Raw genomic sequence first — 57,671 nt, forward strand, 5'->3', positions numbered from 1 at the left:
GGAGATGTCCACAAGAGACAACAAAAAAATTAACACACAATTAAATATCACCTCATTAATTAATCGTAATATTGCAATCAACAAATAAGTCAATCATGGGATTAGTAAAAACTGAGATGTTTACAGATGAGCAAAATGAGATTTCTCTTTTTGCAAAAGCTTTTGGTCATCCAGCTAGAGTATCTATACTACAGCATTTATTTAAAATAGATTCTTGTGTATGCGGAGACCTAGTTGCCGAAATAGGGCTTGCACAACCTACCATCTCACAACATTTAAAGGAACTCAAACTTTTGGGCCTTATTAAAGGAAATGTAGAAGGTACGAGTGTGTGCTACTGTATAGATAAAGAAAATTGGACAGCCATGAAAAATGTAATGGCAGCTTTTCTTGACCAAGATCTAAAGAGTAGCGGAGAGTGCTGCTAAAAAAAATTACTTTTATTAATCGTATTATCGCAATAAACAAATAGCATTATGAAACTATCACAAATTAAAACGGCATTACAAGAGTTAAAAACAATTTCTTTCCAGTTGCCAGACGGCTCTTTAGTTCCTAATCACTTTCACGTTACAGAAGTGGGAAAAGTCACTAAAAACTTTATCGACTGCGGAGGTACCGTACGTTATGAAGAGGTTGCAAATTTCCAACTTTGGAATGCAGATGATTATGATCACAGACTTCACCCAGGAAAGTTATTAGATATCATCCAACTTTCTGAAAAGATGTTACACATAGGAGATCTTGAGATTGAGGTAGAGTACCAAGCAGAAACGATAGGGAAATTTGGGCTTGACTTTGATGGCACTTCATTTTTACTCACAAGTAAGCAAACAGATTGCCTTGCAAAAGATAATTGCGGTATTCCTGAGGAAAAGACCAAGCTACAATTTGCTGATATACTAGCAGGAAGTTCTTGTGAACCAGGTAGCGGATGTTGCTAGTAAATCTCTTATAAACATTGTCATCATGGCTATAAATAGAACGGCACTATTTCCAGAAATAGTAACAACAATAGAAAGATTATCAACTGCTTCGATATCTGAGGAGCGCAAAGCAGTCTTGCAACCACTAGCAGATTATATACAGTCTAAGGCTTCCAACAAAGAAGCCATTAGACTTAATTTTATTTGTACCCACAACTCACGTAGGAGTCACCTGTCGCAAGTATGGGCGCAGGCAATGGCAAGTTACTTTCATATAACAAACGTGTCTTGCTATTCTGGTGGTACGGAAGCAACAGCGCTCTTCCCGATGGCAGCACAAACACTTGTGGGTGCCGGTTTTCAAATAGCTGTTATATCACCATCTGAAAACCCAGTGTACAGCATCAAATATGGAAGCAATGAGCAGCCAGTAATCGGATTTTCAAAAACAATGGATCATGCTTTCAACCCTAGTAGTAAGTTTGGAGCAATCATGACTTGCTCCCAAGCAGATGAAGGCTGTCCTTTTGTGCCAGGTGCAGAAAAACGTTTTCCTATTACTTATGATGACCCAAAAGCGTTTGATAATACTCCGCAACAAGCACAAAAATATCAAGAACGAAGTCTACAAATCGCAACCGAATTACTATTTGTATTCGCTCAAATAAAAGCATAACATGGCACCAAAGAAATTAAATTTTTTAGATAGAAATCTTACGCTTTGGATTTTTGTAGCGATGGCTATAGGCGTTGGTTTAGGATATTTTATTCCTTCATTTCCAGATGTCATAAACTCATTTAACAGCGGAACCACAAATATACCTATCGCGATAGGATTAATATTAATGATGTATCCGCCGCTTGCCAAAGTGAATTATGCACTCTTACCTAAGGTGTTTAAAAACACAAAGATTCTTTCTATTTCCCTATTACTTAACTGGATTGTAGGTCCAGTGTTGATGTTTATACTAGCGATTACATTCCTGAGAGATTATCCTGAATATATGGTCGGGCTTATTTTAATAGGTCTGGCGAGATGTATCGCCATGGTACTAGTCTGGAATGATCTTGCAGAAGGGAGTAGCGAGTATGGCGCAGGGCTTGTCGCACTTAACAGCGTGTTTCAAGTGTTTGCATATAGCTTTTATGCCTGGTTGTTTATAACGGTGCTTCCACCCTATTTTGGTTTTGAGGGAGCAATCATAGATATCTCTATTGCAACCATAGCAGAGAGTGTAGCTATTTATTTAGGATTACCCTTTTTATTAGGTATCGCAAGCCGACTTATCTTAGTTAAACTAAAAGGAGAGCATTGGTATACAAATACTTTTATCCCGACAATATCACCATTGACGTTAATTGCTTTGCTTTTTACCATTATTGTGATGTTTTCACTTAAAGGGGAGCTCATTGTTCAAATACCTATGGACGTCGTTATCATTGCTATCCCAATGCTCATATACTTCACATTGATGTTCATCATAGGTTTCTTTGTGACCAAAGCTACTGGAGCTGATTATGACAAAACAACAGCTGTAGCGTTTACAGCAGCAGGAAACAACTTTGAGCTAGCTATTGCAGTAGCTATTGCAGTGTTTGGGCTTAATTCTGGACAAGCATTTACAGGCGTTATTGGTCCGCTGGTAGAAGTGCCGGCGTTGATATTACTGGTGCGGGTTTCCTTCTGGTTGCGTAAAAAATATTACAAGAAAGCAGCATTATAGTACAAACTTATTACAGTAAGAAAAGAGAGGTCTACTTGTGATTAAGTGAACCTCTCTTTTTATTTAATATTAATTAGGGGTCGGTAATCTTTTCTTTCAAACTCCCTAGCGCTAAGTCATTTTACTTCATAAAAGCCGCTTTGCGTAGGATTCAGTTCTTATTTTTGCAAGTTCATTGAATTACATTTTGTGCGACATTTAAAAACTCACTTTCACCCTGATATCACCACGCTAGATAATAAAAAAATTTTACAGCGGTTGAGCACGAGAAGTATTACCACACAAGGTAACCGCATCTTACTCATGTATACTGAGCGATATGAGGATTACAGTCTCCCCGGTGGAGGTCTTGATGATGGAGAAGATATGATTGTTGGAATGATGAGAGAACTCAACGAAGAGACTGGTGCTACGGGAATACAAAACATAAAACCCTTCGGCATTTATGAAGAATATAGACCTTGGTACAAAACAGATTATGATGTGCAGCACATGATTTCATATTGCTACACTTGTGAGGTTAATGAAATGCTAGGAGATTCAAGCCTCGAAGATTACGAGAAAGGCAATGGTATGAAGGCTGTCTGGACAGACATTGAAGAGGCGATTGCACACAATAAACATACGATAGCAACTAGTGACAAACAAGGAATGTCTATCGTGAGAGAAACCTATTTACTCACTCTTATCGCAGCACAGCTCAACAACAATAACCACTTATAAAAAACAACATGGAGATAATAGATTGGATACAAGTTTGGTTCAAAGGAAATTGTGATGGCGACTGGGAACAAGGAGAAGTTATCCAGATCACAACATTAGATAACCCTGGATGGGAGCTAGAGATTGACGTCTCAAACACCTCTTTAGCTATGATCACCATACCGTGGATTCTCAATGAAAACAGTAAAGATGATTGGTACGGTGTGAAAATTGAAAACCAAAGATTCAGCGCTTCAGGTGATGCTGGAAAATTGAAATTCTTACTAGGTCTCTTTAGAGAAACTGTAGAGAAAATTGAAGGAATGGATGCATAAGATCTTTTTAAAAATTGATTTTACTCTTCAATAACAACTACATATTTTCCTTCTCTATATTAACTTTTAATAGGCACGCTTTCGCGAAAGCGTAACCTAGTACCTCGCCGTGAGAATTTATCTTCTATCAATACATTGAGAACATTGCAATCGCTCAGAGTAAAGATTACAAATAGTTTAATAATGAGCTTTTTAGACCCTTATTCTAAGCTTATTTATTGTCAAAATATAAAAAAAGTAATACATTAGAATTTCTAGCGTAGGCACACTATTTATCAATGAGCAATTTCATTAATCGTTTTTTAAAAAAGTCAGAAGCGTCTCTTCCTCGAGAGGAAAAGTCTAGTCGTTATGATGATTTTTTAGCGCATTTTTACAATCAGGGATTCAACTCTGATAAACTAGATGAAATAAAGAAAAAAGTAAAAGAAACACGGATAAGCGCAGATGAAAATACTGCACAATTTCAGCTAGTTCATTTATACTTAGCCATAGAAAACTATCTTTTAATTTATGATGCTGGCTTTTTAGGAAGTAAAAGCAGCTTAAGGAAAGAGTTATCATCCACATTTTTTGAAATTGCTAGCACGCCTCCATTTAAAATTCTTGAGGAGCAAGACCGTGTTCAAGAAATCAAACTTGCTTACACATTTGCATTATACTGTTTTGATAAATCCACTGCTCTTGTAGACTACTTTAGCAAATTATCACCTGAGTTTACCATCAAAAAGGAAATAGACTATAGCCTACTTAAAGAGGATATGGTTCACTATTTATCTTGCAGAAGGAAGATAAGAGAATACATAGAACAGCTGCATGTAGAAATTACCTCAAAAACAATAAAGAATAGCACTACGTATCCTTATGAAGAATGGTGCAACGACTTCCAGAATTACTTTGAACACCTTGATACGGTAGATAAAATAGCATATTACATACCTGAAAAAGCAGTAGAAAAAAAAGCTTCTGCTATGAGTGTACAGACTACAGCGGTAACTCAAAAAGAGACCTCTGCAACTATAACATCTAAAGCTAAGGAGTCTAGCACCGTATTATTTTCTGCGTTAGAAAATATGCTTGATAAAGCAATTATTTTTGACAGCTCAGGAAAGATTTTATACGGTAACTACAAGGCAAGAAAAGTATTTAACTTAGAAGATTTAAAGACTAACCCTAAGGATATTTATGACCTCCTTCCACCTACTGTAGGCCTAAAACTTCAAAGAGATATTGAAGATAGTACATACACCTATGATAAAGAAGTGGTAGGTGTACGTCGTGACATTGTCATCACCATGGCAGATGGAGTGCGTGAATACTTTGAGATTTCTACATCAAATAACTTTTCTGAGGATACCGATACGTATAGTATTTTCTTTAAAAACATAACTAAGAAAAAAGACACACTAGAGACCATTAATAAGGAAATGGAGCATGCTCAGCGTGCTGCAAAAGCAAAAGCTACGTTCCTGTCTAACATGAGTCACGAGATAAGAACACCTCTCAATGTAATTCTAGGACTTGCAGATATCATTACTAAAAGTGATAATGAAGATAGCGAGCTGTTTAAAAAGAACATTGAGGGAATTGATTTTTCGGCAAAGAGTCTTTTATCTATTGTCAATGATATTCTTGATTTTTCTAAAATAGAGGCTGGGAAACTCTCTATTCAATCTTATGATTTTAATATAAGAAAAGTGATCATTTCGCTCGCTAATGGATTTGCTTCCAAAGCAAACGAAAAAGGCGTCGAAGTGCATACAGTGATAGATTCACAAGTTCCAGATATTGTCATAGGTGATCAATATAGAATCAACCAGATTCTCACCAATCTCATAGGTAACGCGATAAAGTTTACAAATGAAGGCAAGGTTGAAATCATTGTAAATGCAATCGCTACAGATGAAGATAATATAAATGTAAGCTTTGAAGTAAAGGATACAGGAATTGGGATATCTGAAGATAAAATTACCAGTATTTTTGACAGTTTCTATCAAGTAGAAGATACTGCAAACTCAAAAGTAGGCGGCACTGGATTAGGTCTTGCTATCACCAAAGAACTTATAAACCTACAGCAAGGTGAATTAACAGCTACCAGCACACTGGGTGTTGGCTCTAGTTTCTCTTTTACAATACCTCTCATCAAAAGTAAATTACAAAGCACCGAGGAAACCGTAAAAACTCATACCTCAAATGATAAGCAACTTGAAGGTTTAAAAGTGCTCGTTGCAGAGGACAATACCATGAACCAATTTTACATTTCTCAACTTCTTAATAGGTTAGGGATTGATGTAGCTATGGCTTCAAATGGGCAAGAAGCTGTAGAGATATACAACAATGCCCCAAAAGGATATTACAATCTCATCCTTATGGATATGCACATGCCTATTCTAGGAGGTATCGAAGCTATATCTGCTATTAGAGAATCAAGAAAATACACTCTCAAAAAGACACCCATAGTCATCTGCTCTGCCGATGTTTTTCCAGAATCAAGAAAAGAAGCAATTAAGGCTGGTATTGACTTTTACCTCACAAAACCACTTGAGGAAGATGCTCTCAAAGAAGTACTTTACTGGCTTATATCTAACGAAGATTTGTACGATTTACAGTCATCTACAACGAGCGATAAGTCTTTAAGTAGTGCTGTAAATATGAGCAAGCTAAGAGAGACATTTGATAATGATGAAGAGTTTATCATATCATTACTTGAGGTATTTATAGCAGATACTCCAGACGATTACAAGAGTCTAATAACTTGTATGGAAAGAGGTTTCTATCAAAGAGCTAGCGGACTTGCTCATAAGATTAAATCTAGTTTTATGAACCTCGGGATGACTCAACAAGGATACATCTTGCAGCAAATAGAGAAACACACTACTCCTTCTGGAACTGTTGAAACTGCTCAAAAATATGTAGAACAACTACAACAGATGTATACTAAATCGCTTCTTGATGTAAACATCATACTTATTGAACTGAAACGTGATTAACTAATTTGCAGCGTAGTATACAGTGATTCTATTAGTTATATAACGATAGATTATTTGATTCTAGAAATACTATGTACAGTATTAATAGATACTCCTTATAAAAAGGCTTTTTACGTTCCCTTTACATTTCTAAGCTACTTTGAAACTTCTGACGTTCAAACATGTGATCAAGCGCATACTTACATTACCGAGCAATTACAACAGAGTAAATTTTTAAATACTGCAGGAGAGCGTGAGCAGCATATGTTCTTTAAAAAAATCCATAACAAAATTGATGCGTTAGAGCAATTAATTTCGGCAAGTGACACGCTTGATTTTGAGTAATCCAAGTTTCATTATTTCCAATCAATAAAATAATAGCAAAAAAAAACTGCTTCTCGATGGAGAAGCAGTTTTTCACTTTTTCGCGAAAGCGAAACTAGTATTATCCTTTATTTTGATTTTTGAACTTATCAAACTCACCTAGCTTTTTAGCTTTTGGCCAGCTGTTGTTGTCAGTATCAATATCTGCTGTTTCAAGATCTGGATCTACAGTAATCTTAACGATCTCCTTATCTGATGCGATTGCTTTACTTACTTCTGCATCATTCTTTCTCCATACTTGAGCTGGATACGTTACTTTTTTCTTAGAACCATCTGCATACTCATACTCTACAATAATAGGCATTGGGATTCCTCCTGGCTTTTCAAAAACAACTTTGTATAAGAACTTAGGTGTATTGATTTTTGCACGCTCTTCTGGAGTAAAGTTATCCATAAGATACTCTTTAAGTGTAGATGAAGATTCTAAAATATCTCTACCTCTCATATCTTCTGTAAACTCTGGGCTATCCTCATCTACTACGTAGATTGCGTCAATAGCGCTAGGATCTGTAACACCGTAACGAGCAAGTAACTCTTTACCAGCTGCAGTTACATTATCTGTAATATAGTATTGCTTTACTTCTTTAAGACCTATATCTACAGCTTCTGTGCTATAAAACCATCCTCTCCAGAACCAGTCAAGATCTACTGCAGATGCATCTTCCATTGTACGGAAGAAATCTTCTGGACTTGGGTGTTTAAACATCCATCTCTGAGCATACGTTTTAAATGCATGATCAAAAAGCTCATGACCCATTACTGTCTCACGAAGTATGTTTAATGCCGTTGCTGGCTTACCATATGCATTTGCACCAAGGTTAAAAGCATTTTCTGGGTTAGACATGATAGGTGCTATATATTCTTGATTTCCTTTCATGTATCCTACAATCTTAGATGGCGCTCCTCGTCTAGAAGGGTATGCATCATTTCCTTTGATTGCATTAGGGAAATTCTGTCCAAATTCTTGCTCTGTAAGAAATTGCATAAAGGTATCTAGACCTTCATCCATCCATCCCCACTGACGCTCATCACTGTTTACAATCATAGGGAAGTAGTTATGACCTACCTCGTGTATAATTACAGAGATCATCCCGAATTTTGTTCTATCACTATAAGTTCCATCCTCATTAGGACGTCCATAGTTCCAGCAAATCATAGGGTACTCCATTCCTTGTCCTTTTGCGTGTACTGAGATCGCTTTAGGGTAAGGGTAGTTAAATGTATATTTTGAATATGTATCAAGTGTTTGTACAATCGCCTTAGTTGAGTACTCTTCCCATAATGGGTTTCCTTCTGGAGGGTAGATAGAAATTGCCATTACATCACGCTCTGGAAATTTTACTGCTTGAGCATCCATGATATAGCGACGAGATGACGTAAATGCAAAATCACGTACATTCTCTGCTTTGAGCTTCCAAGTTTGTGTTGCTTTTACATTTCCTGCAGCAAGCTTCTCTGCCTCTGCTTGTGTACGGATAATTACAGGCTTGTCGTAAGACTTCTTTGCCTGCTCCCAGCGCTTCATTTCTTCTTTACTGTAAACGTCTTTTAAGTTTGTAATCTCTCCAGTACCGTCAAGTAAGTGATCTTTAGGAACTGTAATATCTACTTCGTAATTACCAAATGGTAATGCAAATTCTCCATTACCCCAGAACTGGTAGTTCTGCCATCCTTCTACATCATTATAAACCGCCATTCTTGGAAAGAACTGAGCGATAATGTAACCTTTGTTACCATCTGCATAAGTTTCATAACCAGAACGAGCACGATCTACCGTGTGCTCAGGAACTAAGTAATTCCATTTGATTGAAAACGTATAAGTATCTCCAGCCTTAAGTGGTTGTGGCATATCAATACGCATCATTGTCCAGTTAATAGTGTGCTTTAAATCACGACCATTTGCTTTTACTTCTTGGATTTTAAAACCTCCGTCAAAAGGCTCACTTTTCATGAAAGAACCAACAAAAGAACCTGGCTGAGATACAGCTCCAACTCCTTCACCGTTTTTCTCCTTTGCCGGAGAGTCTTTTTCTCTCACATTTTGATCAAGTTGTACCCATAAGTACTCAAGATCGTCTGGTGAGTTGTTTGTGTAAGTAATAGTTTCAGAACCTTGGATAATCTGTGTATCATCGTTAAGGTTAATAGACATTTTATAGTCTGCAGTGTTCTGGTAGTACGCGTGACCAGGCGCACCAGAAGCAGTTCTATACTCATTAGGAGTAGACATCTCATTGTAAAGTTGTCTAAACCTGTTTGTGTTTTCGTGTCCCATAGGACGCTCTTGTGTTTGTTCTTCTTGAGCAAAAGCGCTTGTCCCTAGAAGTAAAAATGCCGCGAGCAGCATATACGTGTAACGAATCATAAGTTTGTTGAATTTGTTTTATCGCTTAAAAATAGCCAAACAATGAAGGGGTTAAGGCTTTATTTGGTAAAATTTAACAAGCCTTTAGCATTTGCCGCAGTAAGAAGAAAGCTTTTCTTTTTTCCAGCTATAGTTGTATGAACCATATTTTTCTGATCTGGAAATACATCCATAAGTAATGTGCTTTCAATTTCAAACGTATTTATTGCCGTAACATCAAGTACTTCTAAATAACAAACTACGTAGTCGTCCTCATATTTTTTACCCACAAAATTCATCTCGCGTTGCTCTCCGTTTACCGTAATAAGCATCTTTTTTTTAAAGTATTTTACGAGATACTTATCAAGCTCTTCTTGATCTGATGCCGCATCAACAACAACATCGGTGTCATAACGTTCTTGAATTACAGCTTCTAGATCATCATAAAACAATCGAGTGATTATCTGTATGGATTTTGCCTCCTCATTATAATTGAGGTCTGTAACACTTAGATAGTACTTATGTATTGATGCTGCCATAATTAAAGGTGCAACAACTAGAAGTAGAATAATTTTTTTCATAGTGGAATTAATGGATGTGTTACGCTTTCGCGAAAGCGTACTTATTCGTTGTCAACAAATATGCCACAGCTTAATCTTTTTTCATCAAGGCTTTATATGCAGCAGATTTTTTTATCATGAAATCGAGTAAACCTAATGCATTATTTGCGTCTACAAGTTCCTTAGCTTTTGGATCTTCAAAAGTGTAATACACGAAGTCCTCTATATATTCTTTCTCAATATTAAGCTCATTCATATATATACTATCTGAAAATGTGTACCTGCTTTCTTGAACTAACTTTTCAAAACGAGAAACTTCAATATGCTTTTTGAGCATTTTCAACCTTCCGGTAATGGAGTTTATGAGTCCATCTAGAGGTATCCCTCCCCCACTAGAGATCGCAGTATGGTAACGACGTTCTTCTACCGTGCGCGGTGGCGCGGTGTTTTCTGGAATACCTAGGTCTGTAGGTGTGATTGTGCGCTCATAAGTTGTACTCCCTATATCTTTAGTAATATCTCCTGTGAGGTCTGTATTGCTTATGTTTACCTGATCTAACTCTGTAATTTTTGGGATAAGATATAAGGTAATCTTACCTCGATTATACATTGTCTCATTTACAACAAATTGTCTTGGCTCATATTGCACAGCGCTTATATTAATAGTATCATTAAGACGAGTTTCTATAGAAAACTGTCCATTACTGGAGGTAATAGTACCGCGTCGCATGTTGAGGTTTACAATGGTAAGATTTGCCTTATCTATAGTGTCATTAAGAACCTGTCCTTCTAGCATAATCGTATCCTGACTCACCGCGGTAAGCGCACTCATAAATAATAGTGCTAGTAGTAGATATTTATTCATTGTTCTCATCATTTTTAGGTAAGACGCTTTCGGCGGCTTTTAGTTTCAAATATACGGGAGATTTTGTGAGCATAAAGTCTAGCAAGCCCAAAGTATTACCTTCTTTTGCTATTGCCTCTGCTCGCTCATCTTCAAAAACATAATAAACAAAATCTAAAATAAGCTCATCAGGAATATTGAGTGACTTGATGTACATACTGTCATTAAAGTTATCTCTATTGCCCTCCACCAACGCTCTGAATTTTGAAATTTTGAGCTGTTTTTTGAGCATTTTTGTGCGACCAGTTATCGCATTGATAAGCGACCCTATTGGGCCTGCACCTCCTGTTGCTCCATAAAACCTGCGTTCTTCGGCAGTCATTGTAGGTCTAGCATTTGCTGGAATACCTAAGTCTCTTGGATCTATAAAAACTTGCAAAGGAACAGCATTTAAATCTTTAGACAAATCACCAGTTAAGGTTATATTGCTTACAACAACCTCGTCAAGTTCATTCACCTTGGGTGCTAAGTAAAAGGAAATCTTGCCTCTACCATATATTACTGGAGTCACAACAATCTGTCTACTCTCATATTGCACAGCACTAATATTGATTGTGTCATGCACTCTTACAGGAATTTCAAAAACTCCATTTGCATTTGTGGTAGCACCTCTTTTAAGCGTAAGATTGACAATATTGAGTTGACTTACTCCTATCGTATCGTTAAGAACGGTACCGGTAAGGGTTGTTACTTCTTGACCGAATCCCGAAAAGGCAACAGTAGATATTATAAGTAGTAATAGTCTTTTCATTAATTCCCTTTAAGTTGCGCACCTTGTGCTAGGAGCAAGATCTTATATTCTTTTTGCTTAGATAGTAAATATTCAAGCGTACTGAGCTTATTCCCTAAATCAACATCTGTTAACTGCTCGTCATCTTTAAGCACCCAAAATGTAAAATCATCAATGTATTCTTCTGGTATTTGTAGCGAACTAGTAAAAACAGCATCTGCATAATAGTTTCTCAGTTGATCAACCCTTTTTTGATATTCCATAATCTCAACCGCCCTTTTAAGACGTTTAGTCTTTCCAGAAAGATTATTGAGAATTCTATCTAATGAAACATCTAACCTAAGATTTTGCCTTCCTACTTGATCTGGCGGTCTCGATGTTGCTGTATGCAATCTGCGATATTCGACGGCAATGGGCTTTCTCTTAGCACCAAGCGCCTTAGGTCTAACTACAAGTTTCACTTCCTTTGCATCTTTCTTAATATTACCTGATAGCCCATTATTTGATAATTGAACCGTTTGTAGTTCGCTCACATCAGGAGTCATAAACACTTCAATTAACCCACTATCATATATCTTATTAGTTACCGTAAGTTGTTCTGTTTTAAACTGCAGTGCTTTAATTATTAGGGTATCTCCTTTGCGTACCTCAATATTGAATGTCCCCTTAGCACTAGTGATGGTTCCTTTTTTTGTTGTGATATTGGCTACTGTCACTTGCCCTACATCATCATTCATATTAAGTAACTTCCCCGTAATTTCACGAGATTCTTGACCATTTAAAATGGTGCCATACATAAACATTACCAGCAAAAAGAATCTCATTTACAATCAGTTAGTCCTTTCAAAGAAAACTGTAACTACCCCAAAAAACAATCAATACAGCTCTAAAATTTTGTTAATTGGCAATCACATGATCACTAGTTTGTATTTTTACCCAAAGCTTTACAATGTCTAAGAACCTTATCATAGCAAGCACCTCCACTATTCATGGCAGTGCTTATCTAGAATATTTACTCCCTACCCTTAAAAAACTATATACCGGTGTCGATGAGATATTATTTATCCCATACGCACGACCAGGAGGCATAACTCATGACGATTATACAGCCATTGCTCAGAAAGCATTCTCAAAAATCAATAAAAAGGTAATAGGGATTCATACTTATAAAGACGCTGCAGAAGCTATAAAGGTTGCCCAAGGAATTTTTACAGGTGGTGGGAATACATTTGTTTTAGTAAACCAGCTCTATAAAAATGCGGTGATGCAACCACTCAGAGAAGTATTACTTAATGGCACACCATACTTAGGAACTAGTGCTGGCAGTAACATTTGCGGCCTTACAATGCAAACTACAAATGACATGCCTATAAGTTACCCACCTAGCTTTAAGACACTAGGGATGGTTCCTTTTAATATCAATCCGCATTATTTAGATCCAGACACAAACTCTACCCACATGGGAGAGACTAGAGAAACTAGAATAAAGGAATACCACGCTTATAATACGGTTCCCGTAATAGGTATAAGAGAAGGAAGCTGGATTCGAGTAGAAGGAAAAAAAATCACTTTAGAAGGAGCTCTTTCGGCTAGAGTATTTGAACAAAACAAAACTCCTTACGAGATAGATACAAATACACTTCTCACTTTCTAAGAATTACGCTTTCGCGAAAACATCTTCTTTTAACCCACAGATCCTAAAACGTTTAAAACTCGTATATACATAGTGTAGTGATTTAAATCCATAAAAAAAAGGCTCTACATTAATGTAGAGCCTTTTCTATTGGAGCGGGAGACCAGGTTCGAACTGGCGACATTCAGCTTGGAAGGCTGACGCTCTACCAACTGAGCTACTCCCGCATTTATTGAAGTTTAACTTCAAATGGTATTAACATCAAGTTATGTTTGATATTAAAGCGTGGCAAAAATAGTTTTTTTTTAGATACTTGCAAGAAAAATGCAAAAAAAATTTAACGACTAACATTTTTAAAATATGTGTATTTCATCGACACAATAATGCGCTTCACCTAAAACAATCTGATTCCCAGTATGCATAATCTACCTTAGCAATCAAGCATAAAAAAAAGTTTATTTTAGAACTAGTTAGACAGCGCTTACATAAGTATTTTTAACAAAAATAACAGATCAACGCACCCCAACTGAAAATATAATTACCCTATTTAATTACACCTCAAATGAAAAAATTACTAATCCTTTCAAGCTTTTTACTATTATCTATATCTGCACTTGGTCAGGTAAAGATAGGTGACAATCCAAATACAATTGATGGCTCTTCTCTATTAGAACTTGAGAGCACCAGCAAGGTACTTGTTGCCACTAGAGTAAGCACAAGTCAAATGAACGCAATTATTCCACTTCCTGGAGGTTTAGTATTCAATACTGATGAAAATTGCTTTTTCCAATACACAGGATCAAACTGGCAGAGCTTATGCCAGATAGCTTCAATGATTGTTGATAATAACGACGGCACATACACTTATACAGATGCCAATGGAAACTCTCAAATTATCAATACTCAAGCTTCTTCTAACCCATATGACAACTCAAATTCAGGACTTGTAGGGACAAACGTACAAGATGCTATAGATGAAGTTAATACAGCAATAGGTAATGTTGCAATTGTAGACAACGGTGATGGAACTTATAATTTTACAGACCCAAGCGGAACCACAACTACCATTGCAGATACTTCGATTTCTACTTTGGTTGATAATGGAGACGGAACATACACGTATACAGATGAAACTGGGGCAACGCAAATAATTGACACTACTGCATCTGGGAATATTTTTGAAAATAATGGCACCGGACTTTCCTCAGATACCGTACAAGAAGCAATAGAAGAAATCAATGCCGCAGTAGGAACCGTTGCACTCGTTGATAACGGGGATGGAACTTACGACTTTACAGATGCTAGCGGGACTACTACAACAATTACAGACACTTCTATTTCGACATTAGTTAACAACGGAAATGGAACTTACACTTACACTGATGAAACTGGAGCGACTCAAATAATCGACACAAACGCCTCTGCAAATCCTTATGACAACACAACTTCTGGACTAGCAGCAACAAATGTGCAGGACGCTATTGATGAAATTACAGGAGCTTTAAGTGCTGTAAACGTAACTTTAGTAGACAATGGGGATGGAACATATACTTTTACTGACGTATTTGGTAATGAAACTACGATTGCTGATACATCTGTATCAACACTAGTTGACAATGCAGACGGAACATATACGTACACTGATGAAACTGGAGCTACGCAAGTAATCGACACAAATGCTTCTGCAAATCCATATGACAATACAACGTCAGGACTAGCAGCAACAAACGTTCAAGACGCCATTGACGAAATCAACGCTGCAGCAGGAACAGTAGCGCTCGTAGATAACGGTGACGGAACATACAGCTTCACTGACGCAAGCGGAACCACAACTACCATCGCAGATACTTCTATCTCTACACTAGTTGACAACGCAGATGGAACATATACGTACACTGATGAAACAGGAGCAACACAAGTAATTGACACAAACGCTTCTGCAAATCCTTATGATAATACAACTTCAGGGCTAGCAGCTACAAACGTACAAGACGCTATTGATGAAATCAACGCTGCAGCAGGAACAGTAGCACTTGTAGATAACGGTGACGGAACATATGATTTCACTGATGCAAGCGGAACTACAACGACTATCGCAGATACATCTATCTCGACACTCGTTGACAACGCAGATGGAACATATACATACACTGATGAAACTGGAGCAACGCAAGTAATTGATACAAACGCTTCTGCAAATCCATATGACAATACAACCTCAGGACTAACAGCAACAAATGTTCAAGATGCAATCGACGAAATCAACGCAGCTGCGGGAACAGTAGCGCTCGTAGATAACGGTGACGGAACATACGACTTCACTGATGCAAGCGGAACCACAACAACTATCGCAGATACTTCGATCTCTACGCTAGTTGACAACACAGACGGAACATATACCTACACAGATGAAACAGGAGCAACACAAGTAATTGACACAAACGCTTCTGCAAATCCATATGACAACACGACTTCAGGGCTAGCAGCAACAAACGTTCAAGACGCTATTGATGAAATCAACGCTGCAGCAGGAACAGTAGCTCTTGTAGATAACGGAGACGGAACATACGACTTCACAGATGCTAGCGGAACTACAACGACTATCGCAGATACTTCGATCTCAACACTCGTTGACAACGCAGATGGAACATATACCTACACAGATGAAACGGGAGCTACACAAGTAATTGACACAAACGCTTCTGCAAATCCGTATGACAATACAACCTCAGGATTAGCAGCAACAAACGTTCAAGATGCCATTGACGAAATCAACGCAGCAGCAGGGACAGTAGCTCTTGTAGATAACGGTGACGGAACATACGACTTCACTGATGCAAGCGGAACCATAACTACCATCGCAGATACTTCTATCTCAACACTTGTAGAAAACGCAGATGGAACATATACGTACACAGATGAAACTGGCGCAACGCAAGTAATCGACACAAATGCTTCTGCAAATCCTTATGATAATACAACGTCTGGACTAGCAGCAACAAATGTTCAAGATGCCATTGACGAAATCAACGCAGCAGCAGGAACAGTAGCGCTCGTAGATAACGGTGACGGAACTTACGACTTCACAGATGCAAGCGGAACTACAACAACTATCGCAGATACTTCTATCTCTACACTCGTTGACAACGCAGATGGAACGTATACATACACAGATGAAACAGGAGCAACACAAGTAATTGACACAAACGCTTCTGCAAATCCATATGACAATACAACGTCAGGATTAACAGCAACAAATGTTCAAGATGCCATTGATGAAATCAACGCAGCAGCAGGGACAGTAGCTCTTGTAGATAACGGTGACGGAACTTACGACTTCACAGACGCAAGTGGAACCACAACGACTATCGCAGATACTTCTATCTCAACACTTGTAGACAACGCAGATGGAACGTATACATACACAGATGAAACAGGAGCAACACAAGTAATTGACACAAACGCTTCTGCAAATCCATATGACAATACAACGTCAGGACTAACAGCAACAAATGTGCAAGATGCTATCGATGAGATCAACGCAGCAGCAGGAACAGTTGCCTTAGTAGATAACGGAGACGGAACATACGACTTCACAGACGCAAGCGGAATTACAACGACTATCGCAGATACTTCGATCTCAACACTCGTAGACAACGCAGATGGAACATATACCTACACAGATGAAACAGGAGCAACGCAAGTAATCGACACAAATGCTTCTGCAAATCCGTATGACAATACAACCTCAGGATTAGCAGCAACAAATGTTCAAGATGCCATTGACGAAATCAACGCAGCAGCAGGAACAGTAGCGCTCGTAGATAACGGTGACGGAACATACGACTTCACTGATGCAAGCGGAATCATAACGACCATCGCAGATACTTCTATCTCAACACTAGTTGACAACGCAGACGGAACATACACCTATACAGATGAAACGGGAGCTACACAAGTAATTGACACAAACGCTTCTGCAAATCCATATGACAATACAACGTCAGGACTAGCAGCAACAAACGTGCAAGATGCCATCGACGAAATTAACGCTGCAGCAGGAACAGTAGCTCTTGTAGATAATGGTGACGGAACATACGACTTCACAGACGCAAGCGGAACTACAACTACCATCGCAGATACTTCTGTATCAACGCTAGTTGACAATGGCAATGGAACTTATGGTTATACCGATGAAACTGGAATAACCACAGTAATTGATACCAACGGCTTTAATATCACAAATACCGTAGCAGGTAATACAATTGCAACGGTTACTGACGCGGCAGGAAATGCAACAGATATTAATGAAACTGTAACAACATTTGCCGATGCAATGGATGGCTTAATTACTTATACTGATGAAAATGGAGACCCACAAACAGTAGCTAAGTCCGATATTACAGATAATACTGACGGAACATACACGTTCACAAACAATGATGGATCAGACGTTACCATTAACACAAACGGTATTGTAATTGCTGATGTCAATGACGGACAAGTAATAGCTACCATAACAGAAGCCGATGGCACTGTTTCTAACATTGAAGAAACTATAACTTCAATTTCTGATAACAACACTGCCACTTCCGTGAAAACTATTGCAACCTACACAGATGAGGAAGGAAACGATCAAATTATTGAGGAGACAGTAACAGACGTTACAGACTTAAACACAGCAGCAGTTACAAACACCATTGCTACCTATAACGCAGAAGACGCGACAGCATTTACAATTGCAGAAACAGTTACTACAATCTCAGATCAAACTGATGGAAACGTAACCTTCACCAATGAAGCAGGTGCAACAATCACCGTAGCTAAAGCAGACATCACAGATAACGCAGACGGAACCTACACATTCACAAACAATGATGGATCTGATGTGATTATTGATACTAATGGTGTAGCTATCACAGATGTTATTGCAGGTAACCTAATTGCTACAGTAACAAACGCAGACGGAACAGCAGTTGAAATTGATGAAACAATCACAGACGTTACAGACCTTAATACAGCAACAACTACAAACACCATTGCTACTTACAACGCAGAAGACGCAACAGCATTTACAATTGCGGAAACAGTTACTACAATCTCAGATACAGCAGACGGAAACGTAACCTTCACCAACGAGGCTGGAGCAGCAATCACCGTAGCAAAAGCAGACATCACTGATAATGCAGACGGAACCTACACATTCACAAACAATGATGGATCTGATGTGATTATTGATACTAACGGTGTAGCTATCACTGATGTTATTGCAGGTAACCTTATCGCAACAGTAACTAACGCAGATGGAACAGCAGTTGAAATTGATGAAACAATCACAGACGTTACAGACCTTAATACAGCAACAACTACAAACACCATTGCTACTTACAACGCAGAAGACGCAACAGCATTTACAATTGCGGAAACAGTTACTACAATCTCAGATACAGCAGACGGAAACGTAACCTTCACCAACGAGGCTGGAGCAGCAATCACCGTAGCAAAAGCAGACATCACTGATAATGCAGACGGAACCTACACATTCACAAACAATGATGGATCTGATGTGATTATTGATACTAACGGTGTAGCTATCACTGATGTTATTGCAGGTAACCTTATCGCAACAGTAACTAACGCAGATGGAACAGCAGTTGAAATTGATGAAACAATCACAGACGTTACAGACCTTAATACAGCAACAACTACAAACACCATTGCTACTTACAACGCAGAAGACGCAACAGCATTTACAATTGCGGAAACAGTTACTACAATCTCAGATACAGCAGACGGAAACGTAACCTTCACCAACGAGGCTGGAGCAGCAATCACCGTAGCAAAAGCAGACATCACTGATAATGCAGACGGAACCTACACATTCACAAACAATGATGGTTCTGATGTGATTATAGATACTAACGGTGTAGCAATCACAGATGTAATTGCAGGTAACTTAATTGCTACAGTAACAAATGCAGACGGAACAGAAGTTGAAATTGATGAAACGGTAACAGAACTAGCAATAGCAGCAGGTGCACTTACCTACGCAAACGAAGATGCAACTAATGCAAACGTAAACCTGATTTCTACAGATACAGACAACGCAGTAATTGCAGGAGCAGATGGAGCACTATTTGTAGCACAACCAGCAGCAGATGTCGTAACAGATGTGACGGACCTTAACGCTGCTGGAAACCTAATCGGAACTTATAACAATGAAGAAGGAGATCCTTTTGCTATTAACGAAACTGTAACAACAGTAACGGCAACAGCAGCAACAGGAAATACCATTGCTACCTACACTAACGAAGATCCAGCAGCTACGCCAGTCGATATTAACGAGACAGTAACAGAACTAGCAATAGCAGCAGGTGCACTTACCTACGCAAATGAAGATGCAACTAATGCAAACGTAAACCTGATTTCTACAGATACAGACAACGCAGTAATTGCAGGAGCAGATGGAGCACTATTTGTAGCACAACCAGCAGCAGATGTCGTAACAGATGTGACGGACCTTAACGCTGCTGGAAACCTAATCGGAACTTATAACAATGAAGAAGGAGATCCTTTTGCTATTAACGAAACTGTAACAACAGTAACGGCAACAGCAGCAACAGGAAATACCATTGCTACCTACACTAACGAAGATCCAGCAGCTACGCCAGTCGATATTAATGAGACAGTAACAGAACTAGCAATAGCAGCAGGTGCACTTACCTACGCAAATGAAGATGCAACTAATGCAAACGTAAACCTGATTTCTACAGATACAGACAACGCAGTAATTGCAGGAGCAGATGGAGCACTATTTGTAGCACAACCAGCAGCAGATGTCGTAACAGATGTGACGGACCTTAACGCTGCAGGAAACCTAATCGGAACTTATAATAATGAAGAAGGAGATCCTTTTGCTATTAACGAAACTGTAACAACAGTAACGGCAACAGCTGTGACAGGAAATACAATTGCCACCTACACTAATGAAGATCCGGCAGCAACTCCAGTCAACATCAATGAAACAGTAACAGAACTAGCAATAGCAGCTGGTGAACTTACATACGCAAATGAAGATGCTACTAATGCAAACGTAAACCTGATTTCTAAAGATCCAGACAATGCAGTAATTGCAGGAACAGATGGAGCACTATTTGTAGCACAACCAGCAGCAGATGTTGTAACAGATATAACTGACCTGAATGCTGCAGGAAACCTAATCGGAACTTATAATAATGAGGAAGGAAATCCTTTTGCCATTAACGAAACAATAACAACAGTAACAGCAACAGCTGCGACAGGAAATACAATTGCCACCTACACTAATGAAGATCCGGCTGCAACTCCAGTCGATATCAACGAGACTGTGACTACCATAAGTAATCTTAATGCAGCCACCAACAAAAATCTTATTGGAACATATAACAATGAAGGTGCAACTCCTTTTGCTATTGAAGAGACAGTTACTTCACTAACCTTTGACGATACTACAAACGAGTTAGAGTTTATAGATGAAACTGGAACTCCAAATGCAGTAGATTTAAGTTCACTAGAACATACCGGAACTGAAGGATCTATTTTCTTTGCAGGAGCAGACGAAACTCCAACTGAAGATAATGATCAGTTATTTTGGGATGCTACAAACAATAGATTAGGTGTCGGTACAAATACTCCAGATAATAAACTTCAAGTTTCAGGAGCTATTCGTTCAGCTGGATTTCTTAACTCAGACGGTAATGTAGGAGAACCTTCTTATAGGTTTACTGATGATACAAATACTGGAATGTACAGTCCTGCAGCAGATGAAATAGGGTTTACAGTTGGAGGATTTGAAGCTCTAAGAATTGATGAAGAAACAACAGGAAATACCGTAGTAATAATTAATCAGACATTAGATTTAGACGGTCCCGTTCTTGACGAAAATGATTCTGCGGGAACAGCAGGACAAGTACTAACAGCTACTGCAACCGGTACAGAATGGGCAGATGCCGCTGCAGAAACGGTGACAACTTTTGAACAAGACGACACCCCTACTACTACAGATGCTACGGCAACAGGAGAAATCACTTACACAGATGAAGCAGGAGATGAATTTAAAGCACAAGTAGTAAGTGCAGATGCAGATAACAAATTAAGCGTGGGTACTGATGGTGGTGCGTTCTTTGCCGGACCTACTATTTGTGCAGCTGGAAAGATTGCTGCTGCAGGATCGGCAGTGGCTGGATTTAATGCAACTGCTAGTTTGATAGATACTGGAGATTATCAAATTACTTTTGATAATGACCTTGGGACATCAAGCTATGTTATTCAGCTTACTATTACAGATTTATTAGGCGTAGGAAACGATGATCCCAACATTAGTTATTATGATCAACAAAGCGATGGTTTTAAAGTAAATGTAGGAGATAATGACAATGGAGGTTCTGACCGTGCAGATTTTAACTCAGAGTTTATGTTTAGTGTTATCTGTCTTCCAGGTTTTGGAAATGGCGGCTCTACAGGAACAGGTGGGTCAGGAACAGGCGGAGGAACCCCAACAAACCCAACTACTCCAACAGGAACGCCAGCAACAGATTTCAATTTTAATAATTTAGGTGATGCTGGCAATTTTCAATTGAGCTTTAATACAGGAAATAATGTAGGATCAACTTGGGAAGTATTAATCTCAGATAGACCTTATTCTACCATAACTGGATTACCAGCTAACGTAACATTAACTAGTCAAGATAATGGTAATGGTACTTTCAACCATTTAATAACTGGTTTAGATCCAATAACAAATAACAATCAAGGTATAAACCTTAATGGAGGTAATACTGGAGGCGGTCCTGGAACAGCATTTTCAGGAACTGCCTGTGGATGTGTTTCATTCTTTATCAACTAGTCATACCACTAATACAGTATAATGAAAAATATCACTTACTTCATCGCGTTTTTTTTGATATCAGCTTTCGCGAAAGCGCAAACCACAAATCCTCAACTATTAGTCAATATCCAAAAAGCGTCGCAATCAGAAATAGACGCCTATGACCCGGCAGATCTAGAAATAGGTATGCTAGTATACAATACAGATGTAAATAGAATATTTGAATATACTACATCAGGCTTTTTAGTAATACTAACAGATGTCGATGTATCTGAAACAGTAACCACTTTTGTAGATAATGGTAATGGTACTGCTACGTACACAAATGAAAACAACACCGCTGTCACTGTAGGAATTGTAGGTCCACAGGGACCAGCAGGCGCAGACGGAGCAACGGGAGCAACTGGACCGCAAGGACCAGCAGGCGCAGACGGAGCAACCGGAGCTACTGGACCACAAGGACCGGCAGGCACAGACGGAGCAACTGGACCGCAAGGACCAGCAGGCGCAGACGGAGCAACAGGAGCAACTGGACCGCAAGGACCAGCAGGCGCAGATGGTGCAACCGGAGCAACTGGACCGCAAGGACCGGCAGGTGCAGATGGTGCAACAGGTGCGATTGGACCACAAGGACCAGCAGGCGCAGACGGAGCAACGGGTGCAACTGGACCGCAAGGACCTATAGGTCCAAAAGGAGCTGACGGTGCGACTGGCGCTACAGGTCCGCAAGGACCAGCCGGTGCAGACGGAGCGATAGGTGCCACTGGCCCGCAAGGAGATGCTGGACCGCAGGGACCTACTGGTGCAGCAGGAGCAGATGGCGCAACGGGACCTACTGGACCTACTGGAGCACAAGGCCCTGTAGGACCTCAAGGACCAGCTGGACCCACAGGCGCTCAAGGAGTAGAAGGACCACAGGGACCCGTAGGACCATCAGGAGCATACACCGGATTTTTTATTATAGACAACAGCACATTAACCACCACTGGAACATATAGCCAGAGTATCACAGGTATCCCTTTTGAGCCTTCGCAAGTTACTTTTAAGGCGCATCCTAATATAGGGACGTTTAATATTAATGACGATAATGCGCTAGGAGCAAATAATACTGGATTGCTAGAAAATACGTTTGGCGCAATGAATGGGTTTGCTCGAGCAGGTAGTCCTATTGCACAGGCGGTTATTTTTTCTGGCGGAAGTGGTAGCTCTATTAATAACATTTCTAGATATGCTAATAATACACAGTGCATAGGCTTAAGGTATACTAATAATAACGGTAACAATCTAGGTGTTATCTCAGCATCTCTTGCTAGCTTTACGGCTGCAGGTTTTAATCTTAATGTAACTTATACATTAGGAACAATAGGAGGTACTGCTTTTAGTGATGACATACTTGATGAGTCTGTAATTGTGTTATTTACAGCTTACGAATAAAAAACTATGAAAAACAACCCTTTATATTTAACTATACTTCTTGTTTTTGTTTACGCTTTCGCGAAAGCGCAAACCACAGATCCTTCATATTTAGTTAATATACAGAAGGCATCACAATTGGAAATTGACGCATACAATCCGGCAGATTTAGAGATTGGTATGCTAGTTTATAATACAGATGAAAATAGGATTTTTGAATATACAAATAATGGGTTTTTAGAACTTCTTACAGAGAAAAATATATACACTGGATGGTTTATCATCTCTGGCGAAGGGGTGGTAACAGTAAGCGACATTCCATTTACACCATCACAGGTAACCTTCTCGGCAGCAGCAAATGTGGAGAGTCGGGATATTGATTCTGATAATGGCGTAGGAGACAATGATAGAGGTATTGACAACTCTTTTGGGTCAATGAAAGGGTTTGCAAGAGATGATGACGGCACAATAACGCAACAAGTGATGTATTCTGGAGGACACGGAAATTCTATAAATGACAACTCTAGATATGCCAGCAGTAGCAACTGTGTAGGTATACGATACGGTGATCAAAATGGTAGTAGTCTAGGTAAAATAGAAGGAGCATTTACCTCATTTACTGCAGATGGGTTTACTATAACGATAAATTATACAGATGGTACAGTGACCGCAAACAGCGCTAACCCATTAGTAGACGTACAACCTGGAGATGTCAACAATGAAGCATTACTAGTCATTTTTACGGCATATAAATAAAGTATGAAAGAAAGATCCCTATATATTACCGCATGCCTTTTTTTATTTTTTGCTTTCGCGAAAGCGCAAACATTAAATCCCCAATTGCTATTAAAATTAAATGATGGCACAACAGCAGAAATAAACAATACGACTGGCGCTGAAGCCGGTGTTATGGCTTATGACAGTGACCAAAAGGTTGCAAAAATTTATGATGGCACTACATGGCAAGTAATGAGTACACCATCTAGGGGAAGTATAATCCTCAATAGAAATGGAGGGTCTGGAATACTTACCACTGCTAATAACACTTACTTTGACATGCCTATTAATGCATCTCACATACAAGCAAACGAAGGAGGTTTATTTACTGTAATAGGTACTGGAGAGGTTGAAGTTGCTCAAGATGGTCTTTACGCAATATCCGCCTCTTTATCTACCAGCAATATGCCAGTAGGTAACACTAAATATATTTTGGCGGCACGACGTAACAATTCCCTTATAGGGTATTTATCTAGAGGCTCTGTAACATTAACTGGCACAGACTATTGGGGAACATCTGGCACAATAACCTACGCTTTAAATGCGGGAGATCGTATAAATTTTCAATATGTGATTAATGCTGGAGGATCTAGCCTCAATGCAGTATTCACAAACGCGTCAATAACGAAATTGTAATACAATGAAAAATATATTAATTATAATCATGGCTTGTTGTGGTTTCGCTTTCGCGAAAGCGCAAGAGACCGCACATAATTTTGGCAATGTTCAGATTCATCAAAGTGGATCAATAGGCTTTCATGGTGATCTTGTGAATGACGGAGACTTTGATAATAATTTAGGTCTAGCAGGTTTTTACAATCAAGACGAAGAACTATTTATTTTAGGTAACAACAAGCCTATTTTCTTCAATATGGAGGTAGATGTTCCAGAAGACCTCAACTTTGAGGTGTCTGTAGGTGTTACAAACTTTTTAGATTTTATAAACGGGAGAATCACAACCCCACGAGAAGACTTAGGAATTAATCTTGATTTTACTAATGATGCAATTTACTTAGGAGAAAGTGATGACAACCATGTGGACGGTTATGTAACAAATCAAGGTAATCTAGAGTTTGACTTCCCTATAGGTGATGATTTTAAAATACGCCAACTCACAGTAGTTCCTCTAGATCCTGCTGGTGACTTGTATCAGGCAGCATATTTCTTTGAAGATCCTAATACTCCAAGTACACTTTCTGGATCTTTTGATAGAGATTCTTTTCAAAACACATTATCTATTATTGACCCTAATGAATATTGGGATTTAAATGGCACACTGCCAGTACAAGCTAGACTTACTTGGGATGAAGAAACACAAGTACCGGTACTTGCAGATGGCATAGAGTCTCTGAGAGTCGTGGGTTACTCTGAAGTACTAAATGGGTGGGTTGACTTAGGAAATACACAGATTACAGGAAATGAAACTAATGGTCAGATTACATCTGACATCTTTGAGCCAAATGGTTTTTCTGCGCTTACGCTGGGGTCTGTTTTGAGAGGAGGCAGCTCCATAAATGTTTACACCTTCTTCTCCCCTAACGGTGATGGCATCAATGAAACTTTTGTTATAGAAGGACTAGCTACCAGTCCAGACAATGAACTATTCATTTTTAACAGATGGGGTGTAGAAGTTTTCTCGATGAAAAACTACGACAACTCTTTTGATGGAACCTCACAGGGAAGGGTAACTGTGTCTCAGGACGACAAACTGCCAGTAGGAACTTACTTTTATGTGCTCAAACTTAAAGATCAAAAGGATCTAGCAGGTGCATTTTACATAAATCGCTAAATATTTCCCAAAAACGAACTTTGTTAGGCTGCTTTACTCTTTATTTATATTTTTAAATAAAAAAGTGATGACCATACAGCATAAAGAAAGAGAAGACAGAGGTGTCTTTTATATAAAAGGTGAAAATGGTATTATATCAGAATTAACCTATTCTAAAGATGATAACTCTATCATCACCATAGACCACACAGAGACTAAAATCCCACAGGAAGGTCAAGGTTATGCTTCAAAGCTTATGGCTCACGCTGTAGCATTTGCAAGAGAAAATAATCTTAAGATTAATCCGCTATGTCCGTTTGCAGAGGTTCAATTTGATCGTAACCCAGAATTTAAAGACGTGCTTGCGTAATGATTACCATTCTGGAAACAGAACGTTTGTATTTGAGAGCATTTACCTATAAAGATGCTATGCTTCTTTATAAAATGAATAACGATTCAGATGTTATTAAATTTACCGGAGATAGCGCGTTCAAAAATCTAAAAGAAGCTCAAGATTTCATAAGTGAATATATTAGGTTGCGCACTATTAAAACAACCAAAGATTCATCAAAAGAATCTTTGGCGAGATATGCTGTGATTAGAAAAGAGGATGATGCTTTTTTAGGATGGTGTGGGCTTAAACTTCACAAAGAAAAAGCGGCTGTAGACATAGGTTTTCGATTTTATAAGCAATACTGGAGACAAGGATATGCTATAGAAAGTGCCAGAGGTTGTATAGCTTACGCTTTTTCTAATCTACAATTACCATTTCTAATTGCTCACGCACATGTAGATAATGCACAATCTCGCAAGGTTTTAGAGAAGTGTAGTATGATTGAAATAGAGAAGATTAATTACGACAATAATCCTTCAATCTTATATCGTCTAGATAATGAAGATTACTCGCTTCGAGAAATTGACGCTCAAGATACGTGGCCAGTAAGACATCCTGTTTTACGAGCTGGAAGACCCCTTGAAGATGTATATATGGAGGCAGATGAAAAAGCTTCTTCTTTTCACCTAGGTATGTATCACCATAACAAAATTGTTGGCGTAGCCAGTTTTATGGAAGATACTAACGAGAAATTCACAGGCATGCAGACGCGCTTACGTGGAATGGCCGTATTACCCGAGTATCGCAATAAAGGAATAGCCGCACAAATACTTAATAAGGGTGAAGAAATCTTAAAGGAAAGAAGACGCACCATCTTATGGTTTAACGCTCGTACTGTTGCTCTAGACTTTTATAAAAACCTAGGCTATAAAATGATAGGGGAAGAATTTGATATTCCGCAAGTAGGCCCACATGTTAGAATGAAAAAAGATTTATTATGAACAGACGCACATTTTCAAAATTAACATTGCTAGGAGCCGTTGCTGCTTCCCTCCCACTTCACGCAACGACGTCATTTTTTCAAGGTATTTCTGAAGATGAATTACTTGGCAAAGGTGCTCCGCTTCTTACTAAGACCTCAACATACAGACTTCGACCAGAGGCTGCGGTTGCTTATGAAGAGATGAAAAGTACAGCGCTTAAGGAAGGAATCAAATTCCAAGTAGTATCTAGCTATAGAGACTATAACCACCAAAATAGAATCTGGGAACGCAAATACAAACGCTTTCGCGAAAGCGGACTCAACCCTACTGCGGCAATTGAAAAAATAATTGAATACTCCACCATCCCTGGAACTTCAAGACATCACTGGGGCACAGATATAGATATTGTAGACGCCACTCCAAAAGTTTCTGGAGGACTACTCGTACCATCTAAATTTCATGGTAATGGGCCCTTCTGCAAGTTTAAAGAATGGATGGATAAGAATGCAAATACTTACGGGTTTTACTTAGTCTACACAGATGACCAAAATCGTAAGGGTTTTAACTACGAGCCTTGGCATTACAGCTTTAAAAGCTTATCACTAGATTACCTCGAAAAGTATCAAGAACTTGATATCAAAAGCAAATTAGAATCAGCTAAATTATTAGGAAGTGAGCATTTTACAGAGGCATTTATAGATCGCTATCTTCAAGATAACGTAATGGATATTAATCCATCCTTACGCTCTTAAAGCAACTGGATCTCCTTGCGCTCTAGTAGCGCTTCTTTAAAGTCAGAACGGCTGGCTAAGGCTTTACCTATCCATTGTTCTGCCTTACTTTTATCTCCTTTATGCTTGTAAATCTGCGCTAGACGCAAGTAAGCCCAGTCTTTTGGCACTCCGTCTTTTGCTGTATAATTATCAATATATTTATGTAAACAAGATATTCCTTGATCTAGGCCTATACCGTATTGACCAGCGATTTTCCCAAACTGATAATGCAATCTATTATCTTCTTCATGCTTAGTTTGAGCAGCCTTTACCGTAGCTAGCGCCTCTTCCGGCTTATTGTTTTTTTCGTAATGTTCTTGTAATTTCTGGTAACAAGTTACAGAGCCACCTACTTGAACTGCCTTTCTGTAATTTACCTCTGCGTCATTAGGTCGATCATTATATTCTGCAATATATCCATGAGCTAGATACCCATCTACTGGTGATATGTTTGCAAGCTGATCTGCATATTTCATGGCTTTATCTTCACTTCCACCTATGATACTTGGTAACTGAATATAAAACTCAATAAGCGCCCATCTAGCTTCAATATGTTTTGAGTCAAGTGTTGCTGCTGTTTCAAAAGCTTCCTTGATATCGCCTATCATCGTCGCCGCTCTCAGCTTATTTACTGCTAGCGCTTTCATACCCATCACACCACCATATTTATAATGATAGTTAGCATTCTTAGGATACTGCTCAACCAGTTGCTCATAATATGATATGGCATCATTCCAGTTTTCTGCATAGCCTTCTATATCGCCTAGATATTCGATAGTTTTTGCATGAGTGGGATGCGTAGATAAGTATGTTTTGAAAAATGGTTTTGCTTGTTGATATTGTTCTTTCTTAAAAAGAGTTTCCGCTTTCGCGAAAGCGGTATCATTTTGTGCTACCACAAAAACAGGAAAACACAATAAGAGAATCCATTTTATCATTTTCAAATTTTTATCAAATATATACCAATATGATGCCAAAACTGATTTACTTCTGAGGTGGATATTTACTTAAAATTTTTTCGGCCAGCTTCTTAAAATGAGCTTCCTTTTTTTCAGGAGACGCTTTTACCTTTACATCGCTCTCACTCGTCGCCTCCCATAAGGTAGCTTGCGCATTTTGAGCTTCATAAATGGTAAAGACAAGCTGTAAGTGCCTTTCGGCTCCTCCTATAGGAATCCCACCACTTACGCCAACTCCCACATTACCCCCACCTCCACCAAGACCTACGCCTATGGTGTTTCTAGAGTTAGTCTCAAATTCGTCTGCTTTTATTTTGATGAAAATATCATTTTCCTGCGTTTTTACAAAACCTCGAGATTGCAATATACTATCTGTATATTTTAAGAATCTACGCTCGTCAAACTCTGATAAGCCTGATGGCTCAGAGAAGTCGTAATCGTAATTTTTATAACCAGCAATATCTTTCTTAGTATCGTAATCATAATCTACATACATCGTCCCGCAGCTAGTGAGCATTAATGAGGCGATAAGACATAAAAAAATCCGCATATCCTTTGTTTTGTATAAAGATAACAAAGGATTATGCAGATTGTTGTTATACTAGTTCTTAATTATTCTCTTAGTAAATATCCCTTGATCTGTATTTACTTTTAAAAGATAAAGACCTGTAGATAATGAAGAAATATCAACATCTTTTGATGTAGTTTTTAAAACAACTTGCCCATATAGTGAGAAAAGTTCTATGTTTTTAATCTCTAAGGAATGTTCTGATTCAATTTTAAAATAATTAGAGCTTGGATTTGGAATTACCTGTATTGTTTTATTTGTGAACTTTTGTATCGAAAGTGGTTCCACAACAGTTGTGACAACAGTATTTGTAATGATAGGCTCATTGAAATCAAAATAAATATTTGCTGTGTTTTCTACTGAATCACCAATTATAAGATTATCATTAGTTTTAATCTCAAAAGCTATATATCCATTACTCCCTGGTGCGTCAACCTCCTCAGGAGGCAGGTTGATATCTTCAAATATGAAAGCAATTTCATTACCATTAGTAATCTCAACTCTATAGTCATGACTTGCATCTAAAATCCTAAAAGAACTCCAATCTAAATTTTCACTAAGAGTGTCTGTCACTACAACCTCAAGTGCATCTGCAGTTCCAGTATTTTGAAAACGAACGAGGTAATCGAGATAATCCCCCACTTGTTCCTCTAAAATTTCTGATCCCTGAACTACCGCTTTATCATTAGGATCATAAGAATTTACAACAATCTCTTTAAGTGCTATAATGTTATTTCTAGTATTAACATCTTCATTAAGAGGTGTAATTTGAACTACTGAACTGAGCTCTTCTCCACCTTGTACTGTAGGCGGTATAAATAATTCAAAACTAACAACAAAAGTCCTACTCTCAAATGGAGCAAGGTTGGCGTATTCCCACTCTATGCTGTTTTCGTTAATTGATGTAGTAGACAGTGATGAATTTTGATAAAACATAATTTCATTATCAAATTCATATATAATGTTCCCGCTCACGGGTAGTGTACCTAGGTTTTCATATTGAATTACATAGGAAGCTATTACTCCTGGTCTTGGATCTTGTAATGGTAACAGTGAAATACTCACATCAATTCTCTCATTTTCTGCGATAAGGCAGAAAAGAATTTCTTCATTCTCTCCCAAGTTTTCAAAAATAGTCTCAATTGTATCAGGTGAACCTATAAAATCATCGGGCAGTGAGGACTGAACCACTGATGAAGTATAAACTCCTGTAGGCACATTTAATTCATAATAACCATCTCTATCTGTGATTGAGGTGTATGTATCTATTCCATTAGTTGTGCTGATTATGATATTACTCGCATCATAATCAGAAGTATCACAACCATCATTGTTAAAATCAAAAGCTAAAGTACCCGAAATCGTATTGAAATAAACTTCACAAGCATCTTGTATCTCCTCAATAGAATTACAGCCCTCGCTGTTATTGTTAATTGTCGCAACTCCACCACTATTGAGATAATTACAAATGGCTAGGTTACTGCAAATTTCTAATATGTTGTTATCCGTAATTTGCAGTGTGTTAAGAGAGGTTGTCATCATGCTACCTAAAGCAGCTATATCTGTAAGTAGAGGATTTGCTGTGATTACAATTTGTTCTGTACCTGAAGTCAAATTATTTAATCCTTGAAGACTTTCTAACACCTCATTCTCACTAATAATTACACCCGACTCTACTATCGTAAGACCATCAAATCCGTTTAAATTGATAAGCATCTCATTTGATATTATACTTATAATTGCTGCTGAATTAATATTTGACAAAGCATTAATATCACTAAGCTGGCTCGTACCGTAAATATCAATTTCTAATATGGATGACTGTGCATTTGGAAATCCATTTAAAGAGGTTAACCCTGTAGCCGCAATTATCCCTAAAATATCAATACGTTGAATATTATCAAACCCTAAAAGATTCGTTAAAGATGCGTTTCCATATAAACTTAAATGTTCAACAATAAGTTCAGATGAAAATGTTGCAAGTGAAGTCAATTGTTCATTTTGATTAATTTCAAATAAGTCTACACTTACAAGTTCTTCCAAGCCACTAAGATTTTCTAGCAAAGGATTTCCAGAAATAACCAATCCATTTTCTACACTTGTAATTACATTAAGCGGTGTTAAATCAACGATATCATTACCTTCTATAGTTAATCCGTTAAGTATCCCATTAGGGCAATTTAAATATAGCGTAGGGAAATTATCAACCTCTTCTTGACTACTTAAAACTATTGGAAAGTCACAAGGTCTACAAAGCATATCGACCTCTTCAACCGAATTACATCCCTCATCATTGTTTGCAATAATAGCCTGACTTCCATTTGCGATATAGGAGCAAACAAAATCTGCCGTACAAGTACTTAATATATCGTTGCCTGTAATATTTAAATCATCTATTCCCGAACTCAAATCAACTCCATTCAATCCTTCAAGATTGATTAAGCTATCGTTATTGACAATAGAAATACCCACAAATACATTTTGCAAAGAAGACAAACCACTTATGTTTTCTAATAAAGTATTGTTTGAAATTGTCAAATAATGAATAGTTTCAAAACTAGGCAAGTTAACAGTTGTAAGATTTGGATTGTTATTGAGTGTGAGATCCATTCCTTCATTATAATTGTCTAATCCAGATAAAGAAGTTAAATTCTCATTATCTGATAGTATCAAACTAAAAACAAAACTGACATGCTCTAAACCTATTAAGTTTTCTAACGCATCATTATTTACTATATAGACTTCTCCTATAGACGAAAAATCAACACTTTGCAATCCCTCTAATGAATTTAGAGATGAATTGTTCTCAACCTTCACAAACGTATTTATATCAGACGCTGCATTAACAAGATTACTTAATCCTTCTATTGATGTCAACTCTGGATTATTTGATATGATAAGTTCTTCACCAGAGTATGATACAAGATTTTCAAGTCCCTGAAGATTTTCTAAAACCGTATTGTTTTGTATAATGATATTTCCAAGAACCTCAGAAATATTAGATAATGGAGTTAAGTCTGTAATATCACTTCCTTCTATAACTAGTCCGCTGATTATTGAACAATCAGGATAATTAATGGATATAGCGTTTACATCATCTTGAGAGTTTAATATAAGATCCCCAGAAGGACAGGCAACACAGTTTTCTTCTACTTCTTCTATACTATTACAGCCAGGAGCATTATTATAAATATCCAAAAATGCGTTGGTCGTATTGCCTATTAAGTTACACAGCCAAAAAGAACTACACTCTGACAAGTTTGGGTTATTAAATAATGAAAAATCAGATATCAAATTCTGATCAATTCCATTTAACGCACTTATATTTACAAGTTGATTGTTATTAATAATATCAAAAGATAAAAAGTTATTATAACCACTTTCGATTCCGTCTAGACCATCAAGGGAAGTAAGTACGGGATTATCAAGTATAACAATCATACCCGCTACACTTATTCCCGAAAGAGCACTTATGTTCTGTAAAGCATTATTATTACTTACCTCAAGAATATCAATAAACCCATAAGCACCATCCAATCCTTGTAGACTTGTTAATGAATTGTTATGGGATATTGAGAATTGACCAGCACCTGTAATCTGAGCATTACTGAGCCCACTAATTGAAATTAATGATGCATTATACACGATATTAAATAGCGGAGCATCTATTATTTCTGAGATACCTACAAGTCCATTGAGATTTTCTAAAACGGCATTATGAGCAACTGTAAATTCAGAGGTGATGATTGAAGCATTTGCAAGGCCATCAATCTGACTAAGAGATGCATTAAATGATATATCAAAAGACAATCCATCTACAGTAGTTAAACCAGATAATCCATCTAAATTTTGTAGAGCTGGATTGTTAGAAATACGAAAATGAGTACCTACTACACTTTCTAAATTCTGTAACCCATCAAGGCTTTCTAAGTTGTCATTATTAATTATAGAAAGACTTTCTACAGCTGTTAAGTTTTGTAATCCCGCTAGATTAGTAATATCTAGTCCATTTATTTGTAACTCTTGAAAAATCTCCGTGCAATTAGGATATTCCACAAGAAAAGAGTCTACATCTTCTTGTGAAAGTAGTTGTATAAACCCACTAGATGGACATTGAGCAATTAAGGGTAATATTAAAAAAGAAAGTAAAAAGGTGAGTAATAGTCGTTTCATAAAAAATGGTTTCTTCCGCCGAAAATAGTTAAATAACTATTATTGACGTAAGAAACCACTTATAAATAAATAACTAAATGACTAATTATCACGCTTTCGCGAAAGCAAAAATCTACTCATTCATCATTTTCCACAATGCATCTTTAAGCTCTACAAGACCTTGTTGTGCAATAGAAGAAATAAACAAGTACGGTATTGGAAGTTCTCTATCTAGTTCTTCTGAGACTTCTGCTTTTAGTTCTTCATCGAGCATATCACTTTTTGTGATTGCAATGAGTCTACTTTTATCTAGTAATTCTGGATTGTACTTTTGAAGCTCGTTAAGAAGTATTTCATACTGCTCTGCAATACTATCTGCATCTGCAGGAATCATAAACAGTAGTGTAGAGTTACGTTCTATGTGACGTAAGAAACGATGTCCTAATCCTCTACCCTCAGCAGCTCCTTCTATAATTCCAGGAATATCTGCCATTACAAAAGATCTAAAATCCCTATAAGCTACAATACCTAAGTTAGGCTTAAGTGTAGTAAACTCATAGTTGGCAATTTTAGGCTTTGCCGCTGTAATTGCCGCTAGCAAAGTAGATTTACCTACGTTTGGAAATCCTACGAGACCTACATCTGCAAGTACTTTAAGCTCTAAAGTAAGGTGTACTTCATAACCATCTATACCTGGCTGTGAGTGCCTAGGAGTTTGGTTTGTACTCGTCTTAAAGTGCCAGTTACCACGACCTCCCATACCACCTCGAGCGGCAATAAATTCTTGACCATCTTCTGTGATTTCAAAAATCACCTGATCGGTCTCTGTGTCTTTTATAGTAGTCCCTAGTGGCACTTCTATATATTCATCTACTCCATCATGACCTGTAGATCTTGATTTTGCACCGTTTCCTCCATGACCAGCACGCAAGTGTTTCTTAAATTTTAAATGTATAAGCGTCCATAGGTTTGTATTTCCTCTTATAATAATGTGGCCTCCACGGCCTCCATCTCCTCCATCTGGACCACCCTTCTCAATAAACTTCTCACGGTGTAAATGCGCAGAACCAGAACCTCCATTTCCAGAGGTGGTGTGAATCTTTACATAGTCTACAAAATTTCCTTCAGTCATCTTTCAGCTAGCCTTTTATTTCTTTAATTGTATATAAGTACACAAGTACTATTATAAGGTGTCAATCACCTTACTTAATCTATCTGTAATCTCACTTACCGTACCTACGCCGTCAACACCATGGTACTTATCTTGCTTCTCATAAAATCCTTTTAAGATAGCAGTCTCTGCATAATACACTTTTATGCGGTTGCGTATTACAGCCTCATCTGCATCATCTGCACGACCAGAAGTCTTACCACGTTCTAGTAAACGTTGCACAAGTACTTCATCATCTACCTCTAGCGCTACCATACCAGAAACTCCAGTATTCTTACTTGCTAGTAATACTGCTAGCGCTTCTGCCTGAGCCTCTGTACGAGGAAAACCATCAAAAATAAATCCTTTGGCATCAGCATTTTTCTCTACCTCTGCGTTGAGCATTTTTATAGTTACGCTATCTGGGACAAGCTGTCCTTTATCAATATATGACTTTGCTAGTGTTCCTAGCTCTGTAGCATTTTTGATATTATATCTAAAAACATCACCAGTACTTATATGTACTAGGTTATACTTTTCTTTTAAAACTTCGGCTTGTGTTCCTTTACCGGCACCTGGAGGGCCAAATAAAACCAGATTAGTCATCGTAGATTCTTTAAGTTTATAAATGGATGTAAGATTACGTCCTAGACCATTATAGTCTAGACCATATCCTACTACAAAATCATTAGGTACTTCTAACCCTATATAATCTATTTTATAAGGCTTTTTATAAGCCTCTGGCTTATAAAGTAGGGTAGCTATCTTAAAAGAGGCAACCTCTTCGTCTTTAAGTATTTTTATTATCGTCTCTACAGTATTCCCAGAGTCTACTATATCTTCTACTACAATCACATCGCGTCCTTTAAGTGATGGCTCTGCTCCCATTACGGTATGAATTTCATCACTTTGTTGCGTTCCTTCATAGCTAGCCACCTTTATAAAGCTCAATTCACAGTCGTGATCAAACTTTTTAATGAGCTCTGAGCTAAAGAGAAATGCACCGTTAAGCACCGTAAGAAATACAGGACACTTGCCTCTATAATCTTCATTAAGACGCACAGCCACACCGTTTACGGCATGTTGCACATTTGTTTTTGTAATAAATTTCTCAAAAGAGAGGTCGTGTAGAGTGATGGTATTTTTCATAATAACAAAGGGCAAAGATACCAAGAGGAAATGACAATTGCCTTAAACCCAAAACCCAAATCTCAAAAGGACTTTTTTCAACCACTTCTCAAACTCCATCCTAAGGAAATTTGTACTTTTGAAAACAGTAATTAGATGCTATAAAAAATCGAGCTTTGGTGGTTAGTCTGCTGTGTTTGATCAAAGAAATAACTTTTAATTAGATCTCATAGGTCTGCACATAAAACCCCTAAAAAGGGATTTAATATTATGACAAACTACTTTTCTTCACAGTTTAAACTTGGAATTTTAGGCGGTGGCCAGCTCGGTAAGATGATGCTTTATGACACTAGAAAGTATGATATTCAGACATATGTGCTTGACCCTAGTGATGATGCTCCTAGCAAGATTGCTTGTGATCATTTTGAGCAAGGAAGTCTTATGGATTATGATACGGTAGTCGCTTTTGGCAAAAAAGTAGATGTACTTACTTTTGAGATAGAAAGTGTAAATATAGAAGCCCTTGAAGCACTAGAAAAAGAAGGGGTAAAAGTGTTTCCGCAGCCATCTGTGTTGCGCAACATACAAGACAAAGGGATACAGAAAGACTTTTATGCACAACATGATATTCCAACAGCGGGGTATACAAAGTACGCTTTCGCGAAAGCGGTAAAAGAAAACTTAGACACAGCATCAAGTGATATCGAGTTTCCATTTATCTGGAAATCATGCACGGGAGGATATGATGGAAAAGGAGTCTCTGTTGTAAGAACCGCCGAAGATTTAGACCACCTACCTCAAGTACCATGCATCGCCGAAAAAATGATCCCATTTAAAAATGAGCTTGCAGTAATTGTAGCTCGTAGTGTATCTGGCGAAGTAAAGACATACCCTGTGGTAGAAATGGAATTTCACCCAGAAGCAAACCAAGTGGAGTATGTAATTTGCCCCGCTCGTATAGATGAGAATGTTGCAAATAAAGCTCGCGCAATAGCAGAGCAGGTTTCAAAAGCATTTGGCCATGTAGGTCTGCTTGCTGTTGAGATGTTTCAAACAGAAGATGATGAGATTCTTGTAAATGAAGTGGCTCCTAGACCACACAATAGTGGTCATTATAGTATAGAGGGAAGTTTTACAAATCAGTTTGAGCAACATCTTAGAGCTATTTTAGACTTACCGTTAGGAAACACAGATAGTAAAGTAGCATCTGTAATGGTAAATCTAGTAGGTGATGAGGGACATACAGGCGCAGTAAAATATAAGAACATAGAACAAATTATGGCAATGGATGGTGTAACACCACACATTTATGGCAAGAAGGAAACAAGACCTTTCCGTAAGATGGGACACGTTACCATTGTAAATCACAATCTTGTAAAGGCAAGACAAGTAGCTCAAGAGGTTAAAGAAAACATACGTGTAATTGCACAATAAAAAATTAGATATTATGAAAGTAGGAATCATAATGGGAAGCACTAGCGACCTGCCAGTAATGCAAGAAGCTATAGACTTCTTAAAAGAAATGAATATTGATACAGAAGTAGATATTGTGAGCGCACACCGCACACCAGAGAAGCTTTTTGATTATGGTAAAAATGCCCATACTCGCGGTATTAATGTGATTATAGCTGGGGCTGGAGGTGCTGCACACTTACCTGGAATGGTAGCTTCATTATCACCACTACCAGTAATAGGTGTTCCTGTAAAATCTCGTAACTCTATAGATGGATGGGATTCTGTCCTTTCCATATTACAAATGCCAGGAGGTGTACCTGTTGCAACTGTGGCGCTAGATGGAGCAAAAAATGCAGGTATTCTTGCTGCTCAGATTCTAGGGGCTAGAGATGGCGCAGTACAAGATAAAATAATAGCTTATAAGGAAGGGCTTAAGCAGAAGGTTATAGAAGGTGCAAAAAGCATTAAATAGAAAAGACCACCTAAAAGGTGGTCTCTAACAATGCAGTATACTGGGAAATGATAACGTATTTATTAACCATTCTAAATATTAACCAAACCTTTTCTACACATTGATGGGGGAAATATCGTTTTAAACTAAAGTGAAAGTACTCTAGTTTTTTTCTACGTAAACAAACTTAAAAAATTCATTCTATTTATCGACAACATGACTGCTTTTTTCGACAAAGTACATGTTTTCAAAAAATTACAAAATAAAAAGTCCATGTCGCTTACAAACAATCCGCTATTACAAGCTTTTAATGAAGCTCCTTTTTCTACAATTAAAGACGAGCATTTTAAGCCAGCCTTTGAAGAAGCAATACGTTTAAGTCGTAAAGAAATAGACGATATCGCTACTAGCGACGAGCCTGCTACTTTTACAAATACCATCGCAGCCTTAGACTACGCAGGACAGCAACTAGATCGTATTTCGAGCGTCTTTTTTAACTTAAATAGCGCCGAAACCTCAGAAGCTATTCAGAAAATAGCACAAGAAGTTTCTCCACTGCTCACAGCTTTTAGTAATGACGTTACTCTTAACGGGCAGTTATTTGCTAGAATTCAAGATATATACGCTCAAAAAGACAGTTTAGACCTTACCGTAGAAGAAAAAACACTTCTCGATAAAAAATACAAGAGTTTCTCTCGCAACGGAGCCAACTTACCAAAGGATAAAAAATCCCGCTTACGCGAAATTGATACTGCGCTAGCACAATTAAAACTGAGTTTTGGCGAAAACATTTTAGCCGAAACAAACAGCTACGAGCTACATATCACCGATGAAAAAGATCTAGCAGGAATACCTGATAGTGCAAAAGAAGCATTTGCTGCCGAAGCTACTTCGAGAGAAAAAGATGGATGGGTAGTAACACTTGATTACCCTAGCTACATTCCGTTTATGAAGTATGCAGATAATCGTGAGCTACGTAAGGAGCTATCACTTGCATTTGGGAGTAGAGCATTTAAAAACAACGAGCACGATAATCAAAAGAACACGCTGGAGATTGCAAATCTACGTCATGAGCGCGCACAGTTACTTGGGTATGCTACACACGCACATTTTGTACTAGAAGAGCGCATGGCAAAAACGCCCGAAAAAGTAATAAGCTTTTTAAACGAATTGCTAGAAAAAGCAAAACCTGCGGCCCAGAAAGAATTTAAACAACTAGAAAAATTTGCAAAAGAACTTGATAACATTGATCGCTTAGAAAAGTGGGATGGTTCGTATTATTCTGAGAAGCTTAAGAAAAAACTCTTTAGCCTAGATGACGAGCAACTCAAACCTTATTTCAAGTTAGAAAATGTAATTGACGGAGTTTTTGAAATTGCGAAAAGACTGTTTGGACTGCAGTTTGAACAAGTATATGACGTGGACGTTTATCACAAAGAGGTGAAAACCTATCGTGTGACAGATGCAGATGGAAACTACGTATCTTTATTTTATGCAGATTTCCACCCACGTAAAGGAAAACGTGGTGGTGCATGGATGACTTCTTTTAAAGGTCAGAAAATAGAAAATGGTGTGAATGATCGCCCGCATATATCTAATGTATGCAACTTCACTCCTTCTACACCTAGCAAACCATCATTACTTACGTTTAATGAGGTAACTACGCTCTTTCACGAGTTTGGACACGGGCTACACGGTATGCTTGCAAATACTACCTACCCTAGCCTCTCAGGAACTTCTGTATACTGGGATTTTGTTGAGTTACCAAGTCAAGTACTAGAGAATTGGTGTTATGAGAAAGAAGCTTTAGAGCTTTTTGCTACGCACTACGAGACCGGTGAAGTAATCCCAATGGACTTAGTTCAAAAAATAAAAGATGCTGCTACCTTCCAAGAAGGAATGGGAACCCTGCGCCAACTAAGCTTTGGCTTACTAGACATGTCTTGGCATGGTCAAGATCCGAGTGAGCTTAAGGATGTAAAAGCGTTTGAAACAGCAGCTTTTGGAGATACTTCTTTATATCCTGACACTTCAGAGACGTGTATGAGTACAGCATTTGCACACATCTTTCAAGGAGGGTATTCTTCTGGATATTACAGCTACAAATGGGCAGAAGTACTAGATGCAGATGCGTTTGAATACTTTAAAGAGGAAGGTATTTTCAATAAAGAAGTAGCAGCTAAGTTTAAGGATCACGTACTCTCAAAAGGGGGAACAGAGGACTCTATGACATTGTATAAACGTTTCCGCGGTCAAGAGCCTAAACCAGAAGCATTATTACGACGTGCAGGACTTATTTAAGTTCAAACATTAATCAGATTACAAAAGGAGCTCATTATATGGGCTCCTTTTTATTTTTCTCCTCAATCCACTTAGACATAAATTTGGTACTACGCATCGAGTGATGCAATAACATTTGCCCTGTAAAATTATTGAGTCGGCTGGTTTCTAGATTCGTCTTAATAGAATTGACTCTCGCTATGAAATCTTCTTCAAAATCTTCTTTTTGAAAATTTTTATTAATGATTTCTTTTCCTTGCTCCTGAGCTTTGCTCCAAACCAGCTCATCATTGTATAAGGTAATCGCCTCTCTCGCAAAAGTAACATCATCATCAGTTATCGCTCCACTCCACGGCAAGCCATGTTGCATTCCCTCTGCCCCTATTGTTGTGGTCACAGATGGAGTTCCACACTGCATTGCATCGATAAACTTTCCTTTTAAACCTGCCCCAAAACGTAGCGGAGCAAGTAATACACGTGCATTTAATATCACTTCATGCGCATCTTCTGCTCTTCCTTTTACAATAAATCCATCCTTCTTATTATGCAGTTGCATCACTTTTTCTGACGGATAAGCTCCATAGATATGTAACTCTGCCGCAGGAATTGCTTTCTTGATTAATGGCCAGATATTCTTTTTAAGGGCTAGCGTAGCATCCCAGTTAGGGAGATGTATAAAATTACCTATTGCTATAAAATGTTGCCGCTCATTAAAAGGCTTACAATCGGCTGGGGCTTTTGGTAATAAAAAAGGCAAATAGTATAAGAGTGAGCTAGGTACTTTGAAGAAGTCTTGCAACAATGCAATCTCTACTTGAGAAATCATTAACGTAAGGTCACATCTATATATGGAGGCAATTTCCCTTTTGGCTACATCAGACACGAGATCATTTTCGTTAAAATCTCTACCCTCTTTTACTGCTTGTTGGCGTGCTTTTCTCAGGCAGTGTAAATCTTCGGTGTCTAGTATTTTTATGGCTTCCGGACATTGTTCTGCGATGCGCCATCCAAATTGCTCTTCGGCCATAAATCGATCAAAAAGGACGATGTTGGGTTGGTACGCTTTCGCGAAAGCGTTAAAAGATTCATCATTTACACGTATCTCTTGGGTAGCAATGCCGAGCGTTTCTAGATCAAAAGCATTTTCTGAAACTCCCGCCGTGCTGGCATAAGTAATCTCCCAACCCTTTGCTAGCATTATATCTAATAGCTGCAACATCCTACTGCCCGCTGCCGAAGAGGTAGGCTCAACCCATACTGTAGAGATTACTAATACGTTCATAAAATCAAAAATACAGATAAGAATATTGCTTTGATTAAAAATATTATTTCATTTATTATTGAAACTACAATAACATTCGTATATTTGATTCATGGAATTTAGTCAAGCAAAAAATAAATTTATACAAACCTGGGGAGCTCTAGGATCTCAATGGGGAATTAATAAAACCATGGCGCAGATTCATGCATTATTAATGGTATCACCAGAAGCACTTAGCATGGAAGATATCATGAGTGAGCTTCATATCTCACGTGGTAATGCAAGTATGAATTTACGTTCATTAATAGACTGGGGCATTATTTTTAAAGAATACAAAGCCGGCGAGCGAAGAGAATACTTTGTTGCCGAAGGTAACATAGACGAGCTTGCAAGGAAGATTGCAAAGGAGCGCAGCAAGCGAGAAATCAAACCTACACTACGTGTTTTAGAAGAAGTTACAAACCTAGAAAACACAGACACAAAAGAAGCTGCTCACTTTAAAGCAAAAACTGCCGAGCTTTACGAATTTGTCTCCCGAGCCGACAGCATGCTTGAAAAAATCACCGATTATAAAGAGAACTGGATTACTAAGACCATATTAAAGTTGATGAAGTAATACTTCTCAAACTCAACATAACAAGCACTGAAATATGTGCTTTTTATTGAATTAAATGTTTCATTATTTTCTGAAAGTATAATATTATGAGAACTATCTACAAAATCAACAAAGTCATTGTAATCATTAATTTGATTCTCTTTATCATACCATATTTTGGATTGATATTTATGATGGCTACAGGCGCTGCTCAGATCATTCTTTATTTAATTCACCTATGCTATTGGAAAAAGATACCTACCCTATTTAAAAAAAATCTTATTTTTTATGGGTTACTAGTAACGACTACATTGTCTTTTCTATACTTTGGTGAAGAGTTTGTTTATGCAAAAGACTTCGTTTTTGTAGTCAGTTTAATTTCAGCTGGACTCCTTGCTTTTTACTCTCTTTATATCTCAAGAGCACTGAGTCTTAATGATGAATTAAAATCTACTTGTCATGAACTATAACATCATCGCATACAGTATTTATGGTTTTCTAATGAGTGTAGTTATCATAAGAGTAGGTACAATCTGCTATCGCAATGGCAATGTGTTTGTGGCAAGCTTGATGCCAGACAATCTTGAATTATGTTCATATATCAATAAGGTATTACTAGTAGGTTATTACCTCGTAAATCTTGGATACTCCGTGTATATGATTTCTACTTGGACTGCAATCACCACTCCTCATGATGTTATATCAAATATTGCTTCTCATGCTGGACAAATAATTATGCTTCTTGCAGCACTTCATTATATAAACATCGCAGGCTTACAATTACTTTTTAATAAACAATCACTATCTAAATTTTAAATTATGGAAACTTCAAAAATTATCATCGGCTATTTTATTTACTTACCTGTTATTCTATTGTTGACATTTTTTGTCTCGCGCACGCTTTTTAAGAATGGAAAAACATTTATGCTTGACATTTTTAAAGGAAAAGAAGAGATTGCAAATGCTACAAACAAGCTTTTTGAAGTGGGATTCTACCTCCTTAATCTTGGATTTGGATTACTTATCTTAAAAATCAGTGATTATCGCTTTGATGAAACTTACCAGAGTCTCATTGAAATTTTAAGTAGTAAAATAGGTGGTTTTTCAATCTACTTAGGAGCTATGCTGTTCCTTAACTTATTGCTATTTTTCAGAGGTCGTAGAAAATCGAGAACAACACTACCTCAACAAGTATAACACTACGTCATCATGAAAAAATTAATCATATCAGGCGGGAGCGGCTTTTTAGGGTCGCTCTTAACTGATTATTTTTGGAATAGCTTTGGTGAGATTGTTTTGCTTTCGCGAAAGCAAAAACCACAACACAACAACGTGAGAACGGTTCTTTGGGATGCAAAAACCTTCTCTGGCTGGGAGCGATAATTTGAAGATGCAGATGTAGTTATTAATATGGCTGGGCGCTCTGTAGACTGTCGCTATACGAATAAAAATAAAGACCTCATCATGAACTCACGTGTAGATACTACCACCATTATAGGTAAGGCAATTGCACGATGCAAAAATCCTCCATCTGTATGGCTCAATTCATCTACAGCAACTATATATCGTCACTCGCTAGATAAGGAAATGACCGAAAGCAATGGAGAAATAGGCACTGGATTTTCTGTAAGTGTGGCAAAAGCATGGGAAGATGCTTTATTCTCAAGCACGACGCCTCAAACGCGTAAGATTGCGTTGCGCACATCTATCGTACTTGGCAAAAATGGAGGTGCATTGCAACCCATTAAAAAAATCACCCAACTAGGACTAGGAGGAAAACAAGGTGATGGGAAGCAGAAATTCAGTTGGATTCATGAAGAAGACTTTTTACGAAGTCTTGACTTTCTAATCAATCATTCCCATATAAAGGGACCAATTAATATAGTGGCACCTAAGCCCACCACAAATGCATATCTCATGTCATTAATGCGTGATACTCTTAAAATACCTTTTGGCATCCCTTCTCCTAAACCAGTGCTGGAAGTGGGCGCCTTTATTATAAGAACAGAAACCGAATTGTTACTTAAAAGCCGAAATGTAATCCCAGAAAGATTACTAGAAGAGGGTTTTACATTTAAGCACGACCAACTAGACAAGGCTTTAAAAGATTTATTAATATGACCACTATACGCCTCACAACTAAAATAAATGCTTCTATAAAGAATGTCTTTGATAGATCACGTGATATTGATTTTCACAAAAAATCTGCGTCACAAACGCAAGAAAAGGTAATAGGTGGCATAACATCTGGACTTATAAATAAAGGGGAAACTGTTACTTGGCGAGGTAAACACTTAGGATTATGGTTAACTCATCAGAGTCTCATCACTGAGCTTAAGTCACCCAGTTATTTTGTGGACGAAATGATTACAGGCAATTTCAAGAACTTTAAACATGAACATTACTTTAAAGAACTGGGCAACACAACAGTAATGACAGATGTACTTACATATAAAGTTCCCTTTGGTTTCATAGGAGAAATTTTTGACTACTTATTCATAAAAAGACACCTTACTCGCTTTTTGAAAGTGCGTAATCATTCTATAAAAAATAGTTTTATCTAAATAGATAAGTGGCAATTACCGCTATTCACAAATGAAGTATCTGGTCTTGATTGCTCTAAAAATCAATATGCTAATCAGTTTTATGTTATTTTTGAAAAAACATACGACAGATTACTTATGTCCACTAACCAAATAGACCCCACAAAATGGGTAGACCAGTACTCGGACTACCTATTTAATTACACCATCGCCCGCGTGAATGATCGCGACATGGCAAGAGACTTAATTTCTGAGACTTTTCTCGCAGGGCTTAAGTCAATGAAAAACTTTAAAGGAGAAGCTACAGAACGCACGTGGCTCATTTCCATTTTAAAGCGTAAAATCATTGATCACTACCGCAAGACAAACTCTAAGAAAGGAAAGGCAGAAGTACATATTAACTATAAAGATGACGAGAGCGAGGGCGACTGGCTAGAAGAGCGCGTTGCAGATCCCTTTGATAAAACTGCAGAAGATAGCATAGAAAATGAGGAACTAGGCGAGGCTATTTTTAATTGCTTAGGTAAATTACCAGAAAAGCAAGCTCGCATTTTTAAGATGAAAACAATAGACGACTTTGATACTGAAGCAATTTGTAATGAATTTGATATTACTCCGTCTAACTTTTGGGTAATTATCCACAGAGCCCGTACAGCTATGGCAAGCTGTATGGAGAAAAATTGGCTATAAGTATCTAGAATAATTAAAAGTAAAAAAATGAAATTAAAAACTGAATGTCAAGAGGCTAACCACATCTGCGACAAGAACCAGTATAACGAGGCTTCATTAATAGATAAAATAAAATTAAGTTTTCACCTTATCTATTGTAGAGCTTGTAGAAAATATTCTTCTCGTAATGGAAAGCTTAGTAAAGCAATAAAAAATCCATCGGTAGAAACAGTTTCTATGTCTGATAAAGAACTCATGAAGCAACGCCTTCAAGAGCAACTTAATCAAGTAAATAATTAAATAACAACGCTAGACTTAACCAAAGTAGCGGGATTCCCTCTACCCAAAAGGATGTAAAATAACTCTTAGCTGAAGTGCGCTTTCGCGAAAGCGTGATACAAACTACTACCACTGCTACAATAATTAAGTGTGTAGTTAACATCGGCATAGATAGGTCGTCCTTTAAGAAGTCTAGAATTAAAAATAAGAAAAGCCAAATCACACCAATGATTTTGGCTTTTTTTATGCCTACTACTTGAGGTAGTGTACGTAAAGAGGCGAGGTCATAACTCGTATCTCTTATCTCAAATGGAATCATGAGAGCGATTACAAAAAGAAAATGCTGTGTAAATAACACCCAAACATCCCAGTGCATGGAGAGGCCATGCTCTAAAACTGGTAATAACACCGTCACTCCTGCCCATACAAGACCTATGATGTAAATTTTTACACCAGAGATGCTCCTCAAATTCCCCTTATTATTATCTGTGCTTGTTGCTGGAAGAAAAAATGGAACTGCATACAGTAGCGTGATTAACCCCAAAATACCACAAGCCACCCACACTTCTAGTGGGAGCCAAAATGCCGTTACAATCATCCCAATTCCGCAAAAAACAGAAAAAACTTGTATTGATTTTAATGATTTTGCTAGGCTTCGATGGTGTAAACCAGCTATTTCGGCATATTTAACAAAATTATAGCCAGTCACTGTGCTAAAAAATAAAAATGCGAGCAACTCGTAATTAACGTTTATGTCTAAAGACAAGCAAGTCACCCACCCTAATGCAACCACGGCTAAGCTCACGTGGATACTACTGTTTATATAAAAGTCAAAAACACGTTTAAACAACTGCATTAGACAAAAATACTACAACTGTTAATAAGGTTGCATTTCCGTTGAAAACATTAGCTCGCTATGAGGCAAATAAGTCGTAAAAATCGATTTCGTTGCCTTATTTTTGTTGCACCTAAAAATATTCAATACGATGAATACAGATTCGTTTGCATTACGCCATATAGGCCCGCGTAGAAGTGATCTTCCTGAGATGCTTAAAACCGTAGGCGCTGAAACTATCGAGCAACTCATATTTGAGACTATTCCTGATAACATTAGACTTGAGAACAACCTTACGCTAGACCCTGCGCTAAGCGAGCATGAGTTTGCTGCACATATCACAGCACTGTCTAATAAAAACAAAGTTTTTAGATCTTTTATAGGTCTAGGATACAACCAAGCGATTACACCAGCGGTAATACAGCGTAATATTCTAGAAAACCCGGGATGGTACACGGCTTACACGCCTTACCAAGCAGAGATTGCTCAAGGACGACTAGAAGCGTTGCTTAACTACCAGACCATGATCACAGATCTTACAGGTATGGAGCTTGCAAATGCATCTTTACTTGACGAGTCTACCGCAGCTGCAGAAGCAATGGCATTGCTATTTTCTGTACGTAGCCGTGATCAGAAAAAGGCAGACGTAAACAAATTCTTTGTATCTGAAGAGATTCTACCTCAAACACTTTCTTTATTACAAACCCGTGCAACGCCAATAGGTGTTGAACTAGTAATAGGAAATCATGAGGAATTTGATTTTTCTAAAGAGTTCTTTGGAGCTATCTTACAATATCCAGGTGTATCTGGAAAAGTATTTGACTACGCAGGTTTTGTAGCAAATGCAAATGCAGCAGATATTAAAGTAGCTGTAGCAGCAGATATATTGAGCCTTGTAAAACTCCGTGCTCCAGGAGAATTTGGAGTAGACGTTGTAGTTGGTACTACGCAACGCTTTGGTATTCCATTAGGATACGGAGGTCCTCATGCAGCATACTTTGCTACTAAGGAAGAATATAAAAGAAGTATCCCAGGACGTATTATCGGAGTAACAAAGGATACTGATGGTAAGCGTGCCCTGCGTATGGCGCTTCAAACACGTGAGCAACACATCAAACGTGATAAGGCAACTTCAAACATCTGTACTGCTCAGGTATTACTTGCTGTTATGGCGGGAATGTACGGTGTATATCACGGTCCAGAAGGATTAAAAAATATAGCAAATAAGGTTCACAACACTGCAGCTACCGTTGCAGATGCACTTGAACAACTAGGATTGTATCAAACTAACGAGAGTTATTTTGACACTATACAAATAAAAGCAGATGCTGCCAAAGTTGCTGCCGTAGCACAAGAAATGGAAATTAACTTCCATTACCCAGATGCAGAGACCGTGGCAATCTCTATACATGAAGCTACCACCTTACAAGATGTAAATGATATCATTACCGCTTTCGCGAAAGCGTACTCAAAAGAAACTATCGTTGTATCTGAAATTGCCGAAGGAAACGCGATTCCTGCAAGTGTAGCTCGTGAGACTTCATTCTTACAGCTCCCAGTATTTAATAGCTATCATTCTGAAACAGAATTGATGCGTTACATCAAAAAATTAGAGCGCAAAGATTTATCATTAAATCACTCAATGATATCTCTAGGTTCTTGTACGATGAAGCTCAATGCAGCGTCTGAAATGTTACCACTTTCTGATCCGCAATGGGGGAATATGCACCCCTTTGCACCATTAGATCAGGCAGAAGGATACCAGACTATGCTTAAAAAACTTGAAGATCAACTTACGGAGATTACAGGTTTTGCAGGTACATCATTACAACCTAACTCTGGCGCTCAAGGAGAATATGCCGGACTTATGGTAATACGTGCATACCACGAATCTCGTGGAGATAGCCACAGAAACATCTGCCTTATCCCATCGTCTGCACACGGAACCAATCCTGCAAGTGCAGTAATGGCTGGTATGAAAGTAGTAGTTACAAAAGCACTAGAAAACGGAAACATCGATGTAGATGATTTACGTGAAAAAGCAGAGAAGCATAAAGACAACCTTGCTGCACTTATGATCACATACCCATCTACGCATGGAGTATATGAAAGCGCTGTAAAAGAAATCACATCACTCATACATGAGCACGGTGGTCAAGTATATATGGATGGTGCAAACATGAATGCACAAGTTGCCCTTACAAACCCAGGAGCAATTGGTGCAGATGTATGTCACTTAAACCTACACAAAACTTTTGCTATTCCTCACGGAGGTGGTGGCCCAGGAGTAGGACCTATATGTGTTGCAAAACAACTAGTTCCTTTCTTACCTACTAACCCGGTAATTACTACAGGTGGTGAGCAAGCCATTACTGCAATAAGCGCAGCTCCATGGGGATCTGCACTTGCATGTCTTATATCTTACGCATACATCACTATGCTAGGTGAGCCAGGATTACGTCACTCTACAGAGTATGCTATTCTTAATGCAAACTACATCAAAGAACGTCTTGACGGTGCTTATCAATGTTTATATGTAGGGGAACGCGGTCGTGCTGCACACGAGATGATTATAGACTGTCGTCCATTTAAAGCTCATGGTATCGAAGTAACAGATATCGCAAAGCGTCTTATGGATTATGGTTTCCACGCTCCTACGGTTTCTTTCCCAGTAGCAGGAACTATGATGATAGAACCTACAGAAAGTGAAAGCAAAGAAGAACTAGATCGTTTTTGTGAAGCAATGCTTTCTATTAGAAAGGAAATTGACACAGCAAGTTCTGATGAGCCTAACCACATTATGAAAAATGCACCGCATACACTAGCAATGGTCACTGCAGATACTTGGGAGTTCTCATACTCTAGAGAGAAAGCAGCTTACCCGTTAAGCTATGTTGCAGAAAATAAATTCTGGCCTACTGTGCGTCGTGTAGATGACGCTTATGGTGATCGTAATTTAATATGTACTTGTGCTCCTATTGAGGAATACATGGAAGCATAAATGCACAATAATTGAAACATCTATTATTTTGATAAATACATCGTCAAAATTGAGATGATCTCATAAGTAAAGGTCAAAATCTAGCATTTTGACCTTTGCTATTTTATACATACATCAAGATTAATTTAATAACGGTAAAGTTCTCGCTGATAAGTAGCTAAAAAGAGCTAATTATTATGGATTTCACAAAATAAATAGGAACAGTTATGACATCGGGCAATCCCATTCTGTTTCATTAACTTTACCTCCTTACAAAATACCCTATATGGCAATTAAGATAACAGGTTTAGGCAGCTACATTCCAGAAGTCGTAACAAAAAATGACAACTTTCAAAAACATCAATTTTTGAATATGGATGGCTCTGCCATTAAATCTGAAAATGGTATCATTATAGAAAAGTTCAAAGCCATCACTGGTATTTCAGAACGACGCTATGCACCTGCTGGTATGCAATCCTCAGATATGGGAACGCAAGCAGCCCTAAAAGCTATTAAAGACTCAGGAGTAGACCCTGAAACACTAGACTACATTATCTGTGCTCACAATTATGGTGATGTGCAAAAGGGATCAAACTTTAGTGATATTGTACCTAGTCTTGCATCACGTATTAAACACAACTTACGTATCCAAAACCCTAAGTGCGTTGCTTATGATATTCTCTTTGGATGTCCAGGGTGGATTGAAGGTGTCATTCAAGCGCAAGCATATATCAAGGCAGGAATGGCAAAAAAATGTCTTGTAATTGGTACTGAAATGCTTTCTCGCGTGGTAGATGATCACGATAGAGATAGCATGATTTACAGTGATGGTGCTGGAGCATCTATTATTGAGCAAGATGATAGCAACACTGGAATCTTATCTTTTGAGACAGCTACATTCACCTATGATGAAGCTTATTTCCTATTTAATGGATCTTCTTATAACACCGAAGCAGAACAGCAAACTAAGTACATAAAAATGTACGGTCGTAAGATTTATAATTTTGCGCTCACACAAGTACCTCAAGCCATGAAAACATGCCTTGAAGATAGTGGCTGTACAATTGCTGATGTAAAGAAAATATTTATCCATCAAGCAAATGAGAAGATGGATGAGGCAATCGTAAGTCGCTTTTATAAACTTCACGACTTAGAAATGCCTGAGCATATTATGCCTATGAGCATAAACACACTAGGTAACAGCTCTGTTGCTACGGTTCCTACAGTATTTGACTTAGTGCGTCAAGGAGCTCTAGAAAATCACGAAATCAACAAAGGTGATGTTGTTATTTTTGCGAGTGTAGGTGCTGGTATGAATATCAACGCTATGGTATATCGCTATTAATTAAACGAGCAAATAAGCTCCTTTTTGAGTGTTACTAACTGTAAATCTTTATTAAACGTGTACGAAAACACTTTTCCAAACAAACGGTATAAGCACACCATCAATTTTCTCAAGGAAGTAATTCCTGATACAAATGAGCATATTCTTGATCTTGGTGTACGTAACCCGTTTGTAGACTTTATGGAACGTGAAGGATACACTGTACAAAATACATCGGGAGAAGATCTGGATATAGACACGAGTGCTGTACAAGAATCAGACGCTTCGGTGATAACTGCTTTTGAGATTTTTGAACACCTACTCGCCCCTTTTAATGTACTGCAAGATATAAAGGCAGATAAAATAGTAGCGAGTATCCCTTTAAAACTATGGTTCTCCCCTGCTTACCGCTCTAAGACCGATATGTGGGACAGACATTACCATGAATTTGAAGACTGGCAATTTGACTGGCTTTTTGAAAAAGCTGGTTGGGAAATTAAGAAACGTGAGAAGTTTACAAATCCCGTTAAGAAATTAGGAATTAGGCCACTACTAAGAATGGTTACTCCCCGCTATTACTTGATTTATGCCGAACGCAAATCTTAATGAATTTCTACATCGTCATACCTTGTCACAATGAGGCCGAGTTTATAAAACAAACGCTAGACTCCTTAGTTGCACAAACATTGCTCCCCAAAAAGGTAGTTGTGGTCAATGATCAAAGTACAGATGATAGTGAGCAGATAATTTCCGCTTTCGCGAAAGCGCACTCTTTCATAGAACTTCTCAATACAACCAGCAGCGATATACATCTACCTGGCAGTAAAGTAATACAAGCCGTTCAAAAAGGTATAAACACGCTTGATGAAGACTATGATATCTTTTGCAAATTTGATGCAGATCTTATTTTTCCAGTGAATTACTTGGAGACCATTGCTCATGAATTTGAAAAAAATCCTCGCATCGGCATGGTTGGCGGATTTTGTTTTGTTGAAAAAGATGGAGATTGGGTTCTTGAAAACCTAACTAACAAAGACCACATACGCGGCGCTCTTAAAGCGTATAGAAAAGAATGTTTTAAAGAAATAGGAGGTCTAAAACCAGCAATGGGATGGGACACCATCGATGAGCTTCTTGCAAAATATTATAACTGGCAGGTTATCACAAACGACACCCTGCATGTAAAACATCTAAAACCAACAGGCAATACCTACAACAAGACAGCACAATTTAAACAAGGAGAAGCATTCTATGGAATGAGATACGGCTTTTGGCTTACTTTGATAGCATCAATCAAGTTAGCAAATCGCAAAGGAAACTTGCTTTTAACTAAGGATTATTTGCGTGGATATTTTCGCGCAAAGCGATCTAAAAAAGACCATCTTGTAAGTGCACAAGAAGGCACATTTATAAGAAACTTACGATGGAAAGGAATAAGATCTAAGCTTGGTGTCTAATTCTTAACCTAATCTTTAAAATTGTCACTGAGACATTAATTACTTTTGCTTAAATCTTTACTACAATGAATATACAGTCTATATCAAAATATCTATCGCTATGTGTAATAGGTATGACCATATCTTGTGCATCTGTAAGCAGTACAGCACAAAACAAAAAACCTAAGAATATTATACTTATGATAGCAGATGGCACTGGTTTGAGCCAGATTTCTGCTAGTCAATATTACAATACGCAGCCGTCTAATTATGATCGTTTTAAAACGATAGGACTCATTAAAACTTCTTCGGCAAGTGATTTGATTACAGACTCGGCTAGTGGAGCTACGGCTTTTTCTACAGGTTTAAAAACATATAATGGAGCCATTGGAGTTAATACAGACACCATCGCTGCACCAACTATTCTTGAAGATTTAGAAAAAAGAGGTTTTGCTACAGGTGTTATAGCAACTTCAACCATCACTCATGCAACTCCTGCAAGTTTTTATGCTCATCAAAAGTTTAGAAAGATGGAGTTAGAAATTGCCGAAGATATCATCAACTCTGGCGTTGACTTTTTTGCTGGTGGAGGACGTAAATATTTTGAAAATAGAGAAGATGGAAATAATCTCGTAGCAACACTTGAATCTAAGGGCTATGAAATGTACTTAGACAGACTCGATCCTATGCTTTCATTAAAAAAAGATAAGAACTATGGTTTCTTACTTGCAGACAGTGGGATGCCTAAATTTTTAGATGGTCGTGGTTCTTTCTTGTATGACGCTACTAAACTTGGCATCAAGAAACTTTCTCAAAATAAGAAAGGATTTTTCTTAATGGTAGAAGGTTCTCAAGTAGACTGGGGCGGACATAATAATGATAGTGAGTACTTAATAAGCGAACTTATAGACTTTGATACAGTGATAGGTCAAGTGCTCGATTATGCCGAGAAAGATGGAAACACACTCGTTATTGTAACTGCAGATCATGAGACGGGTGGATTTACACTTGCATCAAAAGCAGGAGATTATAACACGATAGAACCATCATTTTCTACAGGTGGACACAGTGCTACTATGGTACCAGTTTTTGCTTACGGACCTGGCGCTTCTGAGTTCATGGGAATCTACGAGAATACTGCTATTCATGCTAAAATGAAGAAATTACTAAAACAGCAGTAGTCATAAACCTATCTTAAATACTATTTTAACAATCGTATTAATACCTACATTAGCCACTTAAACATCGTCAATGTCGTACCTACACTCTATAGGTGAATATTTCTTAATGATAAAAAATACCTTTGTAAAACCTACAAAGGGCAAGGTTCTTCGTGATCTTATTTTTAAAGAAATTGATGATCTAATCATTGGGTCATTAGGTATTGTTGCATTTATATCCTTCTTTGTAGGCGCTGTTGTTGCCATACAAACGGCACTCAACTTAAACAACCCGCTATTGCCAAAATCTTTAATAGGCTTTGCTGCAAGACAGTCTATTATACTTGAATTTGCTCCTACATTTGTATCTGTTATTATGGCTGGTAAGGTAGGATCATTTATAACTTCAAGCATAGGTACTATGCGTGTTACAGAGCAAATAGATGCACTAGAAGTTATGGGAATCAACTCTCTTAATTACTTAGTATTTCCTAAAATTGTTGCGATGTTAATCTATCCATTCCTTATTGCAATAGGGATGTTTTTAGGAATTATAGGTGCTTATACAGCCGCAGTATATGGAGGCTTTGCTCCAAGTAATGACTTTTTATCTGGACTTCAACAAGACTTTATACCTTTCCAACTGTTCTATGCGTTTTTCAAGACGTTCTTATTTGCCTTTCTACTAGCAACCATCCCTGCATATCATGGGTATTTTATGCGAGGTGGAGCTCTCGAAGTAGGAAAAGCGAGTACAACTTCGTTCGTATGGACAAGTGTGGCGATTATACTAGTGAATTTTATAACCACCCAATTATTACTAAGCTAGATGATTGAAGTAAAAGAAATACGAAAGTCATTTGGTGACAACGAAGTCTTAAAAGGATTCTCAACCAAGTTTGAATCTGGTAAGACTAATCTTATTATAGGAACTTCTGGATCTGGTAAAACGGTATTCTTAAAAACGATGTTAGGCCTTTTTAAGCCCGACAGCGGACAAATAATCTACGATGGCAATCCATACTCAGAACTTGATGATGAGCACCAGCGTGATCTTAGAGAGCAGATAGGGATGGTTTTTCAAGGCAGCGCCTTGTTTGATTCTATGACTGTAGAAGAAAACATCGCTTTCCCGCTCAAGATGTTTACAAAGATGAAAAAGAAGGAACGCATAGAACGAGCAAATGTGGTAATCAACCGCGTTAATCTAGAGAATGCAAACCATAAGTTACCTTCAGAAATTTCTGGAGGAATGCAAAAGCGTGTAGCTATCGCTAGATCTATTGTAAACAATCCAAAATATTTATTTTGTGATGAGCCTAACTCTGGACTAGATCCTAATACTGCTACCGTAATTGACAATCTTATTAGAGAGATTACCATAGAACAGGATATTACAACCATCATTAATACGCATGACATGAACTCTGTGATGGAAATAGGAGATCATATTGTATACCTTCAGAAAGGCCACCTAGCCTGGGAAGGAACGAAAGATGAAATTTTTAAAACAGATAATAAAGACGTTACAAATTTTGTGTATTCCTCAAACCTATTTAAAATGGTAAGAGAAGCACAAAACTCTTAATTGTTACGCTTTCGCGAAAGCGCCATTATAAAGAATTATAGCGCTTTAATATTATACCTAGGTATTTAAGAAACTGTCCTATACACTAAAGAACAGTAATTTTATTTCTTTCTCCAAACATTGCCATTTACAACTACAGTATCGAGACTAAAACGCTCTTTTATCCATTGCCCTAGTTTTTGCTGCTGTTTATTTCTAACGCTTTGGGACAAACTATCCGCCCATTCTACTCGAACTACCGTTAAGGTATCAATACCTCCAGAAAAGTCTGTAGTAATCTCTGTAGCATAACCAAATCGTTTAAGCCCATCATAATTAATCTTTGCCTCATTGCGCATAGACGCAAATGGTAAAGCTGTACCTCTAAGCTGGGTCACCTCATTCTCCAGAAGACGAATTTGCTCATCCTTAGAAGTCATTGCTTCTTGATTTTTTACATATAGATCTTCAAGAATACCAGAGCGCACCTCCGTACTTAATCTTGCTGCGAGTTCGCCACTTTGATCTGCACCTTGATGCACGACTAAGGTACAATTCTCACAATCTTCGGTCTTTTTAAACTCATCCTCCCATTGGGTAATGAGATTTTGCGGCACTAGCTTTCCTATCAGGTAAATATCTATACGTCTCTTCTCTGCATCATCGGTTTCTTTTACAATCTCTGCTCCCTCGTACTTGATTGTATTGGTTACAAAAGCTTTTGCTCTGGTTATAAAGATTTGCTGATTAAGTAATCTTAAAAAAGTCCATACACTAGGCACTAAAACTAATACAGCAATAAGAGTTGCCATACGCGTAGTACGCTTTCGAGTCTTTTGGTTTGCATATTTTACCAGCGGAAACTTGAGAAGTTTTGATACGGTAAATGTAGCAAGTGCTATAAACACAGCATTAATGGAGAAAAGATATAAAGCACCTAATGCCCAATAAAGCCCCTCACTGTTGCCTATAATGGATTGAGAAAGACCGTAACCCACAGTACACAGTGGCGGCATTAAGGCAGTAGCAATTGCAACTCCAAAGATCACACTAGCAATAGTACCTGATTTTGTCTTAGCAACAATAAGCGCAAGACCACCAAAAATTGCAATAAACACATCTAATATAGTAGGCCAAGTACGCGCCATTAATTCTGGCGTTACTTCTTTAACCGGTGATAAACTAAAATATAAGGTAGCCGTAAGCACACTTAGCACTATCATCACTGCAAGATTTACAAATGATCGCTTCATCATGATAGCGTCATTTATAGCTATAGAAAGCCCTATACCAACTATAGGTCCCATAAGCGGACTTATAAGCATGGCCCCTATTACTACAGCGGTACTACTTACATTGAGTCCAATACTCGCAACAAAAATGGAAAAAATAAGAATCCACGCGTTATGACCCTTAAAAGGTATGTCTTTACGAATAGCCTCTACCGTGGTAGATCTATCTGTATCTTCTCTTATATCAAGAAGATCACTTAAAAATTCTTTTATACTTTCCCAGAGACCCTTTGCCTCATCTCTCATATCCTCGTTTGGATCAATATTGAGTTCGCTGGGCTTTGGATCTGGATTTGCCCCTATATTATCTTTGTTTTCCACTATCCTAAGTTATTACCAAATTTAGACTGCACCTCGTTGCGTATTTCTTTGATGTCTTGCTCCTTGCTTTTAGGCACAATAACGAGAACATCTTCTTTTTCGACGATAATATAATCCTTAAGTCCGTCTACTACTACCACCTTATTACTAGCAGTTCTAATAATATTTCCTGAGGTATTTGTTGCGATTATGCGCGCATTTACAACGGCATCATTTCCAGAAGTCCCTTCCATTTTATCATAGAGAGATCCCCAAGTACCTAGGTCATTCCAGTCAAAAGTTGCTGGGACTACTTTTACATTTTGATGCTTCTCCATCACTCCAAAATCAATACTTATATTCTCTGCTTTTGGATACGCTTCATTAATAAAATCTTGCTCTTCTGGTAGATTATACACCACATTACCCTCATTGAGCAAACTGTACATATCCGGCAAAAAAGACTTAAAACTGTTTACGACAGTTTTTACACTCCATATAAACATACCTGCATTCCAGAGGTATTCTCCACTTGCTACAAATTCTTTGGCAGTAGGGTAGTCTGGTTTTTCTGTAAAACGTTTTACCGCTTTCGCGAAAGCGTTATCACTTTTATCATAATTTATGTAACCGTAACCAGTATTTGGAAAGCTAGGCTGTATACCTAAAGTGACTATAGTTTCTTCTTGTTGAGCTGCATCAAAAGCCTTCTGAAGATTTTCTACAAAGGCGTCTTCATCTTCTATCCACGCATCACTAGGAGCTACGACCATCACAGCATCAGGATTTTCTTTTTCCACCTTTAATGCAGAAAGAAGGATACAAGGTGCCGTGTTACGCATTGCAGGCTCAAGAACAATATTTTTTTGTTTGATATTAGGGAGCTGCTCCTTTACGAGATCATTATAATCTGTATTTGTAAGTATGAGAATTTGATCTTCTGGAACAATCTTAGCTAGACGATTGAATGTCTTTTGCAACAAGGTTTCCCCGGTGCCAAGCATATCATGAAACTGTTTTGGAAAAGCCTGAGTACTCACGGGCCAAAATCTAGAGCCTACACCTCCAGCCATTAACAATGCGTAATAATTCTTAGTATTTTCCATAATTTCTAATCTATGATGTCTACCTCTGCGTTAGGCTGAAATAGAAATGTTCTACC

At 37.9% G+C, this 57,671-nt stretch carries 50 protein-coding genes, 1 tRNA gene and 1 pseudogene (1 of these 52 running past the window's edge); 36 read left to right on the plus strand and 16 right to left on the minus strand.

The window, feature by feature from the left end; all coding sequences use genetic code 11:
* Positions 1–95 precede the first annotated feature (95 nt).
* From ACJJVU_RS14200 to ACJJVU_RS14235, 8 genes are all read left to right on the plus strand, one after another.
* Positions 96–428 carry an ArsR/SmtB family transcription factor gene (locus ACJJVU_RS14200; RefSeq protein WP_405226724.1) on the plus strand — a complete coding sequence of 111 codons (333 nt, stop codon included), beginning with the start codon at positions 96–98 and terminating at the stop codon, positions 426–428.
* A 48-nt stretch (positions 429–476) separates the two neighbouring features.
* Complete coding sequence (locus ACJJVU_RS14205; protein WP_405226727.1) at positions 477–944, plus strand: DUF6428 family protein; 468 nt, start codon at positions 477–479, stop codon at positions 942–944.
* 25 nt (positions 945–969) lie between these two features.
* A complete protein-coding gene (locus ACJJVU_RS14210; RefSeq protein ID WP_405226730.1) occupies positions 970–1,602 on the plus strand; it encodes a low molecular weight phosphatase family protein in 633 nt (210 codons plus the stop codon).
* A gap of 1 nt (position 1,603) precedes the next feature.
* Entirely contained in the window at positions 1,604–2,650 is a 1,047-nt protein-coding gene (arsB, locus tag ACJJVU_RS14215) for an ACR3 family arsenite efflux transporter (RefSeq protein WP_405226733.1), read from the plus strand.
* Positions 2,651–2,908: 258 nt separating this feature from the next.
* The gene (locus tag ACJJVU_RS14220) at positions 2,909–3,373 is read left to right on the plus strand and encodes an NUDIX domain-containing protein (RefSeq protein WP_405226736.1); all 465 of its coding nucleotides are present in this window, start codon (positions 2,909–2,911) and stop codon (positions 3,371–3,373) included.
* Positions 3,374–3,381: 8 nt separating this feature from the next.
* Positions 3,382–3,687 (plus strand): immunity 53 family protein, encoded by a 306-nt coding sequence (locus ACJJVU_RS14225; protein WP_405226738.1) that lies wholly within the window; start codon positions 3,382–3,384, stop codon positions 3,685–3,687.
* Positions 3,688–3,965: 278 nt separating this feature from the next.
* Complete coding sequence (locus ACJJVU_RS14230) at positions 3,966–6,677, plus strand: ATP-binding protein (protein ID WP_405226741.1); 2,712 nt, start codon at positions 3,966–3,968, stop codon at positions 6,675–6,677.
* Positions 6,678–6,731: 54 nt separating this feature from the next.
* On the plus strand, positions 6,732–7,001 hold the full coding sequence (locus ACJJVU_RS14235; protein WP_405226744.1) for a hypothetical protein: 270 nt from the start codon (positions 6,732–6,734) through the stop codon (positions 6,999–7,001).
* A gap of 100 nt (positions 7,002–7,101) precedes the next feature.
* Here ACJJVU_RS14235 and ACJJVU_RS14240 read toward each other — a convergent pair whose 3' ends face one another.
* From ACJJVU_RS14240 to ACJJVU_RS14260, 5 genes are all read right to left on the minus strand, one after another.
* Positions 7,102–9,405, minus strand: coding sequence for a M1 family metallopeptidase (locus ACJJVU_RS14240; RefSeq protein WP_405226747.1), 2,304 nt, complete (start codon positions 9,403–9,405; stop codon positions 7,102–7,104).
* A gap of 59 nt (positions 9,406–9,464) precedes the next feature.
* Positions 9,465–9,965: a DUF6702 family protein gene (locus tag ACJJVU_RS14245; protein ID WP_405226750.1), complete on the minus strand. Its 501-nt coding sequence runs from the start codon at positions 9,963–9,965 to the stop codon at positions 9,465–9,467.
* 70 nt (positions 9,966–10,035) lie between these two features.
* Entirely contained in the window at positions 10,036–10,809 is a 774-nt protein-coding gene (locus tag ACJJVU_RS14250) for a hypothetical protein (protein ID WP_405226753.1), read from the minus strand.
* On the minus strand, positions 10,802–11,599 hold the full coding sequence (locus ACJJVU_RS14255; protein WP_405226756.1) for a carboxypeptidase-like regulatory domain-containing protein: 798 nt from the start codon (positions 11,597–11,599) through the stop codon (positions 10,802–10,804). The genes ACJJVU_RS14250 and ACJJVU_RS14255 overlap by 8 nt, the downstream gene beginning before the upstream one ends.
* On the minus strand, positions 11,599–12,402 hold the full coding sequence (locus ACJJVU_RS14260) for a hypothetical protein (protein ID WP_405226759.1): 804 nt from the start codon (positions 12,400–12,402) through the stop codon (positions 11,599–11,601). The genes ACJJVU_RS14255 and ACJJVU_RS14260 overlap by 1 nt, the downstream gene beginning before the upstream one ends.
* Before the next feature lie 125 nt (positions 12,403–12,527).
* On the opposite strand from ACJJVU_RS14260, the gene pepE reads away from it, so the two are divergent.
* Positions 12,528–13,232, plus strand: coding sequence for a dipeptidase PepE (gene pepE, locus ACJJVU_RS14265; RefSeq protein WP_405226762.1), 705 nt, complete (start codon positions 12,528–12,530; stop codon positions 13,230–13,232).
* A 130-nt stretch (positions 13,233–13,362) separates the two neighbouring features.
* On the opposite strand, the gene ACJJVU_RS14270 is transcribed toward pepE, so the two are convergent.
* Positions 13,363–13,438, minus strand: a tRNA-Gly gene (locus ACJJVU_RS14270).
* A gap of 335 nt (positions 13,439–13,773) precedes the next feature.
* Here ACJJVU_RS14270 and ACJJVU_RS14275 point away from each other — a divergent pair.
* From ACJJVU_RS14275 to ACJJVU_RS14310, 8 genes are all read left to right on the plus strand, one after another.
* Complete coding sequence (locus tag ACJJVU_RS14275; protein ID WP_405226765.1) at positions 13,774–22,095, plus strand: beta strand repeat-containing protein; 8,322 nt, start codon at positions 13,774–13,776, stop codon at positions 22,093–22,095.
* 21 nt (positions 22,096–22,116) lie between these two features.
* Entirely contained in the window at positions 22,117–23,511 is a 1,395-nt protein-coding gene (locus tag ACJJVU_RS14280) for a hypothetical protein (protein ID WP_405226768.1), read from the plus strand.
* A gap of 6 nt (positions 23,512–23,517) precedes the next feature.
* On the plus strand, positions 23,518–24,246 hold the full coding sequence (locus tag ACJJVU_RS14285) for a hypothetical protein (protein ID WP_405226770.1): 729 nt from the start codon (positions 23,518–23,520) through the stop codon (positions 24,244–24,246).
* A gap of 3 nt (positions 24,247–24,249) precedes the next feature.
* Positions 24,250–24,903: a hypothetical protein gene (locus tag ACJJVU_RS14290; protein WP_405226773.1), complete on the plus strand. Its 654-nt coding sequence runs from the start codon at positions 24,250–24,252 to the stop codon at positions 24,901–24,903.
* Positions 24,904–24,907: 4 nt separating this feature from the next.
* Positions 24,908–26,056 carry a gliding motility-associated C-terminal domain-containing protein gene (locus ACJJVU_RS14295; protein ID WP_405226776.1) on the plus strand — a complete coding sequence of 383 codons (1,149 nt, stop codon included), beginning with the start codon at positions 24,908–24,910 and terminating at the stop codon, positions 26,054–26,056.
* Between the two features lie 67 nt (positions 26,057–26,123).
* The gene (locus tag ACJJVU_RS14300; RefSeq protein WP_405226779.1) at positions 26,124–26,405 is read left to right on the plus strand and encodes a GNAT family N-acetyltransferase; all 282 of its coding nucleotides are present in this window, start codon (positions 26,124–26,126) and stop codon (positions 26,403–26,405) included.
* Positions 26,405–27,370: a GNAT family N-acetyltransferase gene (locus ACJJVU_RS14305; protein ID WP_405226782.1), complete on the plus strand. Its 966-nt coding sequence runs from the start codon at positions 26,405–26,407 to the stop codon at positions 27,368–27,370. The genes ACJJVU_RS14300 and ACJJVU_RS14305 overlap by 1 nt, the downstream gene beginning before the upstream one ends.
* The gene (locus ACJJVU_RS14310; protein ID WP_405226785.1) at positions 27,367–28,104 is read left to right on the plus strand and encodes a M15 family metallopeptidase; all 738 of its coding nucleotides are present in this window, start codon (positions 27,367–27,369) and stop codon (positions 28,102–28,104) included. The genes ACJJVU_RS14305 and ACJJVU_RS14310 overlap by 4 nt, the downstream gene beginning before the upstream one ends.
* Here ACJJVU_RS14310 and ACJJVU_RS14315 read toward each other — a convergent pair.
* The 5 genes from ACJJVU_RS14315 to ACJJVU_RS14335 all read right to left on the minus strand — a co-directional run bounded on the left by ACJJVU_RS14315 (position 28,101) and on the right by ACJJVU_RS14335 (position 36,103).
* Positions 28,101–29,063, minus strand: coding sequence for a tetratricopeptide repeat protein (locus ACJJVU_RS14315; RefSeq protein ID WP_339848770.1), 963 nt, complete (start codon positions 29,061–29,063; stop codon positions 28,101–28,103). The two genes, ACJJVU_RS14310 and ACJJVU_RS14315, sit on opposite strands and share 4 nt — an antisense overlap.
* A 46-nt stretch (positions 29,064–29,109) precedes the next feature.
* Positions 29,110–29,634, minus strand: a complete 525-nt coding sequence (locus tag ACJJVU_RS14320; RefSeq protein WP_405226788.1) for a DUF4136 domain-containing protein — start codon at positions 29,632–29,634, stop codon at positions 29,110–29,112.
* Positions 29,635–29,685: 51 nt separating this feature from the next.
* Positions 29,686–33,825, minus strand: coding sequence for a T9SS type A sorting domain-containing protein (locus tag ACJJVU_RS14325; protein ID WP_405226791.1), 4,140 nt, complete (start codon positions 33,823–33,825; stop codon positions 29,686–29,688).
* Between the two features lie 112 nt (positions 33,826–33,937).
* Positions 33,938–34,936 carry a GTPase ObgE gene (gene obgE, locus ACJJVU_RS14330; protein ID WP_298326815.1) on the minus strand — a complete coding sequence of 333 codons (999 nt, stop codon included), beginning with the start codon at positions 34,934–34,936 and terminating at the stop codon, positions 33,938–33,940.
* Between the two features lie 51 nt (positions 34,937–34,987).
* Entirely contained in the window at positions 34,988–36,103 is a 1,116-nt protein-coding gene (locus ACJJVU_RS14335) for an adenylate kinase (protein WP_405226795.1), read from the minus strand.
* A gap of 249 nt (positions 36,104–36,352) precedes the next feature.
* Between ACJJVU_RS14335 and purK the strand changes: the two genes are divergently transcribed.
* From purK to ACJJVU_RS14350, 3 genes are all read left to right on the plus strand, one after another.
* Positions 36,353–37,516 (plus strand): 5-(carboxyamino)imidazole ribonucleotide synthase, encoded by a 1,164-nt coding sequence (purK, locus tag ACJJVU_RS14340; protein ID WP_298326821.1) that lies wholly within the window; start codon positions 36,353–36,355, stop codon positions 37,514–37,516.
* Between the two features lie 10 nt (positions 37,517–37,526).
* Positions 37,527–38,009 carry a 5-(carboxyamino)imidazole ribonucleotide mutase gene (gene purE, locus ACJJVU_RS14345; protein WP_298326973.1) on the plus strand — a complete coding sequence of 161 codons (483 nt, stop codon included), beginning with the start codon at positions 37,527–37,529 and terminating at the stop codon, positions 38,007–38,009.
* A 252-nt stretch (positions 38,010–38,261) separates the two neighbouring features.
* Complete coding sequence (locus tag ACJJVU_RS14350; RefSeq protein ID WP_405226798.1) at positions 38,262–40,289, plus strand: M3 family metallopeptidase; 2,028 nt, start codon at positions 38,262–38,264, stop codon at positions 40,287–40,289.
* A gap of 34 nt (positions 40,290–40,323) precedes the next feature.
* Here ACJJVU_RS14350 and ACJJVU_RS14355 read toward each other — a convergent pair whose 3' ends face one another.
* Positions 40,324–41,550 carry a glycosyltransferase gene (locus ACJJVU_RS14355; RefSeq protein ID WP_405226801.1) on the minus strand — a complete coding sequence of 409 codons (1,227 nt, stop codon included), beginning with the start codon at positions 41,548–41,550 and terminating at the stop codon, positions 40,324–40,326.
* 91 nt (positions 41,551–41,641) lie between these two features.
* Here ACJJVU_RS14355 and ACJJVU_RS14360 point away from each other — a divergent pair, with 91 nt between their 5' ends.
* The 9 genes and pseudogenes from ACJJVU_RS14360 to ACJJVU_RS14400 all read left to right on the plus strand — a co-directional run bounded on the left by ACJJVU_RS14360 (position 41,642) and on the right by ACJJVU_RS14400 (position 45,636).
* Positions 41,642–42,145, plus strand: coding sequence for a GbsR/MarR family transcriptional regulator (locus ACJJVU_RS14360; protein ID WP_013750048.1), 504 nt, complete (start codon positions 41,642–41,644; stop codon positions 42,143–42,145).
* Between the two features lie 86 nt (positions 42,146–42,231).
* Positions 42,232–42,594 carry a hypothetical protein gene (locus tag ACJJVU_RS14365; RefSeq protein WP_405226804.1) on the plus strand — a complete coding sequence of 121 codons (363 nt, stop codon included), beginning with the start codon at positions 42,232–42,234 and terminating at the stop codon, positions 42,592–42,594.
* Entirely contained in the window at positions 42,584–42,940 is a 357-nt protein-coding gene (locus ACJJVU_RS14370) for a hypothetical protein (RefSeq protein ID WP_405226807.1), read from the plus strand. The genes ACJJVU_RS14365 and ACJJVU_RS14370 overlap by 11 nt, the downstream gene beginning before the upstream one ends.
* 3 nt (positions 42,941–42,943) lie before the next feature.
* Positions 42,944–43,321 (plus strand): hypothetical protein, encoded by a 378-nt coding sequence (locus tag ACJJVU_RS14375; protein WP_405226809.1) that lies wholly within the window; start codon positions 42,944–42,946, stop codon positions 43,319–43,321.
* 12 nt (positions 43,322–43,333) lie between these two features.
* Positions 43,334–43,507 (plus strand): hypothetical protein, encoded by a 174-nt coding sequence (locus ACJJVU_RS14380; protein ID WP_405226812.1) that lies wholly within the window; start codon positions 43,334–43,336, stop codon positions 43,505–43,507.
* 15 nt (positions 43,508–43,522) lie between these two features.
* Positions 43,523–44,245, plus strand: a pseudogene (locus ACJJVU_RS14385) (TIGR01777 family oxidoreductase); the annotation flags it as partial.
* Positions 44,242–44,688: an SRPBCC family protein gene (locus ACJJVU_RS14390; protein ID WP_405226815.1), complete on the plus strand. Its 447-nt coding sequence runs from the start codon at positions 44,242–44,244 to the stop codon at positions 44,686–44,688. The pseudogene ACJJVU_RS14385 and the gene ACJJVU_RS14390, both read left to right, overlap by 4 nt.
* A gap of 117 nt (positions 44,689–44,805) precedes the next feature.
* Positions 44,806–45,357: a sigma-70 family RNA polymerase sigma factor gene (locus ACJJVU_RS14395; RefSeq protein WP_035334470.1), complete on the plus strand. Its 552-nt coding sequence runs from the start codon at positions 44,806–44,808 to the stop codon at positions 45,355–45,357.
* 27 nt (positions 45,358–45,384) lie between these two features.
* Positions 45,385–45,636 carry a hypothetical protein gene (locus ACJJVU_RS14400; RefSeq protein ID WP_013750054.1) on the plus strand — a complete coding sequence of 84 codons (252 nt, stop codon included), beginning with the start codon at positions 45,385–45,387 and terminating at the stop codon, positions 45,634–45,636.
* On the opposite strand, the gene ACJJVU_RS14405 is transcribed toward ACJJVU_RS14400, so the two are convergent.
* Entirely contained in the window at positions 45,617–46,471 is an 855-nt protein-coding gene (locus ACJJVU_RS14405; protein ID WP_405226819.1) for a hypothetical protein, read from the minus strand. The two genes, ACJJVU_RS14400 and ACJJVU_RS14405, sit on opposite strands and share 20 nt — an antisense overlap.
* 130 nt (positions 46,472–46,601) lie before the next feature.
* Between ACJJVU_RS14405 and gcvP the strand changes: the two genes are divergently transcribed.
* From gcvP to ACJJVU_RS14440, 7 genes are all read left to right on the plus strand, one after another.
* Positions 46,602–49,451, plus strand: coding sequence for an aminomethyl-transferring glycine dehydrogenase (gcvP, locus tag ACJJVU_RS14410; RefSeq protein ID WP_405226821.1), 2,850 nt, complete (start codon positions 46,602–46,604; stop codon positions 49,449–49,451).
* A 265-nt stretch (positions 49,452–49,716) separates the two neighbouring features.
* Entirely contained in the window at positions 49,717–50,775 is a 1,059-nt protein-coding gene (locus ACJJVU_RS14415) for a ketoacyl-ACP synthase III (protein ID WP_339848813.1), read from the plus strand.
* A gap of 57 nt (positions 50,776–50,832) precedes the next feature.
* Positions 50,833–51,360, plus strand: coding sequence for a methyltransferase (locus ACJJVU_RS14420; protein ID WP_405226825.1), 528 nt, complete (start codon positions 50,833–50,835; stop codon positions 51,358–51,360).
* Positions 51,360–52,211 carry a glycosyltransferase family 2 protein gene (locus ACJJVU_RS14425; RefSeq protein ID WP_405226828.1) on the plus strand — a complete coding sequence of 284 codons (852 nt, stop codon included), beginning with the start codon at positions 51,360–51,362 and terminating at the stop codon, positions 52,209–52,211. The genes ACJJVU_RS14420 and ACJJVU_RS14425 overlap by 1 nt, the downstream gene beginning before the upstream one ends.
* Before the next feature lie 65 nt (positions 52,212–52,276).
* Positions 52,277–53,371 (plus strand): alkaline phosphatase, encoded by a 1,095-nt coding sequence (locus ACJJVU_RS14430; RefSeq protein ID WP_339848819.1) that lies wholly within the window; start codon positions 52,277–52,279, stop codon positions 53,369–53,371.
* Positions 53,372–53,441: 70 nt separating this feature from the next.
* On the plus strand, positions 53,442–54,179 hold the full coding sequence (locus ACJJVU_RS14435; RefSeq protein WP_298326873.1) for an ABC transporter permease: 738 nt from the start codon (positions 53,442–53,444) through the stop codon (positions 54,177–54,179).
* Complete coding sequence (locus tag ACJJVU_RS14440; RefSeq protein WP_108878004.1) at positions 54,180–54,938, plus strand: ABC transporter ATP-binding protein; 759 nt, start codon at positions 54,180–54,182, stop codon at positions 54,936–54,938.
* 101 nt (positions 54,939–55,039) lie between these two features.
* Here the strand turns inward: ACJJVU_RS14440 and ACJJVU_RS14445 are convergent, their stop codons facing one another.
* The 3 genes in view from ACJJVU_RS14445 to ACJJVU_RS14455 are tightly spaced (at most 5 nt apart) and all read right to left on the minus strand, a layout consistent with a single transcriptional unit that may run on beyond the window.
* The gene (locus tag ACJJVU_RS14445; RefSeq protein WP_405226833.1) at positions 55,040–56,530 is read right to left on the minus strand and encodes a DUF389 domain-containing protein; all 1,491 of its coding nucleotides are present in this window, start codon (positions 56,528–56,530) and stop codon (positions 55,040–55,042) included.
* Entirely contained in the window at positions 56,530–57,615 is a 1,086-nt protein-coding gene (locus tag ACJJVU_RS14450; protein ID WP_405226836.1) for a mannose-1-phosphate guanylyltransferase, read from the minus strand. The genes ACJJVU_RS14445 and ACJJVU_RS14450 overlap by 1 nt, the downstream gene beginning before the upstream one ends.
* Before the next feature lie 5 nt (positions 57,616–57,620).
* On the minus strand, positions 57,621–57,671 hold the 3' portion of the coding sequence (locus ACJJVU_RS14455; RefSeq protein WP_405226839.1) for a SprT-like domain-containing protein. 546 nt of this gene lie beyond the right edge of the window; the window shows 51 of its 597 coding nt (coding positions 547–597); its start codon lies off the right edge, out of view; the stop codon is at positions 57,621–57,623.

Origin of the sequence: Dokdonia sp. Asnod1-B02, assembly GCF_045063955.1 — a bacterium.
GTDB lineage: Bacteria > Bacteroidota > Bacteroidia > Flavobacteriales > Flavobacteriaceae > Dokdonia.

Coding starts and splice junctions, on each gene's coding strand:
- ACJJVU_RS14200 (WP_405226724.1), top strand. CDS start 96: ATGGGATTAGTAAAAACTGAGATGTTTACAGATGAGCAAAATGAGATT.
- ACJJVU_RS14205 (WP_405226727.1), top strand. CDS start 477: ATGAAACTATCACAAATTAAAACGGCATTACAAGAGTTAAAAACAATT.
- ACJJVU_RS14210 (WP_405226730.1), top strand. CDS start 970: ATGGCTATAAATAGAACGGCACTATTTCCAGAAATAGTAACAACAATA.
- arsB (WP_405226733.1), top strand. CDS start 1,604: ATGGCACCAAAGAAATTAAATTTTTTAGATAGAAATCTTACGCTTTGG.
- ACJJVU_RS14225 (WP_405226738.1), top strand. CDS start 3,382: ATGGAGATAATAGATTGGATACAAGTTTGGTTCAAAGGAAATTGTGAT.
- ACJJVU_RS14230 (WP_405226741.1), top strand. CDS start 3,966: ATGAGCAATTTCATTAATCGTTTTTTAAAAAAGTCAGAAGCGTCTCTT.
- ACJJVU_RS14240 (WP_405226747.1), bottom strand. CDS start 9,405: ATGATTCGTTACACGTATATGCTGCTCGCGGCATTTTTACTTCTAGGG.
- ACJJVU_RS14245 (WP_405226750.1), bottom strand. CDS start 9,965: ATGAAAAAAATTATTCTACTTCTAGTTGTTGCACCTTTAATTATGGCA.
- ACJJVU_RS14250 (WP_405226753.1), bottom strand. CDS start 10,809: ATGAATAAATATCTACTACTAGCACTATTATTTATGAGTGCGCTTACC.
- ACJJVU_RS14255 (WP_405226756.1), bottom strand. CDS start 11,599: ATGAAAAGACTATTACTACTTATAATATCTACTGTTGCCTTTTCGGGA.
- ACJJVU_RS14260 (WP_405226759.1), bottom strand. CDS start 12,402: ATGAGATTCTTTTTGCTGGTAATGTTTATGTATGGCACCATTTTAAAT.
- pepE (WP_405226762.1), top strand. CDS start 12,528: ATGTCTAAGAACCTTATCATAGCAAGCACCTCCACTATTCATGGCAGT.
- ACJJVU_RS14275 (WP_405226765.1), top strand. CDS start 13,774: ATGAAAAAATTACTAATCCTTTCAAGCTTTTTACTATTATCTATATCT.
- ACJJVU_RS14280 (WP_405226768.1), top strand. CDS start 22,117: ATGAAAAATATCACTTACTTCATCGCGTTTTTTTTGATATCAGCTTTC.
- ACJJVU_RS14285 (WP_405226770.1), top strand. CDS start 23,518: ATGAAAAACAACCCTTTATATTTAACTATACTTCTTGTTTTTGTTTAC.
- ACJJVU_RS14290 (WP_405226773.1), top strand. CDS start 24,250: ATGAAAGAAAGATCCCTATATATTACCGCATGCCTTTTTTTATTTTTT.
- ACJJVU_RS14295 (WP_405226776.1), top strand. CDS start 24,908: ATGAAAAATATATTAATTATAATCATGGCTTGTTGTGGTTTCGCTTTC.
- ACJJVU_RS14300 (WP_405226779.1), top strand. CDS start 26,124: ATGACCATACAGCATAAAGAAAGAGAAGACAGAGGTGTCTTTTATATA.
- ACJJVU_RS14305 (WP_405226782.1), top strand. CDS start 26,405: ATGATTACCATTCTGGAAACAGAACGTTTGTATTTGAGAGCATTTACC.
- ACJJVU_RS14310 (WP_405226785.1), top strand. CDS start 27,367: ATGAACAGACGCACATTTTCAAAATTAACATTGCTAGGAGCCGTTGCT.
- ACJJVU_RS14315 (WP_339848770.1), bottom strand. CDS start 29,063: ATGATAAAATGGATTCTCTTATTGTGTTTTCCTGTTTTTGTGGTAGCA.
- ACJJVU_RS14320 (WP_405226788.1), bottom strand. CDS start 29,634: ATGCGGATTTTTTTATGTCTTATCGCCTCATTAATGCTCACTAGCTGC.
- ACJJVU_RS14325 (WP_405226791.1), bottom strand. CDS start 33,825: ATGAAACGACTATTACTCACCTTTTTACTTTCTTTTTTAATATTACCC.
- obgE (WP_298326815.1), bottom strand. CDS start 34,936: ATGACTGAAGGAAATTTTGTAGACTATGTAAAGATTCACACCACCTCT.
- ACJJVU_RS14335 (WP_405226795.1), bottom strand. CDS start 36,103: ATGAAAAATACCATCACTCTACACGACCTCTCTTTTGAGAAATTTATT.
- purK (WP_298326821.1), top strand. CDS start 36,353: ATGACAAACTACTTTTCTTCACAGTTTAAACTTGGAATTTTAGGCGGT.
- ACJJVU_RS14350 (WP_405226798.1), top strand. CDS start 38,262: ATGTCGCTTACAAACAATCCGCTATTACAAGCTTTTAATGAAGCTCCT.
- ACJJVU_RS14355 (WP_405226801.1), bottom strand. CDS start 41,550: ATGAACGTATTAGTAATCTCTACAGTATGGGTTGAGCCTACCTCTTCG.
- ACJJVU_RS14360 (WP_013750048.1), top strand. CDS start 41,642: ATGGAATTTAGTCAAGCAAAAAATAAATTTATACAAACCTGGGGAGCT.
- ACJJVU_RS14365 (WP_405226804.1), top strand. CDS start 42,232: ATGAGAACTATCTACAAAATCAACAAAGTCATTGTAATCATTAATTTG.
- ACJJVU_RS14370 (WP_405226807.1), top strand. CDS start 42,584: ATGAACTATAACATCATCGCATACAGTATTTATGGTTTTCTAATGAGT.
- ACJJVU_RS14375 (WP_405226809.1), top strand. CDS start 42,944: ATGGAAACTTCAAAAATTATCATCGGCTATTTTATTTACTTACCTGTT.
- ACJJVU_RS14380 (WP_405226812.1), top strand. CDS start 43,334: ATGAAAAAATTAATCATATCAGGCGGGAGCGGCTTTTTAGGGTCGCTC.
- ACJJVU_RS14390 (WP_405226815.1), top strand. CDS start 44,242: ATGACCACTATACGCCTCACAACTAAAATAAATGCTTCTATAAAGAAT.
- ACJJVU_RS14395 (WP_035334470.1), top strand. CDS start 44,806: ATGTCCACTAACCAAATAGACCCCACAAAATGGGTAGACCAGTACTCG.
- ACJJVU_RS14400 (WP_013750054.1), top strand. CDS start 45,385: ATGAAATTAAAAACTGAATGTCAAGAGGCTAACCACATCTGCGACAAG.
- ACJJVU_RS14405 (WP_405226819.1), bottom strand. CDS start 46,471: ATGCAGTTGTTTAAACGTGTTTTTGACTTTTATATAAACAGTAGTATC.
- gcvP (WP_405226821.1), top strand. CDS start 46,602: ATGAATACAGATTCGTTTGCATTACGCCATATAGGCCCGCGTAGAAGT.
- ACJJVU_RS14415 (WP_339848813.1), top strand. CDS start 49,717: ATGGCAATTAAGATAACAGGTTTAGGCAGCTACATTCCAGAAGTCGTA.
- ACJJVU_RS14425 (WP_405226828.1), top strand. CDS start 51,360: ATGAATTTCTACATCGTCATACCTTGTCACAATGAGGCCGAGTTTATA.
- ACJJVU_RS14430 (WP_339848819.1), top strand. CDS start 52,277: ATGAATATACAGTCTATATCAAAATATCTATCGCTATGTGTAATAGGT.
- ACJJVU_RS14435 (WP_298326873.1), top strand. CDS start 53,442: ATGTCGTACCTACACTCTATAGGTGAATATTTCTTAATGATAAAAAAT.
- ACJJVU_RS14440 (WP_108878004.1), top strand. CDS start 54,180: ATGATTGAAGTAAAAGAAATACGAAAGTCATTTGGTGACAACGAAGTC.
- ACJJVU_RS14450 (WP_405226836.1), bottom strand. CDS start 57,615: ATGGAAAATACTAAGAATTATTACGCATTGTTAATGGCTGGAGGTGTA.